Origin of the sequence: Burkholderia sp. Bp8986 (genome assembly GCF_003854225.1) — a bacterium.
Taxonomy (GTDB): Bacteria; Pseudomonadota; Gammaproteobacteria; order Burkholderiales; family Burkholderiaceae; genus Burkholderia.
The window spans coordinates 57,672-114,576 of record NZ_QTQM01000023.1; the positions used below are offsets into that span (position 1 = coordinate 57,672).

Sequence of the window (56,905 nt, forward strand, 5' to 3'; positions counted from 1 at the left end):
TTAAAAATACAAGACATCACTTAATCGTCGCACAGCACCATTTTCTATCGATATTTTCGCAAATCGATACGACGCATGACTTTGATGACGCCCGCAATTATCCCCGGAATTATCGGGTTGATTTATAAAATCCGGCTGCTATATTCCGCTTGCACGGCCGAAAATCTCTGTGGTCGCGCGCTCTTCCCGCTCATCAAAAGGAGTGATTCTTTCGGTTTTATTCGGGTCGGCGTGATTCAATATATCAAGCACGCACGGGGCATCCTCCACGCGAATGGGCATGGGGCCGGAAAAACATTGCCTGTTTCATAATCAGGAGTCGTCATGGCAACGATCTACGTAAACGTGATTGTCAATGTCGCGAAAGCCATTGCCGAAAACAATCTGCCGAAATATGTATTCATGGTGGATTCGACGGGCTACAGCGGGGACGGTTCGGAAGGCAGCAATGAATTGCGGACGAAATGCGAAAACGGCGACACGATCGTCTGGTCCGCCGTTTCCCTCGACCCGGGTGAATCCATCGCGATTCTCGGCTTCTGGGGGAGCGCGATTCCCAACATGGTCAACCCGCAACAATATCCGCAATTCGACGGCGCCGTGTGGGGCGGGCGGGTCAACAGCGCGGGAACCAACGTTCAATACTCGATCAACCTGCTGCTGGAGGGTAACGTCCATATGTCGTTCGACCCGTTCATCACGGCGACCAACCCGGCTCGATAACCGGGTGCGGCAGTCCGGGTTCGACTGAATGACCGGTTTCGGCTTGTCGCTTCGCGGCATGGACAAGCCGAAACCGCGATGGACGGATTTGCAGACAGGCGGTTCGTGAAGCGGCGGACCAAAGCGGCCCGAAAGCCTGATGCCTTTCCTTTCCGTGAAGAACTGAACGGCATGACGCCGCAGGACCGCGTGTTCGTTCGGGTAGCCGCCTGGTGCGGGCGACATCAGGTCACGCGTCCGCCTGCCGGAGCACCCAGCGCGCGAAGGTCTGCAACGGCCCCTCGCCCAGTTCGAGCGCCTCCGGCAACACGAGACAGAAGCGCTTGACCACGCCCCGCCCGTCCGGCCAGGGCGCCGCGAGCAGCCCCTGCGCGATTTCGGCGTCGACATAGAGGCGCGGCACCAGCGCGACGCCAAGCCCGGCCAGCGCCGCGGCGATCAGCATCGAGTAAAGATCATAGCGGGCGCCGGCGGCCGGATTGTTCACGGGCAATCCCGTCTCCTGCACGTAAGCCGACCACGCATCGGGCGTCTGGCGCTTGTGCAGGCGCGGCAGCGTGCCCAGCAAGGTGTCCGGCTGCCCGCCCGCGAGCAGCGACGGATGGCAGACCGGCACCAGCACCTCCTCGCACAACCGGTACGTATGCATGCCGGCCCAGGCCGGATGCTCGAAGTGAATCGCCGCGTCGAAGCCGCTGCCGGCCAGTACGAACGGCTCGGCGCGATCGGCGAAATGCACCGTGATGTTCGGATGCTGCGTCTGGAATCCCTTGAGCCGCGGAATCAGCCAGCGCGTCGCAAACGTCGGCGTCACGGCGATGTCGACGCTGCCGCCGTCACCGGGCTGCCCCATCATGTACTGGCTGTCGCGCTCGAGCCGGTCCAGCACTTCGCGAACCTGCGCCGCGTAGCGCGCGCCGTTCGGCGCCACCCGCACGCGGTTGCCGACCCGTTCGAACAGCGCGACGCCCAGGAACGTCTCCAGCCGGCCGATCTGCCGGCTGATCGCGCCTTCCGTCAACGCCAGTTCGTCGGCGGCGCGCGCGAAGCTCCCATGCCGCGCCGCGGCCTCGAATGCCATCAATGCCGAATTGCTCGGAATCCTGCGTCGCGTCACGATTGCTCCCGGTCCGACCGCCGTCGGTCATGGCTTGATCAAATGTCATTGAATGGTGACGAATCATCGTTTTCCGCCCATTCTCCCGCTCATTATCATGACAAAAACTCAACCAGTCGAGCCGGCCGATCGCTCAGAAGGCCACTCGCCACCCGTGGAGATGTCATGATCTATGCCGTTGAATGCAGCATCGCCGAGCCCGCCGTCGAAGCCGGGTGGAACGACTTCTACAGCCGCGTCAAACTGCCGGCGCTGATCTCGGTATCCGGCTTCCGCACATCGCAACGCTTTCGCGCCCTCGGCGGCGACGGCCCAGTCTACCTCGCGCTGCATACGATCGACGGCCCGGACGTGCTGACGTCGGCCGAGTATCGCGACAAGGGCGGCGGCAATTTCGCGCGCTGGCAGCCGCACATCGTCGAATGGCGCCGTAACGTGTACGACAGCGCGGCAGCTGCGCCGGCCGTCTCCGGCCATCAATGGCTGGCCGTGTGCGACGACGCCGCCCCGTTCGCGCGAGCAGGTATCGCAGCCACCGCCATGCATGCGGTCGCGCTGGACCGCCAGCCGGCCGCTCGCTGGCTGGCGGTCCTCGATCACGATCAGGCGCGGCTCGCGTCCGATGCGTCGGGCGCCGCGATCCGGTGCTATGCGCCGATGGGCGACCGGCTCGTCAGCGCGACAACGACGTCGGCCGCACGCTGACGGGAGCCCGGCCATGCCCAGCGTCACGATTCTCATCCCCGGGACGAGCATGCCGTCCAGCGCGGCACTCGATGCACTGTCGTCACCCTGCGAGACGCTCTGCACCGAGGTGTTGCGCGCCGTACCCGGCACGATCCACGTCGCGTACGTTCCGATCCGGCTCGGCCGCGGACATCCGGTCAGTGCGGAGATCCGCTTTCGCATCGCGTCATTTCGCACCACTGAATTGATGGACCGGTTCATGGCCGAACTGGATCGCGAGATTCTCCGCCACACCGGATCCATCGCACGCATCCGCTGCTTCGGCTACGACACCACCCACCTTCACGCCCGACATTGACCCCATGAGCGCACTGATTCCACGCCCTTCTTTCCCGCGCCGCCAAGTCGGCGATTTCACGGTGACCGCGATCAGCGACGGCACGCTGACGGCCGGCCTCGACCTGCTGTCGAACATCGACGTCGACGACGCGGCCCGTATCATGCACCGGGCCGGCATGCATACGCCGTCGGCGGTCAACATCAACTGCTACGTGATACGCGGCAACGGCCGCACCGTGCTCGTCGACACCGGTGCCGGCGGCATCCGGAACTGGGGCGGCCTGCTGCGTCCGTCGCTGTCGCAAGCCGGCATCGATGCACGCGAGATCGACACGGTCCTGCTGACGCACGCGCATCCGGACCACATCGGCGGCCTGCTCGACGCAGACGGGCGCCCGGCCTTTCCGCAAGCGGAGGTGCTCATCGACGAACGGGAACGCATGTTCTGGCTGGACGACGATATGTACGAGAGAGCCAGCGAGCGAGCGCGCATCAATGTCCGAATCGCGCGGCGCGCGTTCGACGCCTGCGCGGCGCAACTGCGCACCATCGCGGCAGGCGACGTGCTGCCCGGTATCGCCGCCGTGCCGCTGCCGGGGCACACGCCCGGCCACACCGGCTATCGCGTCGAATCGCAGGGCGAGCGCCTGCTGATCTGGGGCGATCTCGTGCATTTCGCGCCGATCCAGGTTGCTCGCCCCGACGTGTCGATCGCGTTCGATCACGATCCGTCGCAGGCATCGGCGACCCGCGCGGCCACGCTCGCCGAAGTCGCTTCGGATCGCTTGCTGATTGCCGGCATGCACCTCGCCGACGCAGGCTTCGCACGCATCGCGCGCACGCACGACGCAACGGGCGGCGCGTACGCGCTGATCGACTCAGATTGAGCGAAACGGGATCAAGCGAAACGGAACGCGGGCACGCCATCGCGCCGCACGATGCCCGGACCGTGCAGCGCATCGTCCCGCACAAGCGATCGATCTACCGGACGAGCCCGCGCCGATATGACACGGGCGCCGGTATCCGGCGCCCGCTCCGTCGCTGCCCGGTCGTCCGGCTCAGCGCCAGTTCGCTTCGTAGAAGCGCACGTAGCCGCTGCGCAGCGTCACGCATTGCGCGCGCGTCTCGGACAGCAACCGCCGTGCGGCTGCCTCGATCCGCTCGCGGTGCTGATCGTACGCACCGACCATGTCCTCGAAGCGCGGCGATGCCGCACCGAAATGATCCTCCAGCGCCTCGGCGGTGATCTGACATTGGACGCGCTCGCCATTGACCAGCGCCGTGAAACCAAGCATCAGGTCGCGCCCCGAATATTCGGGCTTCTCATTCGTGAAATGGATCTGCATGGGAGCCGCCTCGACCGGTAGAAAGCAAATGACCGCGTCCGTCGTCCGCTACCGGCCGGACGAAAATTTACGCGGGCTCGCCGGCAGAGGCACGATCCACGGGGTATGGCGCGGACTAATGCATGCCGGTTGCATTCCACTTTAGACGGTTTCGCGCAGGAGGCAAAATTTGCGATGTGCGTCGTTCCGACGCGCATTTCCTCTGACCAGCGCGACATCCGGCACCGTTTTGCCGAACGGCGTCAGTGAGGATCGGTGGGCCAGACGTTCAGCGCGATCGCGGCGGTCGTGGCGCCCGCCGCAATCGCGGCCGCTCCGTATTGCACCGCGTCGCTCAGGTCGAACAGCAGCCCGTGGATCGCCACGGCGATGCCGCCCAGCATGATGAAGGTGGCGATGGCCGCCAGCACGACTCTCAGTTCCGTCCGAACCATGATGCGTCTCCCGAACGGATGCATGTCGCGTCGCATGCATGTTGCGATGCGGAACACGGCGCGTGCGTGTCCCATTTCCATCATTGCAGGCGGGCGCTTAAAAGCAAGGGGTTTTTGTACGCAGTCGCACAACGTGCGCGGCGCTTGTATGATGAGGCGATATCGACGGCGGCCCGGGTGGCGGATGGTGCGGTGCAGGGCGTCAAAGGGTTCGACTGCGAAGCGGGGGCCTCGGAACGCGCTGATGTGCGGGCTCGGGTTGACCGCGAAGCGTGGGACCAGAGTAAGCGCTGAAGCGCCAACTCCGGCCGACTGCGAAGCATGGGGCCCAAATAAGCGCTAAAGCGCTAACTCGGACCGACCGCGAAGCATGGGGCCCAAGTAAGCGCTAAAGCGCCAACTCGGACCGACCGCGAAGCATGGGGCCCAAGTAAGCGCTAAAGCGCTAACTTGGGCCGACAGGAGACAAGACATGCCTCAATCTTTCGTGCTGCCCGCCACCGCGGGCCGCACCGACCTGCTCGCGCAGGCGCATGCCCGTTCGACCGCGGTCGGCCTGCGCGCGAACGAGCGCCCCGATTTCTCGCCGCTGTCGCGGCTCGCGCTGCGCGAACTGCTCGACACGAACCACGCATTGTTCGCGCACGCGCGCCCGGTGATGGAAGACCTCCACGCGCAAATCGCCGACACGCAAAGCCTCGTGCTGCTCACCGATGCCGACGGCGTGATCCTGCACAGCATCGGCGACGCGGACTTCATCGAGAAGGCGAACCGCGTCGCGCTGTGCACCGGCGTGTCATGGGCCGAAGGCGCGCGCGGCACCAACGCGATCGGCACCGCGCTCGCATCGGGCCAGGCGGTCGCCGTGCACGGCTCGGAACACTTCCTGCGCGCGAACCATATCCTCACCTGCTCGTGCGCGCCGATCATCGATCCGTTCGGCCGCACCCTCGGCACGCTCGACGTGAGCGGCGACCCGCGCGGCTTCAGCCCCCATACGCTCGCGCTGGTGCGGATGTCCGCGCAGCTGATCGAGAACCACCTGTTCGCGAACCAGTGCGCGGAGGCGCTGCGGCTGCGCTTCCACGCCCACGAGGATTGCGTCGACTCGCTGTTCGCCGGGCTCGTCGCGTTCGGCCCCGACGGCGGGCTGATCGCCGCGAACCGGAGCGCGCAATTCCAGCTCGGCGCGACGTTCGATGCATTGCAGCATCAAGGCTGCGACGCGCTGTTCGGCATGCACTTCGGCCAACTCGCGCAGCAGGCGGCCCGCGCGGCCGGCGCACCGTTCCGCCTCACGCTGTCGACCGGCGTGCGCGTGCTCGCCCGCTGCGAATTCGCGGAAGCGCACAAGACGGCCGTCGCCGTCACGCCGCCCGCCCCCGCCATGCGCACGCGGGCGCCGGACCCCGACGCGATCACGTTCGCGACGCTCGACACCGGCGATGCGCGGATGGCCGCCGTGCTCGAACGCGTCGCGAAGATCCGCGGACGCGACCTGCCGTTGCTGATCCTCGGCCAGACCGGCACCGGCAAGGAATGGCTCGCGCGTGCGCTGCACCAGGCATCGCCGCGCGCGGACGGCCCGTTCGTCGCGGTCAACTGCGCGGCGCTGCCGGATTCGCTGATCGAGGCCGAACTGTTCGGCTATGAGGACGGTGCGTTCACCGGCGCGCGCAAGCGCGGCAGCCCCGGCAAGATCGTGCAGGCCGACGGCGGCACGCTGTTTCTCGACGAAATCGGCGACATGCCGCTCGCGCAGCAGGTCAGGCTGATGCGCGTGCTGCAGGAGCGCGCGGTGATGCCGCTCGGCGGCGCACGCGCGGTGCCGGTCGACGTGCGCGTGGTCTGCGCGACCCACCGCGACCTGCGCGCGATGATCGCCGCAGGCACCTTCCGCGAAGACCTGTTCTACCGGATCAACGGGCTCGCAGTCACGCTGCCGCCGCTCGCCGCGCGCACCGACCTGCCCGCGCTGGTCGAGCGGATCCTCGCGCGGCTGGCGCGCAGCGAGCCGATGCCGGGCCGCCTCGCGGCCGACGTGCTCGACGCGTTCATGCGGCACCGCTGGCCCGGCAACCTGCGGCAAATGACCAACGTCCTGCGCACTGCCGGCATGCTCGCCGAAGACGAAGCCGAAATCACGCTCGCGCACCTGCCCGACGATTTCTGGCTCGACTGCGACGACGCACCCGCGGCGCAAGCCGCACCGGCCGACGTGCGCGAAGCGACGACGCTGCAGAGCCACCAGGCCGCGGTGATCGATGCCGTGCTCGCACGGCACGGCGGCAACGTATCGGCCGCCGCGCGGGAGCTCGGGCTCGCGCGCAATACCGTGTACCGCTACCTGCGCCGGCACTGACACGTTCCGGGCCGGATGTCCGCCCGCCGGGCGCCGGCCGCAGGCGGCTTCGGGTATGCTTGGCGCTTGCGTTGCCTTCCGGCATCGCGCTGCCTTTCCTCGCTTCGCTGCCGATTCGCCGCCCGCTTTCACCCATGACCGATCCCGACCACCCGCCTCTCGTGCGCATCGAGCCGCTCGGCGCGACGTTCGACGCGCCCGATTCGCTGACGCTGCTCGAGGCCGCCGCGTTCGCGCACGTCAGGCTGCCGCGCTCGTGCCGCAACGGCACATGCCGAAGCTGCCTGTGCAGGATCGTCAGCGGCAGCGTACGCTATACGATCGAATGGCCGGGCCTAAGCCGCGAGGAAAAGGCCGACGGCTATACGCTGCCGTGCGTGGCCGTCGCGACTTCGGATGTCGTGCTCGACGTGCCCGATGCGGTCATGATCGACTGAACGCGGCGCGCGGCCGCGCGCCGTCCCGCAACGATGATGCCTGCCTGGAGAAGATGATGACCCAGTCCACCGATCGCATCGAGAAACAAGCCTTGCTCGCCGCGCCGCTGGCGCGCGTCTGGGAAGCCGTCGGCAATGCCGGCGAATTCGGCATCTGGTTCGGCGTGTCGTTCGACGGGCCGTTCGTGCCCGACCAGCCGCTGTTCGGCCGCATCACGCCGACGCGCGTCGACGACGACATCGCCAAGGCACAGGAGCCGTATGCGGGCACTGTGTTCGAAATCGTCGTCGATCGCGTCGAGCCGAAACAACTGTTCTCCTTTCGCTGGCACCCGTTCGCGATCGACCCGAACTTCGATTACACGTCCGAGCCGATGACGCTCGTCACGTTCGCGCTCGCGGAAAAGGACGGCGGCACGCTGCTGACGGTCACCGAGACGGGTTTCGACCAGCTGATCGAAGCGCGCCGTGCGAAGGCGCGCGAGATGAACGATCACGGCTGGGCCGCGCAGATGATGCTGATCACGAAATATCTGGCGAAGCACGCGTGAGCGCGCCGCGCGTCATTCCCGGTATCCACGTGCCCGCATGCCCTCGCCGCGGGTGCATGGCATAATCCGCTCCATCGTTACCCTACGCCGCCCCGCGCATCGCATGCTGAGTCGTCGTTTCCGGAAGATCGTCAGTCTGATCGGGATGCTCGCCATCCTGATGACGGCGCTCGCGCCGACGATCTCGCAGGCGCTGACGACGCAAGGCCGCGTCGACGCGCTGCTTGCCGGCCACTGCACGGCCGCGCCGGCTGACGGCGGCCACGCCGGCAATGCGTCGTCGAAAAGCCTGCAGGCGCATCTGCAGGCCTGCGGCTATTGCAGCCTGCTCGCCCATACGCCGGCCCTGCCCGCGCCCGAACTGACGTTCGCGGCCAACGTCCACCCGCTCCAGCACCGCGAAGCAACCCGCTTCGAAAGCCTGCGCCGCGCGCTGCCGCTCACGGCCGCGCAGCCGCGCGCCCCGCCGCTCGCGTCCTGATTCGTCGTCACCGCGCGTGATGCCGCAGCGCATCGCGCCGTCCGCACGCGCCCGCGCGTGCACGCCGTGTCACGTTTCGAAGGACGATCATGTTCGACCGTATTGCTCGCGGCGCCGTGCCGTGCGTGCGCTCGCCCGCTTCAGGCGGTTGCGCGTGCGCGAACGCGCGGCCGCGTGCCGAATTCGAATACATCGTTTTCCTTATTATTTCCAACCGGATCATCCCGTCATGAAAACCACTGCATTCCTCCGCGGCGCACTCGTCGCTCTCGGCTTCGTCGTCGCCCAGGCCGCACACGCGCACGCGCACCCGAAAACCCTGGAACCGGCCGCCGACGCCACGCTGTCGAGCGCGCCGCACGCGGTCACGATCGACTTCAGCGAAACGCTCGAACCCGCATTCAGTTCGATCGCCGTCACCGACAGCCACGGCCAGTCGGTCGCCGACGGGAAATCCGCGGTCGACGCCGGCAACCGGAAGCGGATGCATGTCGCACTGGCGAACCTGACGCCCGGCACGTACACGGTCGCATGGGTTGCGGTGGCGAGCGACGGCCATCGCACGCAGGGCCGCTACGCGTTCACGCTGAAGTAACCGCATACGCTGCCCGCGCTTCCCTACCCGATCAGGAACACCAACAATGAAACGCTCGATTCCGACCAGCCTGCTGTTCGCCCTGCTGGCGCTGCAGGCGCCCGCCACGTTCGCCGCGTCGGCCGTCCAGGCCGATGCATGCTGGATCCGCACGATGCCGGCGACGGTGCCGTCATCCGGCTATTTCACGCTGAAGAACGACGGCGACAAGCCCGTCACGCTCACGGGCATCGATACGCCCGCGTTCGGGATGGCGATGATGCACGAAACGCAGACGGCCGGCAGCACCGCGAAGATGGTTCACGTCGAAGCGGTCGACGTGCCCGCGCACGGCACGGTGACGTTCAGGCCGAAGGGCTATCACGTGATGCTGGAGGAGCCGCGCCAGCCCGTCGCGCCCGGCGCGAAGGTGCCGTTGCGGCTGCATTTCGCCGACGGCGCGACGGCGTCCGTGACCTGCGACGCGAAGGCGCCGTCCTACACCGGCCAGTAACGCCGCCTGCGCAACGACCGAAGGAGATGCACATGAGCAAGGAACGCCTGCCGCTGGCCAACCTGATCGTCCGCTACCGGACGCCGTTGAATGTCGCCGTGCTGATCGTCTGCGGGTTATGGGCGGGGTGGATCGCCTGGATGACGCGGCCGTCCGCGATCGATTCGCCGTCGTCGATCGCCGCCTACTGCGTGCGCGACGCGCGTTGACGCCGTGTGTCGGGGTGAACCGCGCCGCCGTGGCATCATGCACGGATTCACCCCGACCGCAGAACCCGCCTTTCGGAGCGCCGCATGTCCATTCAGACCTGGCTGCTGTTTGCCGCAGCCTATCTCGCCACCACGCTGTCGCCGGGCCCCAACGTGCTGCTCGTCATCCGCAACACGGTGCGCTACGGCTCGCGCGGCACCGCCGCGACGATCGCGGGCAACCTCGTCGCGCAAGGCGCGGTGGTCATGCTCGTCGCGTTCGGCGTCGGCGCCGTGCTGGCCGAGATGCCGCCGCTGTTCATCGCGATGAAGGTCGTCGGCGCCGCGTATTTGATCTATCTGGGCATCCGGCAACTGCGCGGCGGGCGCAACCGCCGTTCGCCGGACGGCGAGGCCGCGATCGTCGAGCCCGACCGCAGGAAACTGTTCCGCGAAGCGCTGTTCGTGTCGGGCAGCAATCCGAAGACGATGATCTTCCTGTCGGCATTCATGCCGCAGTTCATCGCGCACGATCGCCCGCTCGCGATGCAGTTCGTCGCGATGTACGCGACGATCGCCTGCACCGTCGTCATCGTGCACAGCGTCTATTCGTTCGGCGTGCGCCGGCTCCATCGTGGCCTCGGCATCAGCCCGTGGGTACGCGCGGCCAAGCGCGCGAGCGGGCTGCTGTTCGTCGGGCTCGGGATCAAGCTGCTGACCGCGCGGCAGGCGTAAGCATCCGCACGGCGAGGGCCCGCGCCGCGGCGCGGGCGGAATCGTCAGCCCTTCGATTCGGCCAGCGCTGCCGCAATCTCGCCGAACGACGGCCGCGCGTCGATATCTTCGTTCAGGCACTCGGCCGCCAGCGCGTCGAGTGCGTGCGAGCCTTCCCATGCACGCGGCTCGCAGCGCGCCAGCAACTCGCCGAGCAGATGGCCGAACGCCCTGACCTCCAGCCGTTCGAGCCGCGCCGCGCGCTCGCGGTCGTTCACGTCGTAGACCGACGCCGCGCCGAAATCTCCGAGCAGCGCGCCGCCCTTGCCGTCGTGCAGGATGTTGTGCGCGTACAGGTCGCCGTGCATGATGCCGCGCGCGTGCAGATGCGCGGCGACCGACGCGATGCCGAGCGCGATCCGCGACGCGTCGGCCGGCGCGAATCGCGCATCGGCCGCATACACGTCGCGCGTGCAGGACGCGAAGCTCGGCGGCCCGGCGAGATTGGTCAGCGCCGGATCGACCAGCGCCATCACGAGGCCGTGCGTGCCGTCCGGATGACCGCGCACCTTGCCGATCACCGGAATCATGTTCGGATGGCGCCCGGCGTGCAGGCAGGCGGCCATTTCGCAATCGGGCAGGCCGTCGCTCGTCACCGCCCCCTTGAACAGCTTGACCGCGACCGCTCGCGGCACGGCGCCGTCCACACGCCATTGCGCGCGGTAGATTACGCCCGACGCGCCTTCGCCGAGCTTCTCGTCGCAGGTCAGCGACGTCCAGTCGATGTCCGCGACGCCCGGCTCGGCCGAAGCCGCGGCTTCCGGCGCGGCGCCGAACGGATTGCCCGCCGATGCGAGCCACGCGAGGCGCGGCAGGCGCAACAGCCAGTCCGGCAGCGCGTCGAGCCGGTTCGCCGACAGCCGCACCAGCTCCAGCGCACGGCAGGCGGCCATCTCGGGCGGCAACGCACGCAATCGGTTGCCCGCGAGCATCAGTTTCTGCAGGCGTGCGCAATCGCCGATCTCGGCGGGCAGCGCGTCGATTTCGTTGTCGGTCAGGATCAGCCAGCGCAGCGCACGCGGCAGCGAATCGCGCGGCACCGTGCGGATCCGGTTCGCCTTGAAGCCGATCATGTCGAGCTGCACGCACGTGCCGAGCACTTCAGGAAATTCGGTGAAGCGATTGCCGGACGCGAACAGGATGCGCAGGCGATGCAGCCGCGACAGGTCGTCCGGCAGCGCGGACAGCGCATTGCCGGACAGATCGAGCACTTCGAGCGTATCCGCCAGATCGAAGATCTCGCGCGGGAATTCGGTCAGCCCGCACGCGAGCTTCAGTTGCCGGGCGCCCGACAGCTGGCCGGCCTGCAGTTGGTCGAGGGTCGTCGTCACGGGGAGAAAACGGGTTGCGGTTGCGAGGATCGTCGGATCGATCCGGCGAATTTTACCGGGTTCCCCCTCGCCTGCCCCGCGATCGCGTCACACCCCCTTCACAAACGCGCAATGTGGCGCTAGAATTGCGCCCCTTGCAGTACTGAAGTGCCGACGTGGTGAAATTGGTAGACACGCTATCTTGAGGGGGTAGTGGCGAAAGCTGTGCGAGTTCGAGTCTCGCCGTCGGCACCAGATACGGTTTTTCCGTGTTTCGTGCATTTGCAAAAAAACCGCAACAGCGCAACGCTTCGCGGTTTTTTTTATTTCGTCGCCACCGCTCTCACACTTGGTCCCCGGTGACACCGGAAACCCTTGGGCGACCGGATGCCAAGGGCATGGGCCGCGCACCTGCCGCCAACGACGCTCCCCGGCGTTCCGCGTTCTTCATGATGCTCGTGAATTCGCGCAATCCGTTCGGAAGCCATCCCCTCGTCTTCCGCATTATCTTCACGATCGCCTCGCGTCTGGCTCCCTACACGGCGAGCCCGCATCAGGAGGATTCCCCATTCAATCTTCCTGCATGCGGGCTCGGCGAGGAACGTCAACCGGTATGAGGCGGACAGTATCCGTTACTCAAAATCGCGGCTAGAACGAGTGGCGCATCCCGATCCGTACGTCTGCCTGCGTCGTGGTCGACGACGGCACGAAGCTGTAACCCACCACCGCGTTCACACCGCTCGACGCCTTCACGTAGTCTCCCGACAGATAGACATCGGTCCGTTTCGACAACAGGTAATGGAGGCCAAGCGCCCCTTCGTTCCAGTGATGGCCTTCGAACGTCGTGTACTGATACCCTCCGATCACGCTGAACGACGGCGTCACCTGCCAGGCTGCACCGCCCTCGCCGACTTTCATTCTCGACGTTTGCCCGTTTCCCTTGATGGTCGAATACGTGAAATTGCCGAGCAGGGTTACCTTGCCGATTTCATAACTCGCACCAATACCGAACGTCGCCTGTTTGTCGACCGCAAAAGGCGTGCTCGCATACAAGTCGGTCACGGCTCCGGTTGCCGAATCGACGCTGACCGTCGGCTTCCCGAGGAACGTGCTGGTGCCGATCATCAGGTATGGATCGAACGCGTATATCCCGTGCGGATTGTTGAGCTGCGTATATGCGGCACCCATCGAAAATCGACCGTTGGCATAATGCGCACCGGCGCTGTAGGCGCTGTTTTGATGAAATGCCCCGGCCACCCCGCCGAAGGAATACATGCCGCCGAACTCGAGTCCGCCGAAGTTGGCTGACTTGAATTTCACGGAATTCGGCAACCGGTCCCCATTGAAGCGGTCGAAATCGCCCTGGTGAATCGCGTACCCGCTCCCCCATCCGGATACGTTGTAGTACGTGACAAACTCCTTCGTCATGTCCAGCTGGTTGCCGAGCGACAACGTACCCCACTCGTTCCGAAGCCCGACGTATGCCTGCCGCCCGAACGCCGCGCCGCCGAATCCGAGTTGCCCGTTCGCCACGCTGAATCCGCTTTCGAGCACAAAGACCGCCGCCAGCCCTCCCCCAAGATCCTCGGTTCCCTTCAGGCCCCAACGGTTTCCATACGATACGCCGTCGTCGAATTTGGCGACACCGGACCCGCCAGTGTTGCTGACATAAGTGATCCCTGCATCGATGACTCCGTACAGCGTCACGCTGCTCTGCGCCTGAGCCACACCGCCATACATCGATATCGCACAAGCAAGCATTCCTAATTTATATTTCCCCATTTTCTCCTCCTTGATTTCCCACGTTGAAATGAACCGGTACTTGATGAAATCCCGAAGTGCCGCTTATCGAACGCCTACCGTATCCGGAATCGGCGCGAAGCCCGGCGCGGCACCGTTCCGTCGATCAACGACAAGCCACCATCGATTCCGGTGCCCGCTGACGATCGACGCGCCGATCACTGCCTGGAGATGGGCCAGCTTCCGTCGATCACCGGCCCCTTGATTTCACCCAGGTTGAATATCTCGTTCGCCGTCAGGCGAATCGCCCTGTGTGAATCGACGAAATGCAGTGCGGCCTGGTCGCCCAATACCATCGCGGCGGCGCCGTCGACGAGCAGTGCGGTACCCTCCGGCAATGCGACGACGTGCTCCCGGGGATTGATCGCGAGAAACTCGGCGATTCGCTCCTCCCGGCTTTCGCCGTTGAACCCCGCCGGTTTTCCGCTGATGAAATGCGGATTGATCTGAAAATGGACCAATCCGAGCGCGCGCAAGGTCGGCGGCTGAACGATCGGCATGTCGTTGGTCGTACGGATCGTCGGACATGCGACGTTGCACCCGGCGCTCCAGCCGATATATGGCATGCCGTCATTCACACGTTCCCGGATCGCATCGACGATGCGTTCGTCATACAGACGCTTGAGCAGCGCGAACGTATTGCCGCCGCCGATCGCGATCGCCTCCGCTTCGGCAATCGCCCGAAGCGGATCGGTGCGATGAATCGACTCGAGTTCGAAGCCGATCTGTTCGAAAACGGGGCGCGTCATTTGTTCGTATTCGTCGTAGGTCGACGTAATGCCACCTGCATAAGGGACGAACAGAATCCGCTTTGCACGCCCCTTGAGCGCAACATCAATCTGCTCGCGCGCATGCGCCAGATATCCGAGATCGCCCTTGCGAGAACTGCTCATCAACAGAAGACGTTTCAATTTTCTTCCTTCAATACAATACCGTTGCCGCGACGACGGCGCGGACAACATTCATATCCATTCGGCGACCAGTTTGGCCGCCAGAGAATTCGACAGGATCACCGGGCATCGCGCCTCGTGAGAAGCATATTCGCGATGACGCTGTTCATATCCCATGCAGTCGAGCACCAGCATCTGCGCCCCGCGTGCGCGTAGCGCACGCGCGGCCGCCGTCAACGCCCGGTTGTCGCCGGTATAGGGTGACCACGCTTCGTACAACGCCGGCGTCGCCAGGCGTTGCCACTTCGACGTCGCCGTTTCGATCTGTTCGCGAAGCGGTACGATGACCCCGACTTTCCACGATTGAGCCATCACACCGACTACCGCCGGAATCATCTTGTCGGGCTCGAAAAGCCGAGCACGCCTGCACGAAAGGCCGTCGAATTCGCCGGTGCACAGCAGCAGAACTGCGTCGCATCCTCGCGCTTCGAGGCGCCCGAGCATTTCCTGCATTGCAACGCCGACAGCCTCTTTGTCGAGGACGACGGTCGTACCGTCTGCAATCCGCGTAACGAGCTTTGGTTGCATCTTGCGGGGCGCGAAGCGTCTATTCATTTCGGCGCGTGTCAGTCCATCCAGCACTCCGGCATGAACACACCTCACGCCGTGCGGCATCGATGCCTCGACGACCGGTGCGATATCCGGCCTCGGCGCCTGGCCGATCGTCAGCGTGGCAAGCACTCGATGACTCATTTCTGCATCAACCGAGCGCGCGTCGCTGCTGGAGGTGCGCGAGCGAGCCGTACAGTTCGACGAGACGGTCATACTCTTCCATGTCGTGAAGCCGACATTTTCCGTTCGTGAATGCTTTCGCAACCTCGGTCATGAATGCGACGGCCGACGCGATGTCGATTTCATGACTCGCGCCCGTACCACAACCGGGCACCGTCGCCTCGGTCGAGATCGCGACGCCGACCACCGGCGCAGACGTCGAAATCGACGGTTGCATGATGCTGTTCAGATGATGCACGCCGTTCCCGTATGGCGTGATGTCCTGAGTCGTCACCGGAAACGTGACGGGCAGTCGGCCGGTCGTCATCTCCATGATTCGCAGCAGGTCCTCCGACACGCGCAGGATATAGCCCTGCTTGACCGTCGGTGAAATCGCGAACCCCTTGTGATTGAGAATCCTGTTCCCTTTCGTCGTATCGACGGAAAGGACGGCATCCATCTCGGGCAGCACTTCCTGAGCTTCGATCTTTTCGAACTCGACCGGCGAATCCATGAAGTCGACGGGCTCGCGCGGTTGGGTCGGTGCGTCTGGACACACGTGCGTCGTGATGATCACGTCGCCTGCCAATGCGTCGCCCCGTTCGCGCATGGTTGCCAGTTTGAGTGCCGTGGCCACCGCCGCGATGGCACCGTCGGCATCGGATACCAGACCGATGCACGCCGGCCTCGCGCCCAGACCGCCCAACCGTCCGACGATACCGAGCGTCGGTGCATGGCCTCCCGCCCGCTTTCCCGCGCGTCCCGGGATCGTCATCCTGACGAAATCGGTATCGCCCTTCGCCCCGACAAGAGGTGTTACCTCGATCTCGACTTCAGGAAACAATCGAAAGAGCGCTTGAATCGTTTGACCCGACGCATAGGCGCTGTCGAGCGCTTCGAATACCTGGATGGTTTGATGCAAACTCATGTGACTTACCTTGGTTATTTACCCGTCTTGCCCAACGTGACCAGAGGGCTGACGAAACTGAACAGCGCATCACCGGCGATGACGCCCGCGGCGAACGTCTCCATGCCGCCGCGCGCTGCTTCGCCACCCATGCGCTCGATCACCAGACGCAACGCGATGCCGGTCAATACGCACCAGCCCGCCAGCGGACTTGCAATCAGGAGGCCGGTTGCGAGCAACACGCCGATCTGACGCTTCGGGCCGCCCAACCATTGGGCAATCGCACCGGGAATCGCCCAGATCGCCAATGACTTCGCGACGTCCGCCGCGACACCGGCCTTGATCGTCGCCACGTAAACCTTCGCGACGGGCGGAATCAGTCCGGCGTGGAAATAGCTGCGATGCGCGAAATAGACGACCAGAATCGAGATGACGAACGCCAGCGTCGCCGCAAAGAACTGCTGCTGCCGCCCCGCGATTTCAAAGTTCGCGTTCTGGCCGCGACCACGCAGCAGATAACCGGCTTTCAGGTCATAGCCCATGTCGGCGAATGCCGGGCCCGTCGCCGCGGAAAAGCCGCACAGCAACGCCAGTGCGATCGGCGGAAAGCCGATCAGCATGCCGACCAGCAACGTAATCAGCGCGACCGCGAATGCCGGAAACCATCCGGAATGCATCGCGGCGATGCCGACGATCAGCTCATGCACGAATGCCGCCAGCGCCGCGTACAGCACGAACGCCATCAACATGCCTGGCGACATCTCCGTGAACAACCCGCCCAGCACCGCGAGCATGGCAGCGATCGACACGTAGGCGATCGCGCCGAACCGCAGCGACTGGCCGAGCACCCGGACGCCCCTGGCGGAATCGGAATGCTCGGCGTCGGCATCGCGCCGCCCCCGAATGATCATCACGGCCTGCGTCAGCGCAACGACGCCCGCGCCAATCATGATCCCGTGAGGGATATACGCCTTGGCGATATCAATTCCGAGGATCGGCTGCGAATAGCCGCGCAGCAGCAGACCGATGCCGAACATCAGAAGCGACCAGGTATTGCCGATGAACGCCGTGCCGAACGCGGACATCGGAATGTTGAACCACGATCCGATCGCCCCCACCGCCACCCCGGCGCCGAGAAGACGAGCCTGGCGGCCGCCCTGGTCACCGGCCTTGATCGCCTCCGCGGCGGCGATGCCCGGCGGCCATGCACCGGACGCGGGAAACAATCGCGTATCGAACATCCGATACAACAGATAGCCGTCGAGCAGCATCGCCAGCGCGGCGCCGGCGAACATCGGCATTACCAGGTCGGAGCGACCGAATACGTATGGAATGGCGATGGGCAGCAACAAACTGTTGGCGGCGCCGAACGTCGCGGCGGAAATCGCGCTCTGAGCCAGGTTCTGCACGTGAATCGACCGGTATCCGGCAAACAGACGAAGCGGTACACGCCCCAGCACCATCGCAACAAGCGCGCCGACAATCGACGTGATCGGCGTGACGCCAAGTGAAGTTACCACTTCGATGCCGATGATCGCCCCGACTATACTCAGTACTACCAATAGAATTGCATTTGAAAAAGTAAACGTACCCGGATGAACTTCCTGAGACAACTCGTCATCCGGCATCGACTTCCCGACTGAGGACATATCAGTATTCCTTTTCTGTAACACCATCAATTTCGATTAGTCATACTTATTTAAGTGACCGCGCAGCTATCTGGAATGGCATCGACAGCCTGCCGCTCCAGACTGAATACCGGTCAGAAACCCGCGTACGAGCGACGGTGCTGCGTTCGATGCAGCATCAGGCAGCCGCCGCCGGTCCCGTCGACCAGTACGGATCACCGACCGTGCGGCCCAGCTGGGATGCCTGTTCGCGCATCGTCGCAGCGAGACGCTCGATCTCCGCCGGCGTGCTCATCGTGAGCGGAAACGTCAGACTGAATGCCAGCGATTCACCGCTGGAAGGATCGCCGACCGCGCATCCGACCGCACCGATCCCCGGCAGCGATTCGTCCAGCGCGACCGAGAAGCCGGTGCGACGGGTCTCCGCGATCCGCCGCAAGAGTTCGGCGACTGTATCCGGCGCAGCCGACGAGGTTGCCGGCAACCCGGCGGCGAATCGGTGCGCGACAGAGTCGTCGGTCTCTCGCGCGAGGAGTGCCCGGCCGGTCGAACCGGCCCATGCGGGCCCGCGTTGCCCCGGAAAGGTGACGACGCGCAACGGATGAATGCCGGGGTGAACGCGGAGCACGACGACTTCCTGCTCGTCGAGGACGGAGATGTACCCGGTATGTCCGGTCTGTTCGCACAATCCGCTCAGCGCCTTGTCCATCATGCTGAGCAGGGGCGTCGACGCCCGAACCATGTGCGCAAGTTCGAGGAGCATCAACGCCGGCCCGTAGGCAAGCGTCCCGGGATCGCGTTCGAGGAGCTTCTGCTCCGCCATCTGCTTCAAGACACGCGACGCCGAACTCTTCGGCATATCGAGGTGCTGGACGACATCGCTGACTGTCACAGCCCGCCGCAGACGAGTCAGAAGCTGAAAAATCGCACTGGTGTTTTCGAGAGAGCCCATCATCGGTTCCATATTTTGGAACTAAGTTCCACAATAAGAAACATGATGAGGGCAACCTCCCTAGACAACTAGTAGGAATTTCCCGGACTGCCCGGTCACGGTCCGCCCCTGTTTTCGAAGAATGCGCCGTCGGATCCCGGCCGGCAGCCGAGTTCGCCGTTACCGCGCAAATCGAACCTGCCGGCGTTTCAGACCGCTCGCCGTCAGCACGATCAGCGATACGCCCCCGATCATCACGGTTGCCAGCGCGTTCATCTCCGGATTCATCCCGAGCCGCACCCGGGAGAACACCACCAGCGGCAGCGTGGTCGAACCCGGCCCGGAGAGAAATGCCGACAGAATGAGGTCGTCGAGCGAAATCGTGAACGACAGCAGCCATCCGGACGCGATCGCTTGAAAGATCGCCGGGAGCGTCACGTGAAAGAACGCGGCGACCGGGCCGGCACCCAGATCGAGCGCAGCTTCCTCGATGGCGATATTCAGCTCCTTCACGCGCGACTGAACGATGACCGCGACGTACGAGACGCACAGCACCGTATGTCCGATCGCCATCGTCATCCAGCCGCGCCCGGACGGCCAGCCGAGACACTGCTCGAGCGCGACGAACAACAGCAGCAACGCGATGCCGAGTACCACTTCCGGAATGACGAGCGGCGCATTGATCAACAGCGAAAACGCGGACCGCCCACGAAAGCGATTGAAGCGCGCGAGAACGAAGCCCGCCCATGTGCCGATCAGGGCCGACAGGCATGCGGTGCAAAACGCGATCTTCAACGAAAGCCCGGCCGCATGCAGCAGTTCGTCGTCGCGCGTCAGCTCGGCATACCATCTCAACGATGCATGGGACCACACGCTTGCCAGCTTCGAATCGTTGAACGAGTAAACGATCACGCTTGCGATCGGAAAATACAGGAATGCAAATCCGAGAACGAGCACGAGCACACTCGCCTTGCCAGTCATGTTCTTCACGCCGTGCCTCCACGCTCGCGGTTCTGGTAATGCTGAAATGCAGCGATCGGCACGAGCAGCAACACCATCATCGCGACGGTGATGGCCGCCGCTGCCGGCCAGTCCATATTGTTGAAAAACTCGTCCCACATCAACCGCCCGATCATCAACGTGTCGGATCCGCCGAGCAATTCAGGAATCACGTATTCGCCGACCGACGGAATGAACACGAGCAAGCTGCCGGCGACAATGCCGTTTCGCGCGAGCGGGATGGTGACGCGAAAGAACGCCTCCACCGGCCCGGCACCGAGATCGTAGGCCGCCTCGAGCAGGCGCATGTCCATCTTCATCAGGTGCGCGCACAACGGCATGATCATGAACGGCAGGTACGAGTACACCATCCCGATATAGACGCCGATATCGGTGTGATAGAGGCGCAGCGGCGATGCGATCAGACCGGCCGCCATCAGCGCGCGGTTGAGGATGCCGTCGTCCTTGAGAATGCCGCTCCACGCATAGACCCGCAGCAGGAATGACGTCCAGAACGGCAACATCACTCCGAGCAGCAGCACGTTCCTGCGCGCCGGCGACGCCCGCGAAATGCAATACGCGAACGGGAAGCCGAGCACGAGACACAGTGCGGTCGAGATCGCCGCGATTTTCAGCGAACTGAAGTAGGTCGACACATAGAGACTGTCGGTCAGCACGTTGGCGTAATGCTGCAGGCTCAATATGATCCGAATCAGCGAATCCGACACGACGATCGTGTCCGTATAGGGCGGGCTTCGAAGCGCGACGTCTGAAAAACTGATCTTGAGGACCAGCAGAAACGGAATGGCGAGCACCAGCGCGAGCCAGGCCGACGGAACGGCGATCGCGAGGCTGCGCCGGCTCGGCGCAATCGAGCCGAACCATGCCGGCACGCGTTGCAGCACGGTCGGCAACCGGCGGCGCTGCGTCAACTGAATACGGGAGATGTTCATGCCGTCAGCACCATCACGTCGTCTGCATCCCAGCACAGGGTGACCTCTTCTCCCGCGGCGGGCAGGCGATCAACCGTCCCGCCCGCGACCGGCACATGCGACAGCAATGTCCTGCCGCTCGCAAGCGCAACATGGAAGCTCGAATAATCGCCCATGTACACCGTGTCGACGACCGTGCCGACAGCGCAGTTGCGTTCATCGGCAATCCGTCGGCGCGACACCCTGACCCGGGTCGGCCGGACCGAAACGGCGACCGCCATGCCGGGCGAACCCGTGATGCCGTGGCCGACGTATATCTCCGACTCGAGTTGCCCGCAGCGGATCACCGTATGATCCGGGCTGCTCTCGTGTATGGTTCCCTCGAGAATGTTGGTCGTGCCGATGAAACTCGCCGTGAACCGGCAATTCGGATATTCGTAGACGTCGCGAGGCGTTCCCGTCTGCACGATGTTTCCGGCGCTCATGATCGCGAGACGGTCAGCCATCGCCATCGCCTCCTCCTGGTCGTGCGTCACCATGATGCAGGTCACGCCGACCTTCTCGATGATCTTCACGAGTTCCAGCTGGGTCTGCTGGCGAATCTGCCGATCCAGTGCCGACATCGGTTCGTCGAGAAGCAGGAGCTTCGGCTGTTTCGCCAGCGATCGAGCAAGCGCGACACGCTGCTGCTGCCCACCGGAAAGCTGATCGGGCCGCCGGTTCGCGAACGAGGCCATCTGCACCAGTTCGAGCATCTGCATGACGCGCTCCCTGCGGGCATGCCGTGTCATCTTTTCCCATTTCAGCCCGAACGCGACGTTCTGCGCGACGCTCAGATGCGGAAACAGCGCATACGACTGAAACATCATGTTGACCGGCCGCCGATACGGTGGACATTCCGTGATGTCCGTGCCGTCGACGAGGATGCGGCCCGAAGTCGGCGCCTCGAAGCCGGCCAGCATCCGCAACAACGTCGACTTTCCGCATCCGGAGCTGCCCAGCAGCGCGAACAGTTCGCCCTTGCCGACGCAGAGGTCGACCTCCTGCACGGCAACCGCATCGCCGAACTTCTTGACCAGCTTCTCGATGCGGACGAATCCGGCATCGCTGTGCGCCGGGTCGCTTAGGTTGGCCGGCCGCTGAAACAGCGGTGCGGCGTCGGTGAGATTCATGGAGTGCTCGCTCGTCTGAAAATGAAATCGGATTCCGTCGGCATGCGCGTCATGCGCGATGCCCGAGGTCAGAACGTATAGACCAGCGTCGTGCCGATCACGTCATTGCTTTTTCGCCACGAGCCGTCGGCGCGCTGGAACACGTTCTTGTTTGCCCAGTCATGGCGGTATTCGACCTTGATCGTGTAGTTCACGGCCGGGTAGAACATCAGGTCGAACGCGACGCCCTGCCGATTCGCCCCGCGACATTCGAGTCCGTTGTCGCTCGACGCGGCCAGACAGGACGGATCGATCCCGAAGCCGTTCAGGCCGTCGGTTCCGGCCGAGGCGTTGCCCGCCAGCGCGCTGCCGCCGACATAGGTATTCCCGCCTCCGCCGCCGTTACGGCTGTCGTTCAGATAATCCCAGCGCAACGCGACACCCATCAGGCCGATCGTCGGCAGGTGCCATTTGCGCGTATACAGCATCGAAAGCCCCCACCACGTTGCATCCCGTCCGTTCCATGCCGCATGCTTCTGCTTGCCGAAGTCCACTTCCGCGTTGAACGTCGTGTCCGCGACCGCGTAGGTCGCGTCGATGTCCATGAACATGTAGGTCGAAAACGGCGATGCAGCCGTACAGTTGTAGCCGAAGCCTCCCGACGCGCAATCCCCGCCGGCATTGCCCGAATAGATCGGCTGGCGGCCGATCGCACCCGACCACCCCACGTCCCAGGCGCCCTTGCTGCGATCGATCCGCCAGTTGATCATCGGCGTGAGACTCGTATGCAGGCGTCCGCTCGAATCGGATGCGATCGCCGCGTGCGTCAGGTTCTGCGCATTGCCGACGATCACCTTCCAGCTGTAGTCGCCCTTGGACCCGTTGTATCCGGCGCCGACGAAATAGCCGGGAATGCTGAAGTCGTACAGGAGGTTGTGCGTCAGCGTCGGCAGCAGGTTGGATTGCTGCGACTCGTAGCCTGCGACGCTGGGCATGAGGCCGAACAGGAACTGGTTCGTGTCGTCGTGCGGGATCGTCACGAAGGCCGTATTGAAAATATTGTTTCCCTTGGCACCGTCGAGCGTCGTATTGCCGGCACCGCGGTTGGGTTGAATCTGGATTTCGGCCGAAGGGGCGGTAGGCCCGACGCCGAACGTCTTCTTGATGTCGAGGTATACGTCGCCCATGTTGCCGCCATAGTACGTATACCCGCTGTTGTGATCGAGAAACGAGACGCCGCCGCTGCGCGCATTCCGGTTGTACAGATACATCGGATCCAGATAGCCGGTGATCGACAGGCCGGCGATCGGCCCCTCGCTCGCTGCCGTACTGAGTGTCTCGACCTGCAGATTCTGTCTGGCCACTTGTTGCTTGAGATCGGCGAATTCCTCCTCCGAAACACCCGGATTCGCGCTCCCCGACTTCGCCGGCGCATCCTTCGCGGCCCGCTCCAGACTTTCGACCTTTCTTTGCAACACCTGCAACTGCGCCTTCAGTTCGTCGACGACCGTGTCCGCATGGGAAACTGCCGGCACACAGGCCATCAGCAACGCTCCAATCCGCTTGCTCATCCCGCGCCTCCTCACCGTGCCAATTATTTCGTTATGCATATCAATATGGATGTATTCATCGCGTGCGACGCCGTCATGTCGGCGTCGCGCCTGCTTATCGCCCGGCTTTCAGCTCGAGGTAATCCCGATTGATCTGGCGCATCAGGGAAATCGGCAGCGGCTTCTCGAGCGTCACCCGCTTCATGTCCTCGGGGGGCGGAAAGATGGCCGGATCGTTCATGATCTTCGGATCGATCAGCGGACGCGCAGCGCTGACCGAAGTCGGATACTTGAGCTCATTGGTTTGCGTGGCCGATACATCCGCGCGCAACATGAAATCGATGAACTTCATCGCATTCTCCTTGTGCGGCGAGCCTGCGGGAACGGCGAACATGTCGACCCAAAGCGGCGCACCCTCCTTCGGAATGACGAAGGTCAGATCGAATTTTCGTCCTGCCGCCTTCGCCTGGAGCTTCGCCGTTTGTGCGTCGCCGGAGTACGCCACGGCGGCGCATACGTCCCCTCCCGCGAGATCCGCGATATAGCTGGACGAGCTGAACTGGGTGACATACGGACGAATCGCCTTGAGCTTGTCGAGCGCGGTCTTGAAGTCTTTCGGGTCCTGCGTATCGGGATTGAGCTTCGCCCCGAACAACGCATCCTGGAAAGTCTCGCCGCCGTTGTCCTGCAGCGAGATCCCGCACGACTTCAGCTTGCCGGCCCACTTCGGGTCGAAGATCATGTCCCAGCTGTTCAGCGGCGCATCCGTGCCGGCACGCTTCCTGACCTCGGTCAGGTTGTAGGCCAGCCCCGTGATGCCCCATACGTACGGCACGCCATATTCCCCCTTGGGATCGTTGATCCTGATCAGATTGACGATCTGCGGATCGAGGTTCTTCAGGTTCGGCAACTTCGCCGGATCGAGCCGCGCGAACAGGCCGGCATCCTTTTCCTTCGCGAAGTAGTTGTTGCTCGGCACGACGATGTCGTAGTCCGACCGCCCCGCGAGCAGCTTGGTCATCAGCGTGTCGTCGGTGTCGTAAACGTCGTACGTCACCTTGATGCCCGTTTCCTTCTCGAACTTCTCGACCGTGCCCGGCGCGATGTTTTCCGAGAAGTTATACACATGAAGCACTTTGGCCTCATCGGCATGCGTCGCCGTGCAACAGACCGCCGCCGTGATCGCGCACGAAACCGCCGCGATAATCGCCTTCAGATTGGATTGAGTAAGCATGGCTGTCATGCACCTATTGACGATGTGAAGGATGCGCCGGCGACATAAGGCGACCGGCCACCTTGAACCGGATTCGCGTCGCATTGCCGGGAAGATAGGAAAGCGGCACGTCCTCCTGCTCGAGGATCTCCACCGTCGCCGGATCGGCGCCCGCGTGAACGGCGGCCCGGATCGCTTCGTCGCGCAACGACGCCAGCGTTTCGTCGCGAATGTCGTCGCGCATCGTCACGATGCGATCGACCTCGCCGCTGACGTCGCCGATCGCCACGCCGATCGCGTTGGCCGCACCGAAGTTGGCCGGCCGGATGACTTCGTCGGCACCGTCGATGCGATCGGGAAACAACGCGCTTCCGCCGCCGACCAGAATGACCGGCAACGGCACACCGCTGGTCCTGATTCGCTCGACACCGCCCGCCAGTTGCCGCAGCACCGCATTGAATGCAGCCCGACAGAAGCCGGCCGACACGTCCGGCACACGATCGCCGATGCAAAGTCCCGTGCCGAGAACGGACGCGACGTCGGTCAGCGTCAGCGTCGATCCGCCGAACACCATCGCTTCGCTGGTCAGTCGATAGCCAACGCTTTGCGGGCCGATCACCGGAACACCGTCCGGACCGCGCGCGATCACCGTGCCGCCGCCGATGCCGAGCGAAATGATGTCCGGCATCCTGAAGTTCGTCCGCACGCCGCCGATGTCGACGGCAAGCGCGGACTGGCGCGGGAATCCCTTCATCAACATCCCGATGTCCGCGGTAGTGCCGCCGACGTCGATGACGATCGCGTCCTTGCGCCCCGAGAGAAACGCCGCGCCCTTCAGCGAATTGGTCGGCCCGCACCCGATCGTGAGCACCGGAAACGCACGCGCGACATCGGCCGCCATCAGCGTGCCGTCATTCTGTCCGATCATCGCGCGCGCATGGTCGAGCCGCGTCGCCTTGAGCGCGTTGCCGAAACCGGCGATCACGTCCTCGATCACGTCGCCCAGCGCCGCATTCAGGATCGATGCGTTCTCGCGAGGCAGAAAGCCCACCGATCCGATCCGGTGCGAAAGCGTGACGGGAATCGCGCCGAGTTCATCCCGCACCCACTGCTCGACCAGGCACTCCTGTTCGGGATTGATGTTGGAAAACACGCCGCACACGGCAATCGCGTCGATGTTGCCGCGCCATTGGCGAACGGTGTTCCGGATCTCGCTCTCGACGAGCTTGCTGAGGAGACGGCCGTCGTATTCGTAACCGCCGCCCACGATGCGCCATTGCAAACCCACCGCCGCCGCGAGATCGCACGGCCAGTTGGCCAGTGGCGGCACGGACGCGGATGACGGCCCCGCCAGCCGCAGCAGACCGACGCGCCGCAGCCGTTTGCGTTCGACGATCGCATTGGTGCAATGCGTGGTGCCGAGCATCGCCAGTCCGATCTCGTCACGCGCAATGCCGGTATCCGACAGCAACTGCTCGATGGCGGTGCGCACGCCGCCGAACACGTCGACGGTCGTCGGCACCTTCGCCGTCGCGATGCAGGTCAGGTTTTCATTCAGGATCGCGGCGTCCGTATTCGTGCCGCCAACGTCGATTCCGATTCGATAGACGGTCATGCGCGCCTCCTTGCGATCGATTCGACCGGCTCGTAGTCCACCTCGTAGCCGAAATACCGGGGGCCGGTCGTCCGGATACCCTGCTCCGTGCGCCACTGGTCGTGACACGGGCAGGCGAGCAGCGCGACCCGCATGCCGTAGGTCAACGTTTCCGTCGGAATGGCATGGCCGGTTTCATGATCGACGAGCGTGATCAGGTCAGGCGTGGTCGCCAGCACGCCTTGCGCATCCCGCGCAACCAGAAACTCGTTCTGGAAATTCACGGTCACGCTGCGCCCGGTGTCCTGCTCGATGCCCGCGATCACCATCGAGCCGCGCGTGAATCCTCCCGTCGTGCGACGCTTCAGGTCGGCGATCTTTCCTTCGATCAGCAGGTAGCCGTTCAGCGCGTCGGCCAGATCGGTCACGACGTTGCCGGTCTGACGATCACCGGCGCGCGAAATCAGCCGGCCGATATCCTCGGCCAGCGTGATCGAGCCCGGTATCGCGCACCGGCGTACTTCCTCGCCGGTCAGCGGGAAATCGCAAGCCGTTGCGTTCGCACCCATTGCGTCCACCAGCGGACGACAGAGGCGTTCCCCCCATTCACCATCGATCGGATGCACGGTCGCGCGATTGCCGCGCTCGTCGGCAAACGTGGCGATGCGGGCAGCCAGGCCATGCAGATGAAACGACACCATCTGATATTCCGGAAACGCGCGTCCCATCGCATCCGCGTCGACGACCGGCAGCCGGCGTCGCGCGGCCAGGATGAGCGGCACCAGCGAATTGCCGCCGCCGATCTCGACCGGCATCGTCGCGAACGCCCGCTTGCCGAGCGCGGCCTGCATATCGTCGAACACGATGTCCAGCTCCCGCCCGGACGGCAATTTTTCGATCGAGACCGCGGGCGCGCCCATCATCGACGTCGGCAGGATCAGCGCGCCGGCCGGCACCTCGTTCACGTCCAGCAGTTCGATCGGGCCGCTGCGGCGAATTTCGTCCAGCGCGATATAAAGCCCGATCGCCGTGTCGCCTCCGCCGCCCGTTCCCAGGACTGCCGCCCCCAATGCGATGTTTCTCACCGCGTCTTCGTTAAGCTGCCGCATGCATGCCCCCTGCCGCGGCGCCCGGTCGACTGCCCGGTTCGTTTGTCCGTCGTTCCATGTCTTGAGTGCCCCTTCGGTTCTCGGGTTGGATCGCCACGCCGGATGCAACTCGCATCCGGCAGCGTGGTACCGAGAATCGGGCGCCAAATTCGGACGGTCACTAGACAAGATACGCAACGGGAAACGGGGCGTTTATCCCGGCGGGATAACAGGGCGGCCGTACGGGGCGAAGCCGCGTCAGCCGGCGCTACGCGACAACTTCAGCGCGAAGTGCAGCCCGAACTGGGCGGCGTCCCGGAGGGGCACGCAGCCGACGATCTGCTCGATCTTGTCCAGCCGGTATTTGAGCGTCTTGGGGTGAATGCCGAGGCGATGGGCCGCCAGCTTATGCGACTGGCCCGCGTCGAAGAACGCCTCCAGCGTACGCACGAGATCGCTTTCCTGTGCCCGGTCGTGACATGCGAGCGCACCGACCATGCTGTCGACCCAGCGTCGCGCGGCCGGCTGCGACGCGATCTGGCGGAACAACACGTCGAGCGCGACATCGTCGTACGCGACCGGGCCGTCGGCCAGCGCGGCAGCGTCGAGCGCCAACACTGCCTGTGCGTCCAGCACGCTTCGATACAGGTCGAGCGCGGAGTCGACCGGCGCGCCGCATGCGATCCGCCAGGCCTCTCGCCCGGTATCCGCGAGGCGCTCCCAGATCCGGCGAAGCCGCATGTCGATCGCCTGCCGCGTGCCGTCGGACGACGCACCGCGCGGAATCGACGGCAACCAGAGCAAGCGTCCGTCCCACTCGAACACGAGCGGCTTCGATTCGATTGCATAGATCGCCCGCCAGATCGCCCGGCTTCTTGCCTCGAGCGGCGTCGACGCATCGCATGACGGCCGCGCGGGCTCGAACAGAACCGCCACGCTCAGCGACGACAGATCGAGCGACTTCGCCAGCGCCAGCGCATCCGCCCGATCGACGTCGCCTGCGGCAAGCTGCGCGAGCCAATCCCTGAACGGCTCGGCGTAGGCCTCGTCGGCCACGCGCTGTTTCGTCAGTTCCAGCGTCAGAAGTGCCGCCGCCTGCTCCATCGTCGCGACTTCCAGCGGGCTGGGTTCCAGCCCGTCGGGCACGTTCACGATCAGGTAGCCGTCGACCGGTGTATCGGGCCGGCGGCCGAGGGCGACCATCCAGGCGGCACTCCTGACCACGGTCCGGGTCGGCACGATGGACGCCGGCAGATTGGCGGCGATGTCGGCGGCCCCCCATTCGTCCGATGCCGCATAAAGCACACCGCGATCGTCCAGCACGACGACCGACCGTCGCAGCACGCGCGCGAGCAACGACACGAGCGTATTTAATCCGCCGCCGTTCAACATTTCCGTCAGCAGCTGCTGCTGAATCATGCCGGCTTCGCGCGCGACGTAGCCGTCCTCGCGCTGAACGGCGCAGATGAGCGGCGTCAGGATTTCCGCGTAATCGACGCTGAGCGGGAGCTCAAAAAGCGGCAGCGAGAGCTCGTCCGCCATCTGCAATACGGCCGGCTGCAACGGATCGATCAGTCCGGCCTGAAACACGAGAGCCGCGCAACCGCCGCGGCTCAATTGTCTGATCAGTGCGACCTGCCGATTCGTGTCGCTTCCCGTAAAACTCAATGTCGTCAGAAACAGATGATGGCGAATATCCCAGTCTTCCTCATGCTCGGTGACTGTCTCGAGTACATTCACATGATGCACGACATTCGTCTGGCCGCCCTTTCCGGCGATCAGTCGAGCCTCCTTCATTCCACCGACGCGAGACGCCTCGTCGACTGTCATCCCCATATCGTCCCCCCCTCTGTTCCGGCTCTGATTGCTGTAGCTTCCGCTCCCGGGCGCTCCGCCGCGAAGTGCCGGCATGATACCGAGCCAATAGACATTTGAGGACTCCCCCGGTGTGGAGGACCAAAAACTGGAACCGGGTGACTCACGTGAAGCCGAAGCGAGAGAAGTTGATGTCCGACGGCGCCAACATGCGGATCGCCGATCCCGTGGACGCGCGCCTGCGCCGCAAGGCGACTCGATGGATGCAGTGGTCGCGGATGGCTGCGGGCGTCGACAACGACGGGATATTTCCGGAACCAGGTTTCGAATTCCGGGATTCAGTCGGCAAGCGCCGGAAAATCCAGGCGGTTCAGCGTGAGGGCTCTTCCTTCGGCTCAGGATTCGTCATGAGCCTGCACGCCAGTGATGAGCCGAACCCGCATCGACCCGGACCTCACAGGAGACCGGCCTTTCTCGCGGCGGCCGCCGCCTGGGTGCGATTCAGCACGTTCAGGGCTCTGAAGATGGCTGTCACGTGGGCCTTGACGGTCTTCTCCGACAGATCCAGCTTGTCTGCGATGACTTTGTTGGGGACGCCATCGGCGAGATACCGGAGTACTTCGATCTGTCGCTGCGTGAGTGGTCCGCTGGGGGAAGACGGTGCCGGACGCGGGAAGTCGTCGGCACTCGGTGAGACTTGTTGGTCGAGCACCAGCGGCGGCACGTAGTGCTCGCCGTTCAGCACCATCTTGATCGCGGAAAGGACGGTATGCGGGCCGGCCGATTTCGGCACATAGCCGAGTGCGCCGCGCCCAAATGCAGCGCGTACATCGCCGGGATCTTCGGACGTCGACAGAACGATGATCTGTACTTCAGGACGAAGGCCCGCAATCGTAGAAATGGCTTCGAGGCCATTCATCCCGGGCATCTTCAGGTCGAGCACAACGGCATCTACCTCGGTATCCTGACAAAGTATTTGCATGGCTTCGTCTGCATTGCCGACCTGTTCGACAATCAGGCCTTCCTCGCTCTGGCAAAGCAGGGCCGCTACACCGTCCCGAAGGACCGGATGGTCGTCGACGATGAGTATCTTCATTGCAATCGACCAGACGAGTAATCGATGTAAGGAAAGGTCTTAAGACCTTCGCCCTATTCAGGCTTCCTATATCAATAGGATAGTCAAAGGTCGTAATGCTTCAGTCTTATTTTAATTTCTCGCCTCGCTGGCCCAACGTCGCGTTTACATTTTCTCGAAAATTGCCAAGACTGAATCTCGTTAGTTCCTAATGCGAGTCGACTGCGTGGGAGTAAATTCGGGTACTCATCGTCAATGGACGACGCGATGACGATTTCAGGCCCACCAACCCGAACGGCATTGATTTGATTGTATCTTCGATGCAATTGGAGTAAGCCATGAACATTACCAATACCGGCGACGCAGTATGGGAATTGAATATGTCGTATCTGTGGCTCGCGCAACGCTTGCTGCAGGAAGATCACGCGAAGGGCATGTTTCGTCTCGGCCTGACGGCCGATATGGCCGCCGCGCTGAGCTCGCTGTCAATGAAGCACATGATCGACCTTGCGTCGTCAGGACAGTTGCTTTGCATACCTCGTCCGGGGACGCATGATGTCGTGCGAGCCTTGATGCGGCCGACGCCACCCGTCGATATCGGGCGCCTGCATGTCGCCATGACGCTGGCGACCAGCAGGCCGGACGCCGAGGAGGCCGTATGAACCGCAACGTCGAGCGACCGAAACTGGCCGATGACGCGAAGCTGGTGATGGATGCGGTTGTTCTGATCCGGCTCGGCGCGCGCCTCCCGATGCTGCAGAGCGAGGTTGCGCTTGCACATGATCGGCTGGCCCGCCTTCATCGCGAGGTAACGGGCACCTTCGCGACGAAGGGAATGCTGCCCTTCTCCACTGACTGGTACATGACCTGGATGGCGAATCTCCACGCATCGCTGTTCTTCGGCATTTACCGGTTTCTACGGAAAGAGGCGGGTTGCCGCCGGCTCGATGCACTCGCCAAGGCGTACGACGAGTACACGGCTTGTTGCGAGATGGTCCGGTCGGGGCCCGTGCTGACCGTGACGCGCGCATGGATGCTGGTGCGATTTGTCGACGGCGCCGTACTGGGTACCGTTCGGTGTGTCGAATGCGGCGCCAGATTCATCGCGTATTGCCATGACGTTCGTCGTCAGCCGCGCTGCGTTGGGTGCCATCTGCCGGCGCGTGCAGGCAAGCGCAGGCCGGCATGCGCCATCGATCTGCGGGTCGGTCGCATGATGCCCAGGAAAAATCCGCCGCACCCGGGCAAGCGTTCCGGCTAGCCTTCATCGCTCCCGGCCCGCGCACGCGCGCCGGCCGCGATGAGATTGCCAATCGCGGCACGCAGCTTGCCATTCGGGATCGGTTTGTGGAGTAGCAAGCAACCGCTGGCATGCGCCTCTGCGAGCCGTTCGGCTCCCGTGTCGCCACTGATGAGCATTGCGGGAATTTCCACGTTGTATTCGCTGCGTAGTCTCTCGATGACTTTGAGGCCGTTGGTGCCGCGGAGTCGGAAGTCACAAATGATCAGATCCGGGAGCCTGGAACACGCGGATAGTTGCTCGACCGCATCTTCGTCGGAGTCCGCGACAACCGTCTCGTAACCCCACATGCCAAGCAGTCTTGACATCCCCTCCCGAATCGCGGGCTCGTCATCCACGATAACGACGAACCCTCCGGTTTGAATGAAAGCGCGAGTGATCTCCGGGGACGTGCTCAATTGCCGGGGTGTCTCGTCGGAGCGGTCCAGACACACTTCGAAGCATGACCCGCGACCGGGCTCCGAGCGGACGGTCAGACCGCATTCCATCAGGTCAACCATGCGGCGTACTATCGCGAGGCCCAATCCAAGGCCTTTACCGCGATCGCGCTCGGGATTGTCAAGCTGGTAATACTCCTGAAATATCAGATCAAGCTGATCGTGTGGAATACCCCGCCCCGTGTCCCATACTTGAATCGCGATGCGTGTTCCCCGGCGGCGACAGCCAACTACTACCCGGCCGGTATCCGTGTAACGTATTGCGTTCGACACGAGATTGCGCATGACACGTTCGAGTAGCACCGGATCGGTATCGACGATCGCTCGGCACGGTACGCGTGACAGCCGAAGATTTTTTTCCGACGCGTCGAGTACGTGGTCGTTGCATACGTGTGCCAGCAATGCATCGAGCTGGAACGGCCGCCGGTGTACCTCGATTACTCCGGCGTCGAGCCGGGAGACGTCGAGCAGGGCACCGAAAAGCATGTTCAGCGTGTCTGTCGACTGCTCGATCCGAAGAAGGATTCGCTCCTTTTCGGAAGACGTCACCGCGCCGCGCAGCGCACCGACCAGCAGACTCAGCGCGTGAGACGGTTGGCGCAGGTCATGACTCGCCGCCGCGAGAAAACGCGATTTGGCCAGGTTCGCTTCTTCAGCAATGTGCTTCTGTCGCAACAGGTCGACCGCAAGCTGCTTCGCGGTTTCGTTGCGCGCACGCAAATCGGTCGCGAGCTGTTCGGCCTGGAAGCGCAAGCGGATGTTTTGTGTCGCGCTCCGGTTGGCGAGCAATCCGAGATAGGCGATGACACATATGAACAGGAACATCATGGGAGCGGTCGCCTGCTGGACCCGGTTGGCCGAGAACGCAGCAACCAGAACATACGGAACCGTGGCCGGCAACAGGAATGCAAGGAACGCGGGGAAGTAGGTGCCGAAGACGGGGACCGCGCCTGCGACCACGCCGAGCGTGGCGGTCACTGCAAGACTCTCGACCTCGAAACCGCCCCCGTATGCGAGCCGGATAGACGACCAGCCCCAGCCGATGCCAGCCGCCGCGCTGCATGCAATGAAGGCCGCCGCCCAGCGCGATCCAAGACGCACTTTCGTCGCCGAGCGCGGATAGCGCCAGGCCAAAACGGCATGGACGATGGAACAGGCCGCAATGTACGCAACCCACGCGGGACCGGCAAATGGATCGAGGTGCCCCAATCGATTCAGCGAAATCGCGAGCGTAGCAGCCAGGAGCGTGCCGCCGGACACGCTCAACGTCACGGTGCTGTAAACGATCTTCACCTGTTCCACGGCAATCGGATCCTGCGGATGCATCGCCATTTGATGAGCTCCGTTCCCCGCCTGCGGAATTCCAGCATCGCCTCAACGAACGGCATCGATCAACACACCTTGCAGGACGACCTGCGGCCGCTCGGTACTGCAATCAGTATGGCTCGCGCAATGCGACGGGTCTACGGTGCTGCACGCCAGAGCACTAAATCACATCGGCGAACAAGAAAAATGAAACGAGAATAGCCAGCACCACGATGCACGTCGTATTGATAGCGATCAGAAAATTGCGTCGGCGCCTGGCCACATTCCCGATCGGGTCGGCGCGGCGACATCCGGGACACGGGTCCATCGTTCGCGCGTCCAGCACGTGGTGACATGCAGGGTTCGGACAATACCTTGCCTCATTGCGTCTATTTCTCATACATATATTTCCGCCTCTGAGACGATCCGCAACTGAACACACAGTCGAGCACGACGTTCATGCGATCCTGAATTTGTCTGGACATTTGTCATTGACACGGATTCGGACGATGTCTCTTCACGCGAGCATTCGGGTCGCGCCAGCCTGACCGAAAACCAGTTTCACTATTCGGCACTGCAAATTGTCACAACGACTCCATCCGTTCCACTTTAAACCTTTCTCATTCGAACTGTGGGTAATGACAATGAAGAAGCTGATTGTCGCAGCCGCTTGCCCCTCGCTTGCATCGACGTGTTCGCGGACGAGCGTGACAATTCATGACAGTCGGCCCCTGATTTAAGACGTATTCTTGTTCTTGCAATGATCCTCCAATCGTTGCTTGTCCGAGTCGGATGTGTCAGTCAACCACCGAATCTCCCCCGGGTCCGGTGGTTCTTTTTTTCCGGCATCGCATATCGGCAGCCGAGCGGGCGACAGCACGGATTCGCCAACAGCCTTGCACGCCCCGACGCCGGTCCGATGCTCCCGCGTGATAGAGCGCGCTGGAAATCGATTGGCCACATTTCAATGGCAAACTTGAGTGGCACGTTTGCGTTCTATCCAGGTCAACGTCACCAGGCCATCGCCGTCCGACTCCATCGGTTCAGTGACGCCTTGCACCGTCAGGGCGAGATCTTCATGAGGTGAGACAGTGCGATTGAAAGAGATTCGGCATCCGTGGCAAAGACGAATCGGAGCGGTCGTGGCGGTCGCACTAGCCGTCGCTGTCGCACCTCCCGCCTTGGCGACAATCGATCGACAGGTCGTGCGACCGTCCGATACCGATGACACGATTTCCGCCGGCATCGAGCCGTACATTGTCTATTCGGCGCGGGGAGGCGCACCGGGCCCGCTTCTGGTCTTTATTCCCGGAACCGGCGGGGAAACACCTAAAACCGCGAAGACCGAACAGGCATTCATCGGGACAGCGCTCACCCACGGTTATCGAGTCATCGTTCTGTCGTACATCGATACACCGGCGATCGCTCAAGTCTGTACCAAGCGCGTTCTGGCGAAGGACCCGGCCTGCGCCGAACAGGTACGCCAGAAGCGCGCATTCGGCGACGGCACGACCACACGGATCAACGATGCGCCGCAAGACGCCATCGTTCATCGCTTGACTGCCCTGATTCGCTATCTTGCGGCGCACGATGCCGGCGACCATTGGGAGCAGTATCTCGTGGGCGCACAGTTGAATTGGCGTGCGATCGTCCTGTCCGGGCAGTCGCAAGGAGGTGGAATGGCGGCCTACATCGCGAAACGTATCGCGATCGGCGGCGTGATCGACTTCTCGGGCGGTTGGGACATGCGCTCCGATGACGATATTGCGTCCTGGTATTCCGCGCCGAGCGCAACGCCGCCGGAACGCTGGTACGGAACCTACCACGTCGCCGAGAAGTTCGCGTCAGCGATTGCGGCATCTTATCGAGCGATGGGTATACCGGCATCGCATCAATTCTTGCTGAGCAAACCCGTTCGCCATCCGAAAGGAAAGAACCCGGGACATGGCGAAGGAGCAAGCAATCCAGTGTATCGGGGAATCTGGGAGACGATGCTGACCGGGCTCGAGCGACGCTAGCGACGCGGGCAGCACCGTGGTGGCCGCGATCGGGAAGCAGGGTTGGCACTGGAAACGCGCGATATCGGCGTCGGGAGCGCAAGACGTCGCGTGAGGCCTGGCGCGACGCGTCCCGAGCCGTCGCCGAACTCGGTGATAACGAGAAATGACCGGAGGGTTGCCGAGAAGATCGTGTCGCTGATGGATCACCTGTCGTCCCGCGGAATGGAACAGCCACTGACACAAAGATGTGTACTGGTGCGCGTTTGGCTCGACGAGAAGGGGCGCGTCCGCGACCTCAAGGTCAGACGGAGCTGTGTCGATCCGGATCCCGACGAGAAGCCGCTCCACGCTATCGCCGTCATGCAGTTTCCGGGCGGCCATCTCGGGTCCGGTCGAAGACCCGCGAAGCGCTCGCATGGCCTCGCTTCTTCGGTGGATTGATGTTCCCGCGCGCCAGCCGCCTCTTCCGAATGGCGGGCGCGGAACATCCATGGCGGCCGCACCAGCCTGTCGCGCGCAGACCCGGCCTCCAGTCCTCGAAGTCTTAGCGCTCGCGGTTACTGCATCCGTCGAGTTCGTCGACCCTCGACGCAGCGTTTTTCCAGATCCGCTCCACCGTGCTGTCCGGATCACCTTCCTGCAAAGCAATTCGGCACAGCTCGATGCTCAACGGTTCCACGGTGGAATCGTCGCCGACGATTTTCAGCAAACCCGATTGCAGCTCCCGAGCGATGGTCAGTTCGGGAAGCCAGGCAATTCCCTCGCCCAGCAGCGCGACGGCCTTCAACGGCTCGACCAGTTCCGCCTCGAAATGAAGCGTCGTTCGGCGTTCGATATCCAGCCGGTCGTACAGATTGCGCGTGACACGCCCCAGAAACGACGTTTTTCTGTAACCCAGGATCGGAATTCGCTGTCCCGCCACCGCATCCAGCGAGTGGAGCGGATGCCCACCACTGTCGCAGCCGGCCACCGGAACCAGTCGATCATGTCCGATTCGTATACAGCGGATGCCGTGTCGCTCGAGATCGTCGGCAACGCCGACGCTTCGCCAGCAAATCAGAAGCTGACTCGCACCACTGCGCAATAGTTCGACACATTCGTCGAAGTTAGCGGTCGCGATCATCGTAGTCACCTCTTCCTGTTCCTGGTCGACCCACCAACCAGGGAAAAACGCTCCCGCCAGCGAGTGTGGCATCACGAATCGAACCGTCCGGTCAGCCGCCGACATCGAACCGCGCGCTTGCGAGCGACTGCCGTACAACTCGCCGATGACGCGCTCCGCCACATCCAGGAACTGCTCGCCCGCCGCCGTCAGCACGACCGGGTAACGACTGCGATCGATCAGCGCAACGCCATACCAGTTCTCCAGCGCCTTCACGCGCCGGCTCAATGCCGGTTGGGTTGCATATCGTGTCCTGGCGGCGCTGGAAAAATTTTGCAGGCGCGCCACGGCGACAAAGTCCTCCAGCCACTTCAATTCCATCGATCGCTCCCTCATCCGTTTTCACGTCGATCCCTGCCAGGAAAAAACTATTCCCGATTCGCATAGTTACCGCTAAAAGCGGCATTGGCGCTCGCTTGTCGCCGCGGCTAGCCTTCCGTCGTGGCTTCGACTTTGACGGACACGCCAATGCAAAATTCATCGGGATTGCCGGAATTGATCATCGGGGTACTCGGCGGCATGGGACCTTTGGCTGATATCGATTTCGTCAACAAGCTCGTTTCCGCGACGCCGGTCGTACACGAGCGTGAGTATCTACGTGTTCTGCTCGACTCGAATCCGAAAATACCCGACCGTCAGCGCTCGATCGCCGCGATGAGCGAACGCATTCTCTCCGCCGACGACAACCCTGGTCCGGTACTGGCCGACATGGCACGGCATCTCGAGCACGCAGGCGCAACGCTTCTCGTCATGGCATCGAATACGGCACACGCATTCGAAGCCTACATCCGCGCAGCCGTTTCGGTTCCGTTCGTCAGCATCATCGAGGAAGCCTGCGACGCGGCCTGCCGCCTGACCGAGCCGTCGCGGCGCGTTGGCATCCTGGCGACCAGCGGTTGCCTGGAAACGGGCCTCTACCAACGTGCAATGTGTCGTCTGGATTGCGAACCGATCCTGTTGACGGACCATCGACAGGAATGCCTGATGCAGTTGATCCATCACATCAAGCTGGGACGTGCCACCGACCGATCCCGGGAGCAAATGCGCTTGCTTGCCGAATCGCTCGTCGATGCAGGTGCCGACGTCGTTATCGCCGGGTGCACCGAGATTCCGCTAGCGCTGTCCGGCCTACCGCTGTCACGCCCCGTAATCGACGCAACCGACAACCTCGCGCAGCGCGTCGTCCGGTATGCCAGGCACCTCGAACCCCTTCCCGCCAGAAGCCTTCCCCGTGCCGGCGGCACATGCGAAAGCCGTGCCTCGTGACGCAGCATGCCGACCGCTGAAGACTGGCGCGCCGGTCACGTTCCGCGCAAGAGGAACCCACATTCCGCGCGACGCAACGCGCGCAACCATCTCAAGACAACCAATCCGGAGACATCATGAGTGCCATCATCGACGGTTCGCTCGATTCGCGTCCGGATGCATCGGGCAGCGGACTGGTGATCCAGATCTTTATCGGCCTCGCGCTCGGCATCGCTGCCGGACTCTTGCTCAATCGTTTCCCCGAGTACCGACAGGAAATCATTACGCGCTATCTTCAGCCCGCCGGCGAAATCTTCATCAAGCTGATCCGCCTGATCGTCGTGCCGATCGTGTTCACGAACATGGTGGTCGGCATCGCGGGAACCGGAAGTGGCAAGACGTTAGGTCGAATCGGCATCAAGACCGTCATCTACTTCGAGGTCACCACGACCATCGCCATCGTTCTGGGCCTCGTATTCGGCAACATCCTGCAGCCCGGCGGCGGCATCGACATGTCGCAGTTGTCGCGGACGGGTGTCGAGAAGATCCACGGGGCGGCGCAAACGCTGCATGAAAGCCGCGGATTCCTGGACCTTCTTCTCGGCATCGTTCCCGACAACATCGTCGGTTCGATGGCGAAAGGCGACCTTCTCCCGATCATCTTCTTCGCCGTCCTGTTCGGGCTCGGGCTGCAATCCGTACCCGAGCATGCGAGGAAACCGGTCGTCGACATGTTCCGCGGCATCGCCGAGGTCATGTTCCGGGTCACCGGAATGGTCATGCGATATGCGCCGGTCGGCGTTTTTGCGCTGATCGCCGTGACGACGGCCACGTTCGGATTCGGTTCGCTGCTTCCGCTGATCAGGCTCGTCGCGGTCGCCTACTTTGCGATGGCGATGTTTGCCGTCCTCGTACTCGGCATTACGGCACGACTGTTCGGGTTTCGACTGACGACCATCCTGCGCATCATCCGCAGCGAACTGCTCGTCGCGTTTTCAACCTGCAGTTCGGCGACCGTGTTGCCGCAGTTGATGAAAAAGATGCAGGACTACGGTGTCCCGGCACGCGTCGCGACGTTCGTGATTCCGACCGGATACTCGTTCAACCTCGACGGTCCGTCGATCTACCTGGGCATCAGCACGCTATTCATCGCGCAGCTCTACGGCATCCATCTCAGCCTGTCGGAACAACTGGTTCTAACGATAACCATGGCCATCACCACGAAGGGCGGCGCGGCGGTGCCCGGATTCATCTTTGTCATTCTGTACGCCACGCTGTCGAGCGCCGGATTACCCGTCGAGGGCCTCGCGTTGATCGCCGGCGTCGATCGATTGATCGACATGGGCCGTACCGCGCTGAATGTTCTCGGAAACGCCATTGCACCGCTCGTCGTCGCGAAATGGTGCGGGGAGTACGACCTCGAACAGGGACGGACGTATGAGCATTCGATTCGGTCCGACAGGACGCCCCCGGACTGAAACGGCAAGGCCGGCAACGCGCCCGACTATCGCGCTGGGATAAACGATCCGCTTTCGGTTATCCACCTCGTCTAGTGACGTTTCGGGCTGAATGACCGATTCTCGATGGCAAGCGCTGCACGAAATATACGGCCGGCGCAACGATACGCATCAGGAAGCCGAGAAAACGCCCGGAAAATGGAACTACCGACGAACGAACCCGAAGACAAGTCCCGGACCGCGACAGCGACGATAGACGTGCCGGCGATCTCGATCGGGCAATTGCCGGCGCGGCATCCGAAACATCTCGCGGCAAGCCGGTCAATCGGGGTCGCGCAGCCGGGCATCAATAAACGGACGGATGACCTTGGACGCCATGGGCAACGTGCGTCCCTTCAACGAGACCCACGAAAAATGCGCGTTGATGTTCAAGGCCGGCTGAGTAGGGATTTCTGCCAGCCCCGGTGCCGCGTGACGCACGCCAATGACGATGGTATCGCTCAGGCGCGCCAATTCGAGCAGATTGCCCAGTTCCCCGCACTGCAGATTGAACAGACGGTCCGGGTGGCCTTCCGGACCGAAACGTTCCATCAGTGCACGCCGCGTCGCTTCGGGCACGATCGTGCTCGCGATCTGGTAGCGCTTGAGGTCGGCCAACGTGGCCGGCAGGTTGCCCTTCAGGATCGGATGTCCCTGACGGCACATAATCGCCCCTCTCATGACGCCGATGGGTTCGACCGAGAGATCGTGATCCGCCTGAATCGCCCGCGAATCCGCGATCAGGATGTCGAGCGAACGTTCGCGCAACGCCTTCAGCAATTGCTCTGGCTCCGTTCGCATGATTTGCAGTTTCAGGTTCGGCTGGTGTTCCGTGACGTATAGCAGCAGTGGCGTCATCAGAATCGCGCCCGGGCCGGGCCCCATTCCGATCGACAGACGACCCAGCGACCCCTCGACCATCTGAGCCGCGGAGTCGGTCAGCGCGTCCACATTGGCGCAAATCACCCGGGCCTGCTCGAGGACAAGTAGTCCCAGCGGCGTCGCCTCGATACGATGACCGATGCGATCGAACAAAGCGCCGCCCAACTCCTCTTCAAGTGCGCGGATGCTGCGGCTCAGCGCGGGCTGGGTCAAGAACGCGGCATCGGCCGCACGACTGAAGGAGCCCAGTTCGGCCAGCAGGATCACATGCCTCAGTTGGGTGAGTGTCATGACGGGTTATCCATAACTCAAACTCATCATATTTCGCAAAACAATGCATTGGACGTCCATTTTGCCTCACCGTAAGCTTGTCTCATCCTCGGGAAATACACGGAGACCATGACGAATCGCTCCCGGGGACAGATCTCGAGTACGCCACGGGCCTTGCGATGACGGTTGAAGATCATTGCTGATACGGGCCCTGTCCGGTTTCTGATGAACATGAAACGGGCATCCGCGGTCGGTACCGGATCCTGGTGGAGACGGCGTCAAGTGGGAGCAGCATCCGCGCTAGCGGGGCACCGCTCGATCATGAGCCCGGATCGGTATCGGACAGATAATATTCAGGACGTCGAATGAAAGTAGGTTACGCCCGGGTCTCGACGGACGAACAGCACCTCGACCTGCAATTGAACGCACTTCAGCAGTCGGGTTGCGACCGGATTTTCTCCGACCGGGGCATTTCCGGTGCCCGAACCGACCGCCCGGGACTGCAACAAGCGTTGGCGGCACTGCGACCCGGCGATACGCTCACGGTCTGGAAGCTCGATCGCCTCGGACGCTCGCTGAGTCACCTCGTGTCAGTCATCGGCGAATTGAACCTGACCGGAGTGCGTGTCGTCTCGCTGACCGAAGCGATCGATACGCAATCGTCGGCAGGCCGATTCACGTTTCACCTGATCGCCGCACTCGCCGAGTTCGAGCGATCATTGATCAGCGAACGAACCCGGGCGGGTCTCGCAGCTGCACGCATGCGCGGCAAGAAACCGGGGCGACGCGCAATACTTGATGCGGAAAAACTCGAACAGGCACGGGGACTGTTGATGCACCAGTCGGAAGCCGCCGTCGCGCGGCGGTTCAAGATTCATCAGCGGACGCTGCAGCGCATGCTTAAAGCCACTCGCGACACAAGCGGTGCACCCGCGATGCCGGATAACGCGACTGGTGCAGCCGGCGGCGCGCCATTGTACGAGTGCCCGATCTGCATTCAAGCGATTATGAAGGCGGCAAACATCGAGGCATTTGGTTACAACCGGGCAAAAGGCCTGGGACGCAAGACAGAGCTGCCGCTGTCCTGCATATCTTTCACGGGTGCTACCGTTCGAACGCGTTCGGAATGCGGAGTCGCGTCAATATGCGGCACGCCGTCGTGCGCCGCCGCGATCACGTAATCCGGGATGCACGACAACAATACGATGGATAGCAAGCGTAAAGCAGCCTACTGACGCTCCTCTCCCCAGCTTCGATATTGCCGGTTGCGCCTGCCGCGCACATGCGACCGCGGCATACCGCGCAGCCTGATCTGATTCCAAACAGTCACCATGACCCATTCCGTATCGTCCCCGCTGCTCGCCCGTCAAGTCAGCAAAAAACTCGTCGTGGCCACGGTCGCCGGCAACGCGATGGAGTTCTATGACTTCGTCACCTATGCGTTCTTCGCGATTTATATCGGCAAGGCCTTTTTCCCTGCGTCGACGCCGTCGGCAAGCCTGTTGCTGTCGGTCGCGGTATTTGGCGTCGGCTTTCTTGCCCGCCCGTTGGGCGGTATTCTCATCGGTGCGTTTGCAGACCGTGCGGGACGCAAGCCGGCCATGCTGCTGACGATCGGACTGATTTCCATCGGCACCCTGGGTCTCGCGCTCACGCCAGCCTACTCGTCCATCGGCATGGTCGCTCCCGTCGTCGTGGTTGCGTGCCGACTCGTGCAGGGTCTCGCCCTCGGCGGCGAGGTCGGGCCGTCCACTGCCTATCTGATCGAGATCGCCCCGCCCGCGCGCCGGGGCCTTTATACCAGCTGGCAACTCGCGAGCCAGGGCATGGCGGTACTCATTGCCGGTGTCATCGGGTTGACGGTGATTCTGTGCCTGACGCCTGAACAGACACAGGCATGGGGGTGGCGAGTACCGTTCGCGGCGGGATTGCTGCTCCTGCCTATCGGGCTGTTTCTGCGTCGCCATCTGCCGGAATCGCTGCCGCATGACGCGCGCGTCGCGCATGAAGCGGGACTGGCGGAACTCAAGCAGCACCGAAACGTCATCGTACTCAGCATGCTGGCCATCCTTGGCGGCACGATCGCGACCTACGTGATCAACTTCATGACCACGTTCGCGATTTCCACGCTGAAGCTGTCGCCCGCTGCGGCCATGAGCGCGACGATCGTCAACGGGCTGTTCACATTGGTATTCAGCGTCCTCGGCGGATGGATGACAGACCGATGGGGACGCAAACCCGTGATGCTTTGGCCACGCTTGATCGCCTCGTTGCTCGCCGTACCGACGTTTATATGGATGACCGGAGCACCATCGCTCGGATCGCTGCTGGCGTCGACGGGATTGCTGACGCTGCTTTCCTCGATGAGCGGAGCAGCAGTCATTATCGGCATACCAGAAATGCTGCCCCAGCGCATACGTGCAACCGGGTTGTCGATCGCTTATGCGCTCAGCGTCTCGGTATTCGGCGGCTCCGCTCAATTCATGGTCACCTGGCTGATCAATGTCACCGGGAATTCGATCATGCCTGCGTGGTACATGTGTGCTTCCGGACTCATTGCCGTCGCCGGCACGCTCGCGCTGCCGGAATCACGCGGTCGTTCGCTTTGATCCTGCGGCAGCATTTCCGCATGCCGACATTGTTGCATCACGCACGAGAAAAAGCCCTGATGCACGAGATGCGCATCAGGGCCATGAATGGCAAGACGCGATCAACATATCGCGTCGCCATCACGATCAGAACTTGTGTCGGATACCGACACGTGCAACCATCTGCGACGTTCCCGTGGAATACCCGCCGGCGCCCACGACACCAATGAGGCCGTCCGTCCCGCTGGAACCCTTCTGATAGACCGCCTGCGCATACAGATCGGTGCGCTTGGACAGGAAGTAGTCGGTCATCAGGCCGACCGTATGAAAATTCCCGCCTACCCGGCCACCGTTTGCACTAAGCGTCAGGCGCGTGTAGTCGTACATCGCTCCGAACGCCAGCGCAGGCGTCGCGAAATACTGCACATTGCCTTCCACGTTCAGGAATCGCGCATACGCCATCGGGGTCTGCATCAGCGATTCGCTCGCCATCACGCCCAGGGTCGCCGGACCCACGGCATAGCTCGCCCCGATTCCCCCCGTATGCTGATTCGCAAAGGCGACAGTGACGGCCTTCCCGGCCGCGGCACTGGCGAGGCCGCTCAACAGACCCGCGAACGGAATACCGTCGGTCTGAGCGCCCGCCGCATTGACCGTCGCCCCATTCTTCAGATCAAGATAGGCCGCCGCGACCGTGAACGGCCCGTTCGAATAGCGTGCACCCACACTCCAGGCGCGATTGTTCGAGAACTGGGTCGAATTGCTGAACCCATACAAGCCGCCGAACTGGAAACCGCCGTAATTCGCGCTCGTGTACTTGACCGAGTTGTTGATGCGGAACGAGTTGTCCGTATTGTCGTTGTCGAACGGATGCGAGAAGAACGCGCCGCCCCAATTGCCGTTGGCAGTCATCGGTCCGAGGTAATCGACGACCGAATCGTACTGGCGGCCCAAAGTAACCGTGCCGGCGTTCGCTGACGACAGACCGACATACGCCTGGCGACCGAACATGCGGCCGCCTTGACCCAAGGCGCCGTTGCTGGCGTTAAACCCGTTCTCCAGCTGGAAAACGGCCTTCATGCCGCCGCCGAGATCTTCGCTACCTTTGAGCCCCCATCGGCTGCCCTGCAGCACGCCGCTCTGCAAGGCAAACACACTGCCGCGCGTCACGCTGCCATTCGCGCCGGCCACCGCGACGTTGTTCGTATAGCTCAGCCCCTCGTCGATGATGCCGTACAGGGTTACGGAGCTTTGGGCGTGTGCGAGACTCGCAAATGCCCCCACGGACGCCAATGCAATAATCGATCTTTTCATAGTGGTAAGGTCTCCAGACTAATTGGGTTGTTCGATGAACCATGAAGAGCCGGACAAGGCGGAGCCGATGTTAGCAAAGACCATTTCGCTTCCAAACAGGCCCGTTGTACGCGAACATCGGACTGTCAAACATCGTCACGCTTACCTGCTGATCTGGAGATCGCGATCGCACTTCCGGATAATCAACTCACCGAAGTCATGCGCTTTGGTGCGCGACGTGAAAGTGCGAGAAGCGTCGCGGGCGTTTTCTCCAAGTTGAACCCGCAGCAACTCACGTTGCTGCGGTTTTTTTCAATTTCTCACGTGATTTCGAGCCGCCACTCTCCCCGCTCCGTCTTTCATGAGCGCCCCCTCCGATCACCGGGATTTCATTTGAATTGTTCGCTCCAGTCGATATCCGTATCCGTAGAGCGACGTCAGCCGATAACCGCATTCCGGTCGCAGGCCGAGCTTCGTTCGCAACGAAGACATGTGTGTGTCGATCGTTCTCGACGAGACGTCGGTCACCTGCTTCCAGACGATGTCGATAATGTGTGCGCGCGACAGCGGCCGATCGAAGAACTGGAACAAAAGCAATGCGAGATCGAACTCCTTCTGCGTGAGCGATACGGCGGTATCATCGACATACGCCTGTTGTTGGTTCATGTCGAAACGAAACCGGTCGAATTCGCGCGTCGCGCTCTCCGTATCCACCGAATATGCTCTGCGCAATAGCGACGCGATTCGCGCGCGCAGTATCGTTCCCGACACCGGCTTGACGACGTAATCGTCCGCACCGGCATTGAGAATATGTGCAATTTCCTGTTCCTGGCTCCGGCAGGTCATGAAGATGATCGGCAGCCGTGCTCCGTACGGCTTCATGCGCACCCATCTCAACACTTCCTCTCCGGACACATCCGGAACGTTCCAGTCAAGCACCAACAGATCAAATGTCTCGCGTTGGAGACGCCTCATCAGCACCCTGCTCCTGGTGAATTCGTAGCAGGTGTGACCTTCGGCCGACAACATCTGATTGACGAATTCCGTTTGAAGCGGATCGTCATCGAGGATAGCGATTCTCATAGCGATTAGTAAAAGTGCAATCTCTTTTCGACACGATCAATCGGGTATCCGGATCAAGAAAACAATCTGCACACGATTCGAATCGAAATCAGGAGGATGACAGCCCCGGCAATCGCAAAGATTGTCGACATGACGGCTCCGCCGCTCGTAGCAATACCCGCCGTAGCCGACAGCCATGCGCCGGTGAATGCGCCCACGATTCCGACCGCGACGTCGATCAACAGGCAGAACCCGCTTCCATTGGCGATCAAGCCCGCGATCCAGCCGGTCGTTGCGCCGATCGCGATCCAGACGATAACGATGTGGCTCACGTCTTCTTTGCATTTGTCTCGCGATTAATCACTGCGCACCGCGCGGCGTATGCCAAACCAGGGCGATCGCACGGTGCTGGCTTCCGGCCGCGTCGGCGGTTTATCCATCGACGGTCGTGCATCGCGCGGCTGCGATTTGCCTCGCCGGCTTTCGGCAAGATGCCGAAGATCGCTCGCCACCCGTTCGAGTACCGACGCCCACTGCCGGTACTCGGCCTGCCGATATAGCGTCAAGCTCGGATACCACGGGCTGTCCGTGCGGTCCGTCATCCATACCCAGTGGGGATTGACGTCGATCAACAGCCACGTCGGCACGCCTAGCGCGCCCGCCAAGTGCGCCACCGACGTGCAAACCGTAATCACGAGATCCAGCGTCGAAAGCAACGCGGCCGTATCGTCATATGAACGCAACTCGGCAGTCGGGTCGGTGATGACCATCCCCGCTTCGCGCATCGCGCCCAGCTCGTCGGAGGCATCCAGTTGCAGATTGACGAACTCGATTCCATCGACGTCCTTGAATGCGTTCGCATAGGCGAGCGGCTCGATCGAACGCAGAGGATTGCGTCGATGTGTCCGATTTCCGCTCCATACCAGCCCGACGCGCAACCGGCCGTCGTGCGCCCAGCGACTGCGCCAGCGCTCGACCGAGTCCGCATCCGGCCTCAGGTAATGCGTCGCACCGGGCAACCGGTCGATCGTGACACCGAGCGCTCGAGGCAGGCTGGCAAGCGGCAATTCGAAATCGAATCCGGGTAGTACCGATACGTCGTGCGGCACGATCGTGTCGACGACACCCTCCAGGGTACGACTGAAGAGCGGCAGGAATTGCGCGAAACAGCAGTACACGAGCCGACCGCCTTCTGCACGAACACGTTCCGCGAGTTGCGGTACGAAGCGCATGAACTGGATCGCGTCGCCGTTTCCCTGCTCGCCCCAGACAAACAGTGTTTTGCCGTCCAGCGACTCGCCCGTCCACCGCGGCGCGGGCGGTTTCGGCGACACGTCTCGCAGCTCCGGTGAACCAAGCCAACGGGCCTCATGGTTCGTCCATCCCTGCACGTAATCACCGTGCAGCAATTGCAACATCGCCATTGCCCAGACGATCGACGGATTATTCGGATCGAGTTGATGCGCGCGGTGAATCTCGTTCAGCGCCGTACCCCACTGTTGCCTCTCTTTCAGCACTTGAACATGGTTGAGCAGCGCGACCGGATAGTCGGGCGCCAATGCGCAGGCGCGTTCGGACGCGACTTCACTGCCGGCGAGGTCATGCTGCTCGAGCAGGACGAGTGACAGATTGTTCCATGCCAGCGCGTTCGATGGTTCACGGGCAACCAGTGCGTCGAGCAAGGACTGCGCTCGCGACAACTCGCCGATTTCGATGTTCGCAGCCGCAATATTGTTTTGCAGCATTGGCATCGCCGGATCGATCTGCTCGGCGCGTGCGTATGCCGCCAACGCTTCCCGGTGCCGTCTTGCACGCTGATGCATCAACCCGAGATGGAACCATCCCGACGCGCTATGCGGCGTCGCCTCACAGAAGCGCTCTGCCAAGTCGATCGCGCTCGTATCGTCCCGGTGCCGCGCCAGCAATTCGATCCACTCGATAATCCACCGCTCGCCCTCCCTCCCATTCTGATAGGCCCGTGCATACCATCTGCTTGCACGAGTCCAGTCTTCCGCGGCGACAGCCTGCCTCGCACGTTCGACCCACGCGGGCCCATAGTCGGGGTCCAGCACCAACGCGCATTCGATCAGCGCATCGGCATCGGCGTCGCGGCCACGCATGCGCATGATCCGGCTCCCGGCGACCAGAAGCGGTAGATCGGACGAGTTTCGCGCGGCAATTTCATCGAAGAGACGCGATGCACCGATCAGGTCGCCCCGTTCGAGCAGCCGGTCGATCAGTATCGAAGGGGATTCATGTGTCGTCATTGTTCTTCCCGGTTGTATACAAGTCGCAAACGCTTTACGTCATGGTCAATTCGAATTGCATTCGGGATCGTCCGCCTCCTCATCGCCGGAACCGGGAATCCGGTATCGTTCGCGATCCTCGCCGACCATCCAGACCGGCGGCCGCCCGCGTCCGCTCCATGTCTGCCCCGTCGCCGGGTTCCAGTATTTCGGCACCGGCCGCCTGCTCCTGTCGAGGCCATGTGTCTTCCGCGGTACCACTTCGAAATCGAAGCCGAACTCCTGGAGCACCGCACGCACGCGCGCGGCCACGAGGCTCTCCAGGCGATCCTTCTCCATCGCACGTTCGCGCTCGATTTCGCTCTTCAGCTTTTCGTATCGTTCAAGCAAAGTCCGATAACGACTCATGATGTCCTCTCCGTCAGGCGATCGATTCGGCTCACTCGAAGTAATAGTTCGTCGTAGCGGGCGACCACCCGGTCATTTGTCGACAAGAAGCGCCCGACGCTTTTTCTTTGGTACGCCCGGTACTCCTCCCACCCACTGTCGTGATGCCGAATCGCCTGCACGAGTTGACGCGCGCCTTCGTCGACGTCCTGGCCCGGGTCGTAGTAGCCAAGGTCGCTGCATAAACGCGCGTTATGCACGAACGAATAGCCGTTCCAGCACACGTCGAAATAGAAGTAGTTCAGCGCGAGCCCGCACTGATGGGCGATGTCCCATGGCAGTTTCGACGTGATCGCAACCGACCTGGTGTTGACCGGCATCGCCCGATGGCGCAGCGGCGAATGCTGGAATACGCGCATCAGGTACAGCGCGTTCTGCTTGATGCCATTGACCCACAGGCTTTCAGCCTCATCCTGCAAGCCGATCGTGACGCCGATGCGCAGGGATTGATCAGCGCGTCCGAGACGCGCCGACGTTGACGTATTCATTGCGCGGCACCCCACTGGAATTGCACCTGACGGCGCAGGATCAGGCAAGAAGGCGGAGAGTCGACAAGGACGACCGTTTCGCGCGGGTGGGACGAATCGGTATAGACCATGACGGATTTGACGAGAGGAGTGGCGTGATAGCCGGCCAGTTCAGCGCGCGCGACCTGCGCACAGGACAGCGGTGCGCTGGAAATCCGCTCGGCCAACACCGAGCAGCCGCCGGTGACGCCCGGAACCGTGACCAGCGACAAAAGCGCGGACGATGCCGGGAATTCGATGCCCGACATCGAAAAGAACGGACCGATGTCGGGATTCGCGCGCTGCCAGTCGAGCAGCACATCGGCCCGGTGCGCATGATCGAACACGCGCGCCGACACCTGGGCGACGGCGTCGTAGCAGCGACGAATACCGATTTCCTGGGCGGCATGTGCAAGGACGGTGACTGGCGCGGCGGCCGACGGCACGACAGGCGCCGGCTGCGCGAGTGCCGCAATCGCGCCTCCCCACGCGGCGAGCGCGACGGCAAACGGAGTGGCAAACATACGGGCAACCATGCGTATCACCCTCCGCTGAAAACCGACTCGATCGCCGCGGTGTACTGCTCGACGTTCGCAGGCAACTCCGGATCCAGCGATGCCAGGAAGGTCCGCGCGTTGCGGCGATATTCATCGAGTTGCAGATCGTGCTCCGCGAACGCGCGACGCAACGCGAGCGCGCCCTCTCCACAATCGAAACCCTCATAGCGATACCCGCAACGACCCAGCAGCGTCGAATTGTGAATCAGCGGGAAGCCGCCATACAGTGCCTCGTAGTACAGATAGTTCTGCGCGTTCTCCCATTGGTGCGACACGATCGCGTCGGCCTGGACGGGCAAGATCTCGTACACCGGCAACCTCGGCTCGAAGCTGGCGCGTCCCTGTCGGGTCAAGTCGAGACCAAGGGCGAAGCCGACGAACGCCGCATCCTCCTTCAGCGTCATCGCATTGAAGACGCGCAGATAATCGATGAATCGAGGATCCTGTCGATGCGCGAGATCGGTGATCAGCATCGCGAGATGCGCGGTCTTGACCATGCAGATGTTCGGCTCAAGCACGGCAATGCGCCAGCGAGCACGCCCGGGCACGTAGTCCAGCGCGCCGTCAACGCCCGCGCCCTTCATCGATTGCTCCAGCAGCACCGGGCTCCACAGGTGTTGCATCACGTGTACGGGCGAGCGCGAGCTAACCTCGTAGTATCCGGTGCAGGTCTTCTCGAACGCCGGCAGCGTCCAGACCGCGCTGTATGGCGTGCCCGACAGCAGCAGCCCATGGGGCTTGCCGAACATCATCCGCTCGATGTCGATGACGTAATCGTTGGCGACGCGCATGCCGATCACGCGACCGCCTCGATCACGAAATCCGCGTGCCCAGTCCGGATCCAACTGCGCGCTCAATTCGATCACCACGTCGAGTTTCTCTCGCGCGACATCGAGGTCGATCACTGGTGCCGGCGATAGCGCGAGGAACGAGGTCGCTTCCGCCGGGCTTCCATCGCCGCCGTTGATCAGATATACCTCGTCGACGAGCGGCGAGCGCCTGAGCAGCATCGCGAGGAAATAGACATTCTGGACGATGCCGTTCTCCCAGATCGATTGCTGGCCGGTCCGCAGAAAAATCGTGATGCCGACCTTCACTCGTATCGGACGGGACATCACGCCTCCCTGCCGCGGCCACGCGCGGTCACGCTCAGCAACTGCTGAAAGTAGCGTGCGCCGTTTTCCGGCGAGTGCGGATGCAGTCCGGCCAGGAAGGTGCGCGCATCGCGCACATAGTCGGCATGATTCGCGTCATGCTGCCGCGCCGCGCGGACAAGCGCCCGGGCACCTGCCGACACTTCGAATTCCGGATAGTAGTAGCCGAACCCGCGCAGCCAGGCCGAGTTGTGAATCAACGGGTAGCCACCATAAAGCGCATCCAGATACAGGATGTTCTGATCGTTCTGCCACTGATGCGCGACAACCGTATCGGACGACCGACTCATGTAGTCCACAAAATCGTGCCGATGATCGACGTAGACGCGCCCCTCGCGATGCAGATCCAGCCCGTTGCGCATGAACGAGAAGGTTGGATGCTGTTCGAGATGAGCACCGTTGAGAACCCGCATCTCGGCAATCGTGTCGGGCGCTGCACGAAACGCCGCGTCACAGATCAGCATTGGCACCATGCAGCACTTCACGACGGAAATATTGGGCTCGAAGATCGCCACCCGCAGCGCCCGCGGCGCTGCATGTGGCGCCGTCGCCGGTACGTATCCGAAGTGCTGTCCCTCGGCATTCAGTGCGTTCGCGCGATGATCGACGAACATCGGATCCCACAGGAACGGCACTTCATGGACCGGACACCGATGTAAAGTTTCCAGCATCGGTCCGAAGACGCGGTCTTTCGGAAGTATCCAGATCTCGTCGCATCGATCGGCGCGCGCGACATATCCGCCGCGCTGAAAGATGCTCGGCTCGATCAACCCGACATACGGTTGCCCACAGCATAGATAGACGACCTTCTTGCCGCGCGCGCGGAGATGGTCGAGCCATGCGACATCGAGCCCGACGCTCATTTCGATGACGACGTCGACCAGCTCCGTTGCTTCGTCCGGACGCAACATCTTCAGGTCCGGCATCAGCGCTTCGGCGTCCGCCGGCATCCGCATCTCGAAGCCGCAATTGAGCAGGATCACATCCCGAACCGCCGGCAGCGCACGCAGAAGCTTGGCCAGGAAAAATACGTTCTGCCCCAGCCCATTGTCCCAAATGGTGTGGCCTGGCCGGGTGGCCAATGAAATTCCAATACGCATCGTGTTTCGCCTCGCCCTCGTGGGGCGTCCTCGTGTTTTTTCTCGAAACAATTTCTACAGCGATGCCGCTACTCCAGCCTCCGACGGAATCGGGTGTCACCGTTGCGGCAACCGGTAACGCCCGAGCACCGACGCCCTCGTCTCGTCGATATCGAATAAAAAGGAGGACCGGATCGGGGAAATCCGATCCTCAAGCCCCAAACATTCGCCGGAACGCACGAGGATCCGTCCGGGAACCAACCGAGCCCGGGGCAGTACATCAGTTTTGTTGCAACACGATCTCCACGCGGCGGTTCTGCGCGCGGCCGGCGGCCGTGCCGTTCGTTGCAACAGGATTGGCCTTGCCATATCCGTGTGCCTCGAACTGCTTCGCGTTCAGCCCATGCGATCGCAGATAGCGCGCGACCGTTTGCGCACGCTGCTCGGACAGGCGGAGGTTGTATTCGCTCGAGCCGACGCTGTCCGTGTAGCCATTGACGTCGACCGTACCGAAGGTCATTCCCTTCGCATCCGAGACCAGTTTGTCGAGTTGCCCGGTCGCGACCGGTGTGAGCGAAGCCTTGTCGGTTTCGAAATTCGCATCGCCTGACAGCGTCATCTGCCGCGGCTCCGATCGGACGGCCGGCGCGGGGGCGGGTGCCGGGGCCGGTAACGCGGCCGGCGTCGCCGCCGGCGCACCGCACTGGAATGTCAGAAGACGGGTGTTCGGTTTGCCGTCCGATGTCATGGATCCGAACGGCGCATCATCCTGGACCGGTCGCATCGGCTGATCGCGACAAATCTCGCGCGCCTTGCTGTAGCAGGTTTCCGCTCCTTCAAGCAGTCCGTAGCAACTGACCCGATAGGTTTTCTGCCCGTCCTGCCGATCGACCGACCACGCGCTGAAGGTCGGTCCGGACGATGCCGAGCAACCCGCCAGGGTAGCCAGCGCCGCAATGCAGAACATTGCCTTATACATGTCGTACCTCATGTTTCATGTCTTGTTTCGGCGATTCCCGATCGCCCGCATGATCGGCGGGAACCGAGCAATGCTCGGCCCCTGCCGATCGCGTTACCACTGATAGCCCAATCCAACGCCGTAGGTGCGACCGGCACTACTCGCGCCAACCCCGCCCTTGAGTTTCAGGTTCTCGGTAATTCGGGCGGTGAATCCGAGCGCAACAGCACCGTAGCCTTGATAGGTCGCGGCACCGATGCCGACAGCGATCGTCTTGCCCAGGTCGACGTCCGGAATCATCGTCAACGCGGTTGCGCCTGCAACGCCGGCGTAGGCCGTCCGCGCCACCGTGTTGATCGACCCCTGCACCGCATTGAGCTGCGACACGTTCACGGCGTCGGTCGGGTTGACGCCCGGCCCGACGTTGGTGATGCGGCGTTCGCTGCCAGGCGCACCAACCGATACCGTGTTGGCCTCGCCTGCGATCGAACCCGCACCGAGCGCGACCGAATTCGGCGCGGTGGCGTTCGCGCCGGAGCCGAGTGCGACGCTGTTCTTGCCGCTGCCCAACGCGTTCGCACCGATCACCGTCGCACCGTCTCCGGAAGCGTTCGCACTGGCGCCGACCGCCGTGGCATTCGCGCCCGATGCCGCCGCGTTGACCCCCGCCGCCATCGCGTTGTCACCGGTCGCTCCATCGTTGTTGTAGTTGCCCTGTTGAGTCCCGTTGTCGTTCACGCTGTAGTAGTGCGTGCGCGCTGACGTGACCAACGTCGACAGCGAAGTGGTCGTACCCACGGCCGAGCTGACGCTCGTCGACAGCGATGCAAGATTGCTGTCGGTTACGGAAAGTCCCGTCGACAGGGAGATGACCGAGCTGTTCGTCGTGCTCAACCCCGTCGACAGCGAGCCAACCGAGCTCGACATCGACGTCGACAGCGAAGTCACGCTGCTGTTGGTCGTGCTCAATCCCGTCGACAGCGAACTGACTGCGCTGGAGGTCGACGTGGACAACGACGCGACGTTGCTGTTCGTCGTCGACAACCCTGTCGACAAGCTACCGACCGCGACATTGGTCGCGTTCAATTGCGAGCCATTGACCGCATCCGTGCTCGTCGCACTCACACGCCCGGCAGCGACGTTGGTGATCTGGCGTTCGGCGCCCGGAGCACCGACGCTCACCACACTGGTCGGCGCAGTGCCGGCGTAGGAGTACACGTTCCCGGCCACGATGCCGCTGGCAACCGGGTTCGGTGCCGAGGTAATCGACCCTGAGCCCAGCGCAACGTCACCCGGATTCGCCGTGGCGGTCGCGCCATTGCCGATCGCCACGCTTCCGGTCGTCGCTCCCGCCGTGCCCGCCGCCGAGTTCTGGCCGAGCGCAACCGAACCCGGACCTTGCGCCGTGTTCGTATTGCCGATCGCCAACGCGCCATTGCCCGTCGCCGTGTTGTTCGCGCCAACCGCCACCGCACCGGTTCCGGTCGCCGTGTTCGGATCGCCAAGAGCAACCGCTCCGCTACCGTTGGCCGTCTGACCTTCGCCCAACGCAATCGCACCCGTTCCAGAAACGACCGTCGAGTTGTGACCGCCGGCGATCGAGCCTGGGCCGGCCGCAGCCGACACCGTGTTGCCGTCACCGATCGCCACGGTCGAAGCCGCGGACGCCGTCGAGCCGTTGCCCACCGCGACGCTCTGCGTGCCTGCTGCATTGGCTGCGTTGCCGATCGCCGTCGCCGCGCTGCCGCTTGCCGTCGCGTTGGTGCCGGCTGCCATGGCGTTGATGCCAGTTGCACCGTCGTTCGCGTAGTTGGCCTGCTGAACACCGTTGTCGTTCACGCTGTAGTAGTGCGTGCGTGTCGTCGAGACCACCGTCGACAGGGATGCCACGTTGCTGTTCGTCGTGGACAGGCCCGTCGACAACGAGCTGACGCCCGTGGACAGCGAGCTGCCCATCGTCGACGTGGAGGTCGACAGCGAAGCCACGCTGCTGTTCGTCGTGCTCAGGCCGGTCGACAGCGAGTTGATGCCCGTTGAGGTCGAGGTGGACAGCGAGCTGATCGAGCTGGTTGCCGAGGACAGGCCGGTCGAGGTCGAAGTCGACAGCGACGTCACCGTGCTGTTGGTCGTGCTCAGGCCCGTCGACAGCGAGCTGATTCCCGTCGAGGTCGACGTGGACAGCGAGCTGATCGAGCTGGTTGCCGAGGACAGGCCAGTCGACGTGGAAGTCGACAGCGAAGCGACCGAGCTGTCGGTCGAGCTGAGGCCGGTCGACAGCGAGCTGATGCCGGTCGAGGTCGAGGTGGACAGCGAGCTGATCGAGCTGGTTGCCGACGACAGGCCAGTCGACGTGGAGGTCGACAGCGAGGCCACCGAGCTGTCGGTCGAGCTGAGGCCCGTCGACAGCGAGCTGATGCCGGTCGAGGTCGACGTCGACAGCGACGAAATCGAGCTGGTCGCCGACGACAGGCCAGTCGACGTGGAGGTCGACAGCGAAGCGACCGAGCTATCGGTCGAGCTCAGGCCGGTCGACAACGAGCTGATGCCCGTCGAGGTCGACGTCGAGAGCGACGAAATCGAGCTGGTCGCCGACGACAGGCCGGTCGACGTGGAAGTCGACAGCGAGGCGACCGAGCTGTCGGTCGAGCTGAGGCCGGTCGACAACGAGCTGATGCCCGTCGAGGTCGAAGTCGACAGCGAGGCGACCGAGCTATCGGTCGAGCTGAGACCGGTCGACAACGAGCTGATGCCCGTCGAAGTCGACGTGGACAGCGAACTGATCGAGCTGGTCGCCGAGGACAAGCCGGTTGACGTCGAAGTCGAGAGCGACGAAATCGAGCTGGTCGCCGACGACAAGCCGGTCGACGTCGAGGTCGACAGCGACGCCACGCTGCTGTTTGTCGAGCTCAGGCCCGTCGACAGCGAAGTAATGCTGCTCGTTGTACCGGACAACGTCGTTGACAGGCTATCGACGGCAAGATTGGTCGCGAACAACTGAGATCCATTGATCGCATCAGTGCTCGTTGCGCTCACCTGGCCGGCTGCTACGTTCGTGATTTGACGCTCCGCGCCCGCCGCGCCAACGCTCACCACGCTGCTCGGATTAGTGCCGGCGTAGCTGTATGTCACACCGCCCACGGTTCCTGTCGCGGTCGGATTCGGTGCGGCCGTCACCGAGCCACTACCCAGTGCCACGTCACCCGGGCTGGTCGTCGCTGTCGCGCCGTTACCAATTGCCACGCTTCCCGTCGTCGCCCCGGCCGTACCAGCCACCGAGTTCTGACCCAGCGCAACCGACCCGGGGCCTTGCGCGGCGTTCGTATTGCCAATCGCCAACGCGCCATTGCCCGTCGCCGTGTTGTTCGCGCCCAGCGCAACCGCACCATTGCCGGTCGCCGTGTTCGGATCACCAATCGCTACAGCACCGTTACCATTAGCCGTTTGACTCTCGCCCAACGCAATCGCACCCGTACCGGACACGACCGACGAATTGTGGCCGCCGGCAATCGAGCCGGCACCGGCCGCTGCCGATACCGTGTTGCTGTCGCCCATTGCGATAGTCGAGGCTGCGGCCGCAGTCGAGTTATTGCCGATTGCAACACTCTGAATCCCCGCTGCGTTCGCAGCATTGCCCACCGCGGTAGCAGCATTGCCACTTGCAGTCGCATTGACTCCCGCTGCCAGCGCGTTGATTCCCGTCGCGCCGTCGTTGTTGTAGTTACCCTGCTGGACACCGTTGTCGTTGACGCTGTAGTAATGAGTGCGCGTCGCCGAAACGACTGTCGACAACGATGTTACGTTGCTGTTTGTCGTGCTCAGGCCAGTCGACAGCGAGTTGATTCCGGTCGAGGTCGACGTGGACAGCGAGCCGATCGAGCTGGTCGCTGACGAGAGGCCGGTCGACGTCGAAGTCGAGAGCGAGGCCACCGAGCTGTTTGTCGAGCTGAGGCCCGTCGACAGCGAGTTGATGCCCGTCGAGGTCGACGTCGACAGCGAGCCGATCGAGCTGTTTGCCGACGAGAGACCGGTCGACGTGGAGGTCGACAGCGAGGCCACCGTGCTATCGGTCGAGCTCAGGCCCGTCGACAACGAGTTGATACCCGTCGAGGTCGACGTGGACAGCGAACTGATCGAGCTGGTTGCCGATGACAGGCCGGTCGACGTCGAAGTCGACAGCGACGCCACCGTGCTGTCGGTCGAGCTCAGGCCAGTCGACAGCGAGTTGATACCCGTCGAGGTCGAGGTCGACAGCGACGTCACATTGCTGTTCGTCGTGCTCAGGCCCGTCGACAGCGAAGCAACCGAGCTGTCGGTCGAGCTCAGGCCCGTGGACAGCGAGTTGATGCCGGTCGAGGTCGACGTGGACAGCGAGCCGATCGAGCTGGTTGCCGATGACAGGCCGGTCGACGTCGAAGTCGACAGCGAAGCCACCGAGCTGTCGGTCGAGCTGAGGCCGGTCGACAGCGAGTTAATGCCCGTCGAGGTCGACGTGGACAGCGACGTCACATTGCTGTTCGTCGTGCTCAGGCCCGTCGACAACGAGTTGATACCCGTCGAGGTCGACGTCGATAGCGACGAGATCGAGCTGTTAGCCGACGAGAGACCCGTCGACGTGGAGGTCGACAGCGAAGCCACCGAGCTATTGGTCGAGCTCAGACCCGTCGACAACGAAGTGATGCCGGTCGACAGCGACGAGATCGCGCTGCTGGACGACGACACCGTCGTCGACAGCGAATC

The 56,905-nt window shown here is 62.8% G+C and carries 56 protein-coding genes, 1 tRNA gene and 2 pseudogenes (1 of these 59 running past the window's edge); 25 read left to right on the forward strand and 34 right to left on the reverse strand.

Going from position 1 to position 56,905, the window contains the following annotated elements; translation table 11 throughout:
* The first annotated feature begins 75 nt into the window (after positions 1-75).
* Both DID99_RS20835 and DID99_RS20840 read left to right on the forward strand, forming a co-directional pair.
* Positions 76-312 (forward strand): hypothetical protein, encoded by a 237-nt coding sequence (locus tag DID99_RS20835; protein ID WP_124667458.1) that lies wholly within the window; start codon positions 76-78, stop codon positions 310-312.
* Positions 313-324: 12 nt separating this feature from the next.
* A complete protein-coding gene (locus DID99_RS20840) occupies positions 325-723 on the forward strand; it encodes a hypothetical protein (RefSeq protein ID WP_124485273.1) in 399 nt (132 codons plus the stop codon).
* 229 nt (positions 724-952) lie between these two features.
* On the opposite strand, the gene DID99_RS20845 is transcribed toward DID99_RS20840, so the two are convergent.
* Positions 953-1,804 (reverse strand): LysR substrate-binding domain-containing protein, encoded by an 852-nt coding sequence (locus tag DID99_RS20845; RefSeq protein WP_044846873.1) that lies wholly within the window; start codon positions 1,802-1,804, stop codon positions 953-955.
* A gap of 201 nt (positions 1,805-2,005) precedes the next feature.
* On the opposite strand from DID99_RS20845, the gene DID99_RS20850 reads away from it, so the two are divergent.
* From DID99_RS20850 to DID99_RS20860, 3 genes are read left to right on the forward strand one after another with little or no spacing between them, the layout of a single operon-like run.
* A complete protein-coding gene (locus DID99_RS20850; protein WP_124667459.1) occupies positions 2,006-2,545 on the forward strand; it encodes a sugar ABC transporter in 540 nt (179 codons plus the stop codon).
* Between the two features lie 13 nt (positions 2,546-2,558).
* A complete protein-coding gene (locus DID99_RS20855) occupies positions 2,559-2,885 on the forward strand; it encodes a hypothetical protein (protein ID WP_124667460.1) in 327 nt (108 codons plus the stop codon).
* 4 nt (positions 2,886-2,889) lie between these two features.
* Positions 2,890-3,753: an MBL fold metallo-hydrolase gene (locus DID99_RS20860; RefSeq protein ID WP_124485270.1), complete on the forward strand. Its 864-nt coding sequence runs from the start codon at positions 2,890-2,892 to the stop codon at positions 3,751-3,753.
* 171 nt (positions 3,754-3,924) lie between these two features.
* On the opposite strand, the gene DID99_RS20865 is transcribed toward DID99_RS20860, so the two are convergent.
* Positions 3,925-4,212, reverse strand: coding sequence for a DUF1488 domain-containing protein (locus DID99_RS20865; RefSeq protein ID WP_014898618.1), 288 nt, complete (start codon positions 4,210-4,212; stop codon positions 3,925-3,927).
* 242 nt (positions 4,213-4,454) lie between these two features.
* A complete protein-coding gene (locus tag DID99_RS20870) occupies positions 4,455-4,646 on the reverse strand; it encodes a DUF2964 family protein (protein WP_044846908.1) in 192 nt (63 codons plus the stop codon).
* A gap of 472 nt (positions 4,647-5,118) precedes the next feature.
* Here DID99_RS20870 and DID99_RS20880 point away from each other — a divergent pair, with 472 nt between their 5' ends.
* The 9 genes from DID99_RS20880 (at position 5,119) to DID99_RS20910 (ending at position 10,488) form a co-directional block, all read left to right on the forward strand.
* On the forward strand, positions 5,119-7,008 hold the full coding sequence (locus DID99_RS20880) for a sigma-54-dependent Fis family transcriptional regulator (RefSeq protein WP_124667461.1): 1,890 nt from the start codon (positions 5,119-5,121) through the stop codon (positions 7,006-7,008).
* Positions 7,009-7,142: 134 nt separating this feature from the next.
* Positions 7,143-7,445: a 2Fe-2S iron-sulfur cluster-binding protein gene (locus DID99_RS20885; RefSeq protein ID WP_059527056.1), complete on the forward strand. Its 303-nt coding sequence runs from the start codon at positions 7,143-7,145 to the stop codon at positions 7,443-7,445.
* Positions 7,446-7,501: 56 nt separating this feature from the next.
* Positions 7,502-7,996, forward strand: a complete 495-nt coding sequence (locus DID99_RS20890) for an SRPBCC family protein (RefSeq protein WP_124667462.1) — start codon at positions 7,502-7,504, stop codon at positions 7,994-7,996.
* 103 nt (positions 7,997-8,099) lie between these two features.
* The gene (locus tag DID99_RS20895; protein WP_124667463.1) at positions 8,100-8,477 is read left to right on the forward strand and encodes a DUF2946 domain-containing protein; all 378 of its coding nucleotides are present in this window, start codon (positions 8,100-8,102) and stop codon (positions 8,475-8,477) included.
* 89 nt (positions 8,478-8,566) lie between these two features.
* Positions 8,567-8,710 (forward strand): hypothetical protein, encoded by a 144-nt coding sequence (locus DID99_RS37345; protein ID WP_185733799.1) that lies wholly within the window; start codon positions 8,567-8,569, stop codon positions 8,708-8,710.
* Positions 8,707-9,072 (forward strand): copper homeostasis periplasmic binding protein CopC, encoded by a 366-nt coding sequence (copC, locus tag DID99_RS20900; RefSeq protein WP_044846865.1) that lies wholly within the window; start codon positions 8,707-8,709, stop codon positions 9,070-9,072. Before DID99_RS37345 ends, copC begins: the two co-directional genes overlap by 4 nt.
* 46 nt (positions 9,073-9,118) lie before the next feature.
* Positions 9,119-9,565, forward strand: coding sequence for a copper chaperone PCu(A)C (locus DID99_RS20905; RefSeq protein ID WP_044846864.1), 447 nt, complete (start codon positions 9,119-9,121; stop codon positions 9,563-9,565).
* 32 nt (positions 9,566-9,597) lie between these two features.
* Complete coding sequence (locus DID99_RS37350; protein WP_185733800.1) at positions 9,598-9,774, forward strand: hypothetical protein; 177 nt, start codon at positions 9,598-9,600, stop codon at positions 9,772-9,774.
* A gap of 84 nt (positions 9,775-9,858) precedes the next feature.
* Positions 9,859-10,488: a LysE family translocator gene (locus DID99_RS20910; protein ID WP_124667464.1), complete on the forward strand. Its 630-nt coding sequence runs from the start codon at positions 9,859-9,861 to the stop codon at positions 10,486-10,488.
* 44 nt (positions 10,489-10,532) lie between these two features.
* Here DID99_RS20910 and DID99_RS20915 read toward each other — a convergent pair whose 3' ends face one another.
* Positions 10,533-11,858, reverse strand: a complete 1,326-nt coding sequence (locus DID99_RS20915; RefSeq protein WP_124667465.1) for a leucine-rich repeat-containing protein kinase family protein — start codon at positions 11,856-11,858, stop codon at positions 10,533-10,535.
* A gap of 149 nt (positions 11,859-12,007) precedes the next feature.
* Between DID99_RS20915 and DID99_RS20920 the strand changes: the two genes are divergently transcribed.
* Positions 12,008-12,092, forward strand: a tRNA-Leu gene (locus tag DID99_RS20920).
* A gap of 14 nt (positions 12,093-12,106) precedes the next feature.
* A complete protein-coding gene (locus tag DID99_RS20925) occupies positions 12,107-12,454 on the forward strand; it encodes a hypothetical protein (RefSeq protein ID WP_124667466.1) in 348 nt (115 codons plus the stop codon).
* A gap of 31 nt (positions 12,455-12,485) precedes the next feature.
* Here DID99_RS20925 and DID99_RS20930 read toward each other — a convergent pair whose 3' ends face one another.
* From DID99_RS20930 to DID99_RS21000, 15 genes are all read right to left on the reverse strand, one after another.
* Complete coding sequence (locus DID99_RS20930; RefSeq protein ID WP_124667467.1) at positions 12,486-13,619, reverse strand: porin; 1,134 nt, start codon at positions 13,617-13,619, stop codon at positions 12,486-12,488.
* Between the two features lie 176 nt (positions 13,620-13,795).
* On the reverse strand, positions 13,796-14,530 hold the full coding sequence (gene pepE / locus DID99_RS20935; RefSeq protein WP_260444638.1) for a dipeptidase PepE: 735 nt from the start codon (positions 14,528-14,530) through the stop codon (positions 13,796-13,798).
* A gap of 69 nt (positions 14,531-14,599) precedes the next feature.
* Positions 14,600-15,268, reverse strand: a complete 669-nt coding sequence (locus DID99_RS20940) for an AroM family protein (protein ID WP_185733801.1) — start codon at positions 15,266-15,268, stop codon at positions 14,600-14,602.
* A gap of 19 nt (positions 15,269-15,287) precedes the next feature.
* Positions 15,288-16,226 (reverse strand): DUF1177 domain-containing protein, encoded by a 939-nt coding sequence (locus tag DID99_RS20945; protein WP_124667470.1) that lies wholly within the window; start codon positions 16,224-16,226, stop codon positions 15,288-15,290.
* A gap of 14 nt (positions 16,227-16,240) precedes the next feature.
* Positions 16,241-17,854, reverse strand: coding sequence for an OPT/YSL family transporter (locus DID99_RS20950; protein WP_311767496.1), 1,614 nt, complete (start codon positions 17,852-17,854; stop codon positions 16,241-16,243).
* A gap of 157 nt (positions 17,855-18,011) precedes the next feature.
* The gene (locus tag DID99_RS20955; protein WP_185733802.1) at positions 18,012-18,785 is read right to left on the reverse strand and encodes an IclR family transcriptional regulator; all 774 of its coding nucleotides are present in this window, start codon (positions 18,783-18,785) and stop codon (positions 18,012-18,014) included.
* Positions 18,786-18,944: 159 nt separating this feature from the next.
* Complete coding sequence (locus tag DID99_RS20960; RefSeq protein WP_124667501.1) at positions 18,945-19,745, reverse strand: ABC transporter permease subunit; 801 nt, start codon at positions 19,743-19,745, stop codon at positions 18,945-18,947.
* 5 nt (positions 19,746-19,750) lie between these two features.
* Positions 19,751-20,716: an ABC transporter permease subunit gene (locus DID99_RS20965; protein ID WP_124667472.1), complete on the reverse strand. Its 966-nt coding sequence runs from the start codon at positions 20,714-20,716 to the stop codon at positions 19,751-19,753.
* The gene (locus DID99_RS20970) at positions 20,713-21,867 is read right to left on the reverse strand and encodes an ABC transporter ATP-binding protein (RefSeq protein WP_124667473.1); all 1,155 of its coding nucleotides are present in this window, start codon (positions 21,865-21,867) and stop codon (positions 20,713-20,715) included. Before DID99_RS20970 ends, DID99_RS20965 begins: the two co-directional genes overlap by 4 nt.
* Positions 21,868-21,935: 68 nt before the next feature.
* Positions 21,936-23,417 carry a DUF3138 family protein gene (locus DID99_RS20975; RefSeq protein ID WP_124667474.1) on the reverse strand — a complete coding sequence of 494 codons (1,482 nt, stop codon included), beginning with the start codon at positions 23,415-23,417 and terminating at the stop codon, positions 21,936-21,938.
* 94 nt (positions 23,418-23,511) lie between these two features.
* Positions 23,512-24,714, reverse strand: a complete 1,203-nt coding sequence (locus DID99_RS20980) for an extracellular solute-binding protein (RefSeq protein ID WP_124667475.1) — start codon at positions 24,712-24,714, stop codon at positions 23,512-23,514.
* The gene (locus DID99_RS20985) at positions 24,644-26,224 is read right to left on the reverse strand and encodes a hydantoinase/oxoprolinase N-terminal domain-containing protein (protein WP_124667476.1); all 1,581 of its coding nucleotides are present in this window, start codon (positions 26,222-26,224) and stop codon (positions 24,644-24,646) included. Before DID99_RS20985 ends, DID99_RS20980 begins: the two co-directional genes overlap by 71 nt.
* Positions 26,221-27,420, reverse strand: coding sequence for a DUF917 domain-containing protein (locus DID99_RS20990; protein WP_221623056.1), 1,200 nt, complete (start codon positions 27,418-27,420; stop codon positions 26,221-26,223). Before DID99_RS20990 ends, DID99_RS20985 begins: the two co-directional genes overlap by 4 nt.
* A gap of 129 nt (positions 27,421-27,549) precedes the next feature.
* Positions 27,550-29,121 carry a PucR family transcriptional regulator gene (locus DID99_RS20995; protein WP_185733803.1) on the reverse strand — a complete coding sequence of 524 codons (1,572 nt, stop codon included), beginning with the start codon at positions 29,119-29,121 and terminating at the stop codon, positions 27,550-27,552.
* A gap of 439 nt (positions 29,122-29,560) precedes the next feature.
* Positions 29,561-30,202 (reverse strand): response regulator transcription factor, encoded by a 642-nt coding sequence (locus DID99_RS21000; protein ID WP_124667478.1) that lies wholly within the window; start codon positions 30,200-30,202, stop codon positions 29,561-29,563.
* 317 nt (positions 30,203-30,519) lie between these two features.
* Here DID99_RS21000 and DID99_RS21005 point away from each other — a divergent pair, with 317 nt between their 5' ends.
* Positions 30,520-30,843, forward strand: a complete 324-nt coding sequence (locus tag DID99_RS21005) for a flagellar transcriptional regulator FlhD (protein WP_124667479.1) — start codon at positions 30,520-30,522, stop codon at positions 30,841-30,843.
* On the forward strand, positions 30,840-31,442 hold the full coding sequence (locus DID99_RS21010; RefSeq protein ID WP_124667480.1) for a FlhC family transcriptional regulator: 603 nt from the start codon (positions 30,840-30,842) through the stop codon (positions 31,440-31,442). Before DID99_RS21005 ends, DID99_RS21010 begins: the two co-directional genes overlap by 4 nt.
* Here DID99_RS21010 and DID99_RS21015 read toward each other — a convergent pair.
* On the reverse strand, positions 31,439-33,250 hold the full coding sequence (locus DID99_RS21015; RefSeq protein WP_124667481.1) for a hybrid sensor histidine kinase/response regulator: 1,812 nt from the start codon (positions 33,248-33,250) through the stop codon (positions 31,439-31,441). The genes DID99_RS21010 and DID99_RS21015 overlap by 4 nt on opposite strands.
* A 1,115-nt stretch (positions 33,251-34,365) precedes the next feature.
* Between DID99_RS21015 and DID99_RS21020 the strand changes: the two genes are divergently transcribed.
* Both DID99_RS21020 and DID99_RS21025 read left to right on the forward strand, forming a co-directional pair.
* Positions 34,366-35,241: a BPSS1187 family protein gene (locus DID99_RS21020; RefSeq protein WP_185733804.1), complete on the forward strand. Its 876-nt coding sequence runs from the start codon at positions 34,366-34,368 to the stop codon at positions 35,239-35,241.
* Positions 35,242-35,412: 171 nt separating this feature from the next.
* On the forward strand, positions 35,413-35,664 hold the full coding sequence (locus tag DID99_RS21025) for an energy transducer TonB (protein WP_124667483.1): 252 nt from the start codon (positions 35,413-35,415) through the stop codon (positions 35,662-35,664).
* Positions 35,665-35,767: 103 nt separating this feature from the next.
* Here DID99_RS21025 and DID99_RS21030 read toward each other — a convergent pair whose 3' ends face one another.
* Entirely contained in the window at positions 35,768-36,706 is a 939-nt protein-coding gene (locus DID99_RS21030; protein WP_185733805.1) for a LysR family transcriptional regulator, read from the reverse strand.
* 147 nt (positions 36,707-36,853) lie between these two features.
* Here DID99_RS21030 and DID99_RS21035 point away from each other — a divergent pair, with 147 nt between their 5' ends.
* Positions 36,854-37,651, forward strand: coding sequence for an aspartate/glutamate racemase family protein (locus tag DID99_RS21035; RefSeq protein WP_124667485.1), 798 nt, complete (start codon positions 36,854-36,856; stop codon positions 37,649-37,651).
* Positions 37,652-37,767: 116 nt separating this feature from the next.
* Complete coding sequence (locus DID99_RS21040; RefSeq protein ID WP_124667486.1) at positions 37,768-39,108, forward strand: cation:dicarboxylate symporter family transporter; 1,341 nt, start codon at positions 37,768-37,770, stop codon at positions 39,106-39,108.
* A gap of 300 nt (positions 39,109-39,408) precedes the next feature.
* On the opposite strand, the gene DID99_RS21045 is transcribed toward DID99_RS21040, so the two are convergent.
* Positions 39,409-40,299, reverse strand: a complete 891-nt coding sequence (locus tag DID99_RS21045) for a LysR family transcriptional regulator (protein ID WP_124667487.1) — start codon at positions 40,297-40,299, stop codon at positions 39,409-39,411.
* A gap of 344 nt (positions 40,300-40,643) precedes the next feature.
* Here DID99_RS21045 and DID99_RS37895 point away from each other — a divergent pair.
* Both DID99_RS37895 and DID99_RS21055 read left to right on the forward strand, forming a co-directional pair.
* Positions 40,644-41,207, forward strand: a pseudogene (locus DID99_RS37895) (recombinase family protein); the annotation flags it as partial.
* Between the two features lie 402 nt (positions 41,208-41,609).
* Positions 41,610-42,887: an MFS transporter gene (locus tag DID99_RS21055; protein ID WP_124667489.1), complete on the forward strand. Its 1,278-nt coding sequence runs from the start codon at positions 41,610-41,612 to the stop codon at positions 42,885-42,887.
* 126 nt (positions 42,888-43,013) lie between these two features.
* Here DID99_RS21055 and DID99_RS21060 read toward each other — a convergent pair whose 3' ends face one another.
* The 11 genes from DID99_RS21060 to DID99_RS38490 form a co-directional block, all read right to left on the reverse strand.
* A complete protein-coding gene (locus DID99_RS21060; protein WP_124667490.1) occupies positions 43,014-44,180 on the reverse strand; it encodes a porin in 1,167 nt (388 codons plus the stop codon).
* A gap of 357 nt (positions 44,181-44,537) precedes the next feature.
* Positions 44,538-45,242, reverse strand: coding sequence for a response regulator transcription factor (locus DID99_RS21065; RefSeq protein ID WP_124667491.1), 705 nt, complete (start codon positions 45,240-45,242; stop codon positions 44,538-44,540).
* Between the two features lie 53 nt (positions 45,243-45,295).
* On the reverse strand, positions 45,296-45,553 hold the full coding sequence (locus tag DID99_RS21070; RefSeq protein ID WP_124667492.1) for a GlsB/YeaQ/YmgE family stress response membrane protein: 258 nt from the start codon (positions 45,551-45,553) through the stop codon (positions 45,296-45,298).
* A gap of 24 nt (positions 45,554-45,577) precedes the next feature.
* Positions 45,578-47,488 (reverse strand): tetratricopeptide repeat protein, encoded by a 1,911-nt coding sequence (locus DID99_RS21075; protein WP_124667493.1) that lies wholly within the window; start codon positions 47,486-47,488, stop codon positions 45,578-45,580.
* 45 nt (positions 47,489-47,533) lie between these two features.
* Complete coding sequence (locus DID99_RS21080) at positions 47,534-47,806, reverse strand: H-NS histone family protein (RefSeq protein ID WP_221623057.1); 273 nt, start codon at positions 47,804-47,806, stop codon at positions 47,534-47,536.
* A 65-nt stretch (positions 47,807-47,871) separates the two neighbouring features.
* Positions 47,872-48,402 carry a DUF2827 family protein gene (locus DID99_RS21085; RefSeq protein ID WP_124667495.1) on the reverse strand — a complete coding sequence of 177 codons (531 nt, stop codon included), beginning with the start codon at positions 48,400-48,402 and terminating at the stop codon, positions 47,872-47,874.
* Entirely contained in the window at positions 48,399-48,956 is a 558-nt protein-coding gene (locus tag DID99_RS21090; protein ID WP_124667496.1) for a hypothetical protein, read from the reverse strand. Before DID99_RS21090 ends, DID99_RS21085 begins: the two co-directional genes overlap by 4 nt.
* Before the next feature lie 5 nt (positions 48,957-48,961).
* Positions 48,962-50,092: a DUF2827 domain-containing protein gene (locus DID99_RS21095; protein ID WP_124667497.1), complete on the reverse strand. Its 1,131-nt coding sequence runs from the start codon at positions 50,090-50,092 to the stop codon at positions 48,962-48,964.
* Entirely contained in the window at positions 50,092-51,231 is a 1,140-nt protein-coding gene (locus DID99_RS21100) for a DUF2827 family protein (RefSeq protein ID WP_124667498.1), read from the reverse strand. The genes DID99_RS21095 and DID99_RS21100 overlap by 1 nt, the downstream gene beginning before the upstream one ends.
* Positions 51,232-51,490: 259 nt before the next feature.
* Complete coding sequence (locus tag DID99_RS21105) at positions 51,491-52,189, reverse strand: OmpA family protein (RefSeq protein ID WP_124667499.1); 699 nt, start codon at positions 52,187-52,189, stop codon at positions 51,491-51,493.
* Positions 52,190-52,282: 93 nt separating this feature from the next.
* On the reverse strand, positions 52,283-54,058 hold the full coding sequence (locus DID99_RS38490; protein WP_409362707.1) for a YadA family autotransporter adhesin: 1,776 nt from the start codon (positions 54,056-54,058) through the stop codon (positions 52,283-52,285).
* On the opposite strand from DID99_RS38490, the gene DID99_RS38495 reads away from it, so the two are divergent.
* A complete protein-coding gene (locus DID99_RS38495) occupies positions 54,021-55,166 on the forward strand; it encodes a hypothetical protein (protein ID WP_409362705.1) in 1,146 nt (381 codons plus the stop codon). The two genes, DID99_RS38490 and DID99_RS38495, sit on opposite strands and share 38 nt — an antisense overlap.
* On the opposite strand, the pseudogene DID99_RS38500 reads toward DID99_RS38495, so the two are convergent.
* Positions 55,154-56,905 (reverse strand): annotated as a pseudogene (locus DID99_RS38500) (YadA family autotransporter adhesin); its annotated part runs 588 nt beyond the window's last position; the annotation flags it as partial. The gene DID99_RS38495 and the pseudogene DID99_RS38500 sit on opposite strands and share 13 nt — an antisense overlap.

What these genes read in the sequence shown, in the direction of transcription:
- DID99_RS20835 (WP_124667458.1), top strand. Translation starts at nt 76, where the DNA reads ATGACTTTGATGACGCCCGCAATTATCCCCGGAATTATCGGGTTGATT.
- DID99_RS20840 (WP_124485273.1), top strand. Translation starts at nt 325, where the DNA reads ATGGCAACGATCTACGTAAACGTGATTGTCAATGTCGCGAAAGCCATT.
- DID99_RS20845 (WP_044846873.1), bottom strand. Translation starts at nt 1,804, where the DNA reads ATGGCATTCGAGGCCGCGGCGCGGCATGGGAGCTTCGCGCGCGCCGCC.
- DID99_RS20850 (WP_124667459.1), top strand. Translation starts at nt 2,006, where the DNA reads ATGATCTATGCCGTTGAATGCAGCATCGCCGAGCCCGCCGTCGAAGCC.
- DID99_RS20855 (WP_124667460.1), top strand. Translation starts at nt 2,559, where the DNA reads ATGCCCAGCGTCACGATTCTCATCCCCGGGACGAGCATGCCGTCCAGC.
- DID99_RS20860 (WP_124485270.1), top strand. Translation starts at nt 2,890, where the DNA reads ATGAGCGCACTGATTCCACGCCCTTCTTTCCCGCGCCGCCAAGTCGGC.
- DID99_RS20865 (WP_014898618.1), bottom strand. Translation starts at nt 4,212, where the DNA reads ATGCAGATCCATTTCACGAATGAGAAGCCCGAATATTCGGGGCGCGAC.
- DID99_RS20870 (WP_044846908.1), bottom strand. Translation starts at nt 4,646, where the DNA reads ATGGTTCGGACGGAACTGAGAGTCGTGCTGGCGGCCATCGCCACCTTC.
- DID99_RS20880 (WP_124667461.1), top strand. Translation starts at nt 5,119, where the DNA reads ATGCCTCAATCTTTCGTGCTGCCCGCCACCGCGGGCCGCACCGACCTG.
- DID99_RS20885 (WP_059527056.1), top strand. Translation starts at nt 7,143, where the DNA reads ATGACCGATCCCGACCACCCGCCTCTCGTGCGCATCGAGCCGCTCGGC.
- DID99_RS20890 (WP_124667462.1), top strand. Translation starts at nt 7,502, where the DNA reads ATGACCCAGTCCACCGATCGCATCGAGAAACAAGCCTTGCTCGCCGCG.
- DID99_RS20895 (WP_124667463.1), top strand. Translation starts at nt 8,100, where the DNA reads ATGCTGAGTCGTCGTTTCCGGAAGATCGTCAGTCTGATCGGGATGCTC.
- DID99_RS37345 (WP_185733799.1), top strand. Translation starts at nt 8,567, where the DNA reads ATGTTCGACCGTATTGCTCGCGGCGCCGTGCCGTGCGTGCGCTCGCCC.
- copC (WP_044846865.1), top strand. Translation starts at nt 8,707, where the DNA reads ATGAAAACCACTGCATTCCTCCGCGGCGCACTCGTCGCTCTCGGCTTC.
- DID99_RS20905 (WP_044846864.1), top strand. Translation starts at nt 9,119, where the DNA reads ATGAAACGCTCGATTCCGACCAGCCTGCTGTTCGCCCTGCTGGCGCTG.
- DID99_RS37350 (WP_185733800.1), top strand. Translation starts at nt 9,598, where the DNA reads ATGAGCAAGGAACGCCTGCCGCTGGCCAACCTGATCGTCCGCTACCGG.
- DID99_RS20910 (WP_124667464.1), top strand. Translation starts at nt 9,859, where the DNA reads ATGTCCATTCAGACCTGGCTGCTGTTTGCCGCAGCCTATCTCGCCACC.
- DID99_RS20930 (WP_124667467.1), bottom strand. Translation starts at nt 13,619, where the DNA reads ATGGGGAAATATAAATTAGGAATGCTTGCTTGTGCGATATCGATGTAT.
- pepE (WP_260444638.1), bottom strand. Translation starts at nt 14,530, where the DNA reads ATGAGCAGTTCTCGCAAGGGCGATCTCGGATATCTGGCGCATGCGCGC.
- DID99_RS20945 (WP_124667470.1), bottom strand. Translation starts at nt 16,226, where the DNA reads ATGAGTTTGCATCAAACCATCCAGGTATTCGAAGCGCTCGACAGCGCC.
- DID99_RS20950 (WP_311767496.1), bottom strand. Translation starts at nt 17,854, where the DNA reads ATGTCCTCAGTCGGGAAGTCGATGCCGGATGACGAGTTGTCTCAGGAA.
- DID99_RS20955 (WP_185733802.1), bottom strand. Translation starts at nt 18,785, where the DNA reads ATGGGCTCTCTCGAAAACACCAGTGCGATTTTTCAGCTTCTGACTCGT.
- DID99_RS20960 (WP_124667501.1), bottom strand. Translation starts at nt 19,745, where the DNA reads ATGACTGGCAAGGCGAGTGTGCTCGTGCTCGTTCTCGGATTTGCATTC.
- DID99_RS20965 (WP_124667472.1), bottom strand. Translation starts at nt 20,716, where the DNA reads ATGAACATCTCCCGTATTCAGTTGACGCAGCGCCGCCGGTTGCCGACC.
- DID99_RS20970 (WP_124667473.1), bottom strand. Translation starts at nt 21,867, where the DNA reads ATGAATCTCACCGACGCCGCACCGCTGTTTCAGCGGCCGGCCAACCTA.
- DID99_RS20975 (WP_124667474.1), bottom strand. Translation starts at nt 23,417, where the DNA reads ATGAGCAAGCGGATTGGAGCGTTGCTGATGGCCTGTGTGCCGGCAGTT.
- DID99_RS20980 (WP_124667475.1), bottom strand. Translation starts at nt 24,714, where the DNA reads ATGCGACGCGAATCCGGTTCAAGGTGGCCGGTCGCCTTATGTCGCCGG.
- DID99_RS20985 (WP_124667476.1), bottom strand. Translation starts at nt 26,224, where the DNA reads ATGACCGTCTATCGAATCGGAATCGACGTTGGCGGCACGAATACGGAC.
- DID99_RS20995 (WP_185733803.1), bottom strand. Translation starts at nt 29,121, where the DNA reads ATGACAGTCGACGAGGCGTCTCGCGTCGGTGGAATGAAGGAGGCTCGA.
- DID99_RS21000 (WP_124667478.1), bottom strand. Translation starts at nt 30,202, where the DNA reads ATGAAGATACTCATCGTCGACGACCATCCGGTCCTTCGGGACGGTGTA.
- DID99_RS21005 (WP_124667479.1), top strand. Translation starts at nt 30,520, where the DNA reads ATGAACATTACCAATACCGGCGACGCAGTATGGGAATTGAATATGTCG.
- DID99_RS21010 (WP_124667480.1), top strand. Translation starts at nt 30,840, where the DNA reads ATGAACCGCAACGTCGAGCGACCGAAACTGGCCGATGACGCGAAGCTG.
- DID99_RS21015 (WP_124667481.1), bottom strand. Translation starts at nt 33,250, where the DNA reads ATGGCGATGCATCCGCAGGATCCGATTGCCGTGGAACAGGTGAAGATC.
- DID99_RS21030 (WP_185733805.1), bottom strand. Translation starts at nt 36,706, where the DNA reads ATGGAATTGAAGTGGCTGGAGGACTTTGTCGCCGTGGCGCGCCTGCAA.
- DID99_RS21035 (WP_124667485.1), top strand. Translation starts at nt 36,854, where the DNA reads ATGCAAAATTCATCGGGATTGCCGGAATTGATCATCGGGGTACTCGGC.
- DID99_RS21040 (WP_124667486.1), top strand. Translation starts at nt 37,768, where the DNA reads ATGAGTGCCATCATCGACGGTTCGCTCGATTCGCGTCCGGATGCATCG.
- DID99_RS21045 (WP_124667487.1), bottom strand. Translation starts at nt 40,299, where the DNA reads ATGACACTCACCCAACTGAGGCATGTGATCCTGCTGGCCGAACTGGGC.
- DID99_RS21055 (WP_124667489.1), top strand. Translation starts at nt 41,610, where the DNA reads ATGACCCATTCCGTATCGTCCCCGCTGCTCGCCCGTCAAGTCAGCAAA.
- DID99_RS21060 (WP_124667490.1), bottom strand. Translation starts at nt 44,180, where the DNA reads ATGAAAAGATCGATTATTGCATTGGCGTCCGTGGGGGCATTTGCGAGT.
- DID99_RS21065 (WP_124667491.1), bottom strand. Translation starts at nt 45,242, where the DNA reads ATGAGAATCGCTATCCTCGATGACGATCCGCTTCAAACGGAATTCGTC.
- DID99_RS21075 (WP_124667493.1), bottom strand. Translation starts at nt 47,488, where the DNA reads ATGACGACACATGAATCCCCTTCGATACTGATCGACCGGCTGCTCGAA.
- DID99_RS21080 (WP_221623057.1), bottom strand. Translation starts at nt 47,806, where the DNA reads ATGGAGAAGGATCGCCTGGAGAGCCTCGTGGCCGCGCGCGTGCGTGCG.
- DID99_RS21085 (WP_124667495.1), bottom strand. Translation starts at nt 48,402, where the DNA reads ATGAATACGTCAACGTCGGCGCGTCTCGGACGCGCTGATCAATCCCTG.
- DID99_RS21090 (WP_124667496.1), bottom strand. Translation starts at nt 48,956, where the DNA reads ATGGTTGCCCGTATGTTTGCCACTCCGTTTGCCGTCGCGCTCGCCGCG.
- DID99_RS21095 (WP_124667497.1), bottom strand. Translation starts at nt 50,092, where the DNA reads ATGTCCCGTCCGATACGAGTGAAGGTCGGCATCACGATTTTTCTGCGG.
- DID99_RS21100 (WP_124667498.1), bottom strand. Translation starts at nt 51,231, where the DNA reads ATGCGTATTGGAATTTCATTGGCCACCCGGCCAGGCCACACCATTTGG.
- DID99_RS21105 (WP_124667499.1), bottom strand. Translation starts at nt 52,189, where the DNA reads ATGTATAAGGCAATGTTCTGCATTGCGGCGCTGGCTACCCTGGCGGGT.